This is a genomic window from uncultured Bacteroides sp. (genome assembly GCF_902472605.1).
In the GTDB taxonomy this organism is placed as follows: domain Bacteria; phylum Bacteroidota; class Bacteroidia; order Bacteroidales; family Bacteroidaceae; genus Phocaeicola.
Genome location: NZ_CABROP010000004.1, coordinates 57,672 through 105,604 on the forward strand (window position 1 = coordinate 57,672; position 47,933 = coordinate 105,604).

The 47,933-nt window shown below is 46.9% G+C and carries 34 protein-coding genes, 1 pseudogene and 1 riboswitch (1 of these 36 only partly in view); of the genes and pseudogenes, 18 read left to right on the forward strand and 17 right to left on the reverse strand.

Translation table 11 applies throughout. From position 1 onward, the window contains the following. The 8 genes from rsxC to RDP42_RS01840 all read left to right on the forward strand — a co-directional run. Nucleotides 1-829, forward strand: partial view of an electron transport complex subunit RsxC gene (gene rsxC / locus RDP42_RS01805; RefSeq protein ID WP_308762282.1) — the 3' portion only. Its footprint begins 509 nt before the window's first position; 829 of the gene's 1,338 nt are visible here — the last part of the coding sequence; its start codon lies off the left edge, out of view; it ends in the stop codon at nucleotides 827-829. 12 nt (nucleotides 830-841) lie between these two features. Next, entirely contained in the window at nucleotides 842-1,831 is a 990-nt protein-coding gene (locus RDP42_RS01810) for an RnfABCDGE type electron transport complex subunit D (protein ID WP_308762283.1), read from the forward strand. Continuing rightward, entirely contained in the window at nucleotides 1,828-2,487 is a 660-nt protein-coding gene (locus RDP42_RS01815; protein ID WP_308762284.1) for an RnfABCDGE type electron transport complex subunit G, read from the forward strand. The genes RDP42_RS01810 and RDP42_RS01815 overlap by 4 nt, the downstream gene beginning before the upstream one ends. 11 nt (nucleotides 2,488-2,498) lie before the next feature. Further along, nucleotides 2,499-3,083 (forward strand): electron transport complex subunit RsxE, encoded by a 585-nt coding sequence (gene rsxE / locus RDP42_RS01820; protein ID WP_204474238.1) that lies wholly within the window; start codon nucleotides 2,499-2,501, stop codon nucleotides 3,081-3,083. A 19-nt stretch (nucleotides 3,084-3,102) separates the two neighbouring features. Continuing rightward, nucleotides 3,103-3,705 (forward strand): electron transport complex subunit RsxA, encoded by a 603-nt coding sequence (rsxA, locus tag RDP42_RS01825; RefSeq protein WP_308762285.1) that lies wholly within the window; start codon nucleotides 3,103-3,105, stop codon nucleotides 3,703-3,705. A 176-nt stretch (nucleotides 3,706-3,881) separates the two neighbouring features. Beyond that, entirely contained in the window at nucleotides 3,882-4,916 is a 1,035-nt protein-coding gene (galE, locus tag RDP42_RS01830) for a UDP-glucose 4-epimerase GalE (protein WP_308762286.1), read from the forward strand. Nucleotides 4,917-5,178: 262 nt separating this feature from the next. Continuing rightward, nucleotides 5,179-5,246: riboswitch (Fluoride riboswitch) on the forward strand. Between the two features lie 115 nt (nucleotides 5,247-5,361). Further along, nucleotides 5,362-6,645, forward strand: a complete 1,284-nt coding sequence (locus RDP42_RS01835; protein WP_308762287.1) for a voltage-gated chloride channel family protein — start codon at nucleotides 5,362-5,364, stop codon at nucleotides 6,643-6,645. A 239-nt stretch (nucleotides 6,646-6,884) separates the two neighbouring features. Beyond that, a complete protein-coding gene (locus RDP42_RS01840) occupies nucleotides 6,885-7,187 on the forward strand; it encodes a GNAT family N-acetyltransferase (protein WP_303912247.1) in 303 nt (100 codons plus the stop codon). 26 nt (nucleotides 7,188-7,213) lie between these two features. Here the strand turns inward: RDP42_RS01840 and RDP42_RS01845 are convergent, their stop codons facing one another. The 7 genes from RDP42_RS01845 to RDP42_RS01875 form a co-directional block, all read right to left on the reverse strand. Then, nucleotides 7,214-9,355, reverse strand: coding sequence for a sodium:proton antiporter (locus RDP42_RS01845; protein ID WP_308762288.1), 2,142 nt, complete (start codon nucleotides 9,353-9,355; stop codon nucleotides 7,214-7,216). 84 nt (nucleotides 9,356-9,439) lie between these two features. After that, a complete protein-coding gene (locus RDP42_RS01850; RefSeq protein WP_308762289.1) occupies nucleotides 9,440-10,591 on the reverse strand; it encodes an AMP-binding protein in 1,152 nt (383 codons plus the stop codon). A 1-nt stretch (nucleotide 10,592) separates the two neighbouring features. After that, nucleotides 10,593-11,651 (reverse strand): o-succinylbenzoate synthase, encoded by a 1,059-nt coding sequence (locus tag RDP42_RS01855; RefSeq protein ID WP_308762290.1) that lies wholly within the window; start codon nucleotides 11,649-11,651, stop codon nucleotides 10,593-10,595. A 91-nt stretch (nucleotides 11,652-11,742) separates the two neighbouring features. Next, nucleotides 11,743-12,567 (reverse strand): 1,4-dihydroxy-2-naphthoyl-CoA synthase, encoded by an 825-nt coding sequence (menB, locus tag RDP42_RS01860; protein ID WP_022354397.1) that lies wholly within the window; start codon nucleotides 12,565-12,567, stop codon nucleotides 11,743-11,745. A gap of 7 nt (nucleotides 12,568-12,574) precedes the next feature. Then, nucleotides 12,575-14,236, reverse strand: a complete 1,662-nt coding sequence (gene menD / locus RDP42_RS01865) for a 2-succinyl-5-enolpyruvyl-6-hydroxy-3-cyclohexene-1-carboxylic-acid synthase (protein ID WP_308762291.1) — start codon at nucleotides 14,234-14,236, stop codon at nucleotides 12,575-12,577. Nucleotides 14,237-14,251: 15 nt separating this feature from the next. Next, nucleotides 14,252-15,394, reverse strand: a complete 1,143-nt coding sequence (locus RDP42_RS01870; protein WP_308762292.1) for an isochorismate synthase — start codon at nucleotides 15,392-15,394, stop codon at nucleotides 14,252-14,254. Beyond that, entirely contained in the window at nucleotides 15,391-15,804 is a 414-nt protein-coding gene (locus RDP42_RS01875) for a PaaI family thioesterase (protein WP_308762293.1), read from the reverse strand. Before RDP42_RS01875 ends, RDP42_RS01870 begins: the two co-directional genes overlap by 4 nt. Nucleotides 15,805-16,056: 252 nt before the next feature. Here RDP42_RS01875 and RDP42_RS01880 point away from each other — a divergent pair, with 252 nt between their 5' ends. From RDP42_RS01880 to RDP42_RS01890, 3 genes are all read left to right on the forward strand, one after another. Continuing rightward, a complete protein-coding gene (locus RDP42_RS01880) occupies nucleotides 16,057-18,099 on the forward strand; it encodes a histidine kinase (RefSeq protein WP_308762294.1) in 2,043 nt (680 codons plus the stop codon). Continuing rightward, on the forward strand, nucleotides 18,092-18,850 hold the full coding sequence (locus tag RDP42_RS01885) for a LytTR family DNA-binding domain-containing protein (protein WP_308762295.1): 759 nt from the start codon (nucleotides 18,092-18,094) through the stop codon (nucleotides 18,848-18,850). Before RDP42_RS01880 ends, RDP42_RS01885 begins: the two co-directional genes overlap by 8 nt. Before the next feature lie 141 nt (nucleotides 18,851-18,991). After that, a complete protein-coding gene (locus RDP42_RS01890) occupies nucleotides 18,992-20,410 on the forward strand; it encodes a DUF5723 family protein (RefSeq protein WP_308762296.1) in 1,419 nt (472 codons plus the stop codon). A 98-nt stretch (nucleotides 20,411-20,508) separates the two neighbouring features. Here the strand turns inward: RDP42_RS01890 and yfcE are convergent, their stop codons facing one another. From yfcE to RDP42_RS01910, 4 genes are all read right to left on the reverse strand, one after another. Then, nucleotides 20,509-21,048, reverse strand: a complete 540-nt coding sequence (yfcE, locus tag RDP42_RS01895) for a phosphodiesterase (protein ID WP_308762297.1) — start codon at nucleotides 21,046-21,048, stop codon at nucleotides 20,509-20,511. Between the two features lie 116 nt (nucleotides 21,049-21,164). Then, nucleotides 21,165-24,722, reverse strand: coding sequence for a pyruvate:ferredoxin (flavodoxin) oxidoreductase (nifJ, locus tag RDP42_RS01900; RefSeq protein WP_308762298.1), 3,558 nt, complete (start codon nucleotides 24,720-24,722; stop codon nucleotides 21,165-21,167). A gap of 42 nt (nucleotides 24,723-24,764) precedes the next feature. Next, nucleotides 24,765-25,943, reverse strand: a complete 1,179-nt coding sequence (locus RDP42_RS01905; RefSeq protein WP_308762299.1) for an AAA family ATPase — start codon at nucleotides 25,941-25,943, stop codon at nucleotides 24,765-24,767. 214 nt (nucleotides 25,944-26,157) lie between these two features. Further along, a complete protein-coding gene (locus RDP42_RS01910; protein ID WP_308762300.1) occupies nucleotides 26,158-28,041 on the reverse strand; it encodes an amidophosphoribosyltransferase in 1,884 nt (627 codons plus the stop codon). A 336-nt stretch (nucleotides 28,042-28,377) separates the two neighbouring features. Here RDP42_RS01910 and gltB point away from each other — a divergent pair, with 336 nt between their 5' ends. The 5 genes from gltB to RDP42_RS01935 are packed head-to-tail and all read left to right on the forward strand — an operon-like array spanning nucleotide 28,378 to nucleotide 38,027. Further along, complete coding sequence (gene gltB, locus RDP42_RS01915; protein ID WP_374046896.1) at nucleotides 28,378-32,883, forward strand: glutamate synthase large subunit; 4,506 nt, start codon at nucleotides 28,378-28,380, stop codon at nucleotides 32,881-32,883. A gap of 30 nt (nucleotides 32,884-32,913) precedes the next feature. Beyond that, nucleotides 32,914-34,257 carry a glutamate synthase subunit beta gene (locus RDP42_RS01920; protein WP_308762302.1) on the forward strand — a complete coding sequence of 448 codons (1,344 nt, stop codon included), beginning with the start codon at nucleotides 32,914-32,916 and terminating at the stop codon, nucleotides 34,255-34,257. A gap of 33 nt (nucleotides 34,258-34,290) precedes the next feature. After that, entirely contained in the window at nucleotides 34,291-35,961 is a 1,671-nt protein-coding gene (gene asnB / locus RDP42_RS01925) for an asparagine synthase B (protein WP_308762303.1), read from the forward strand. Between the two features lie 10 nt (nucleotides 35,962-35,971). Further along, nucleotides 35,972-36,778 carry a diaminopimelate epimerase gene (gene dapF / locus RDP42_RS01930; RefSeq protein WP_303912294.1) on the forward strand — a complete coding sequence of 269 codons (807 nt, stop codon included), beginning with the start codon at nucleotides 35,972-35,974 and terminating at the stop codon, nucleotides 36,776-36,778. A 13-nt stretch (nucleotides 36,779-36,791) separates the two neighbouring features. Further along, nucleotides 36,792-38,027: an LL-diaminopimelate aminotransferase gene (locus tag RDP42_RS01935; protein ID WP_308762304.1), complete on the forward strand. Its 1,236-nt coding sequence runs from the start codon at nucleotides 36,792-36,794 to the stop codon at nucleotides 38,025-38,027. Between the two features lie 283 nt (nucleotides 38,028-38,310). On the opposite strand, the gene RDP42_RS01940 is transcribed toward RDP42_RS01935, so the two are convergent. Together RDP42_RS01940 and RDP42_RS01945 are read right to left on the reverse strand one after the other, a co-directional pair. Next, complete coding sequence (locus RDP42_RS01940) at nucleotides 38,311-39,030, reverse strand: hypothetical protein (protein WP_303912298.1); 720 nt, start codon at nucleotides 39,028-39,030, stop codon at nucleotides 38,311-38,313. Nucleotides 39,031-39,172: 142 nt separating this feature from the next. Continuing rightward, the gene (locus RDP42_RS01945) at nucleotides 39,173-40,555 is read right to left on the reverse strand and encodes a hypothetical protein (RefSeq protein ID WP_308762305.1); all 1,383 of its coding nucleotides are present in this window, start codon (nucleotides 40,553-40,555) and stop codon (nucleotides 39,173-39,175) included. Between the two features lie 343 nt (nucleotides 40,556-40,898). Here RDP42_RS01945 and RDP42_RS01950 point away from each other — a divergent pair, with 343 nt between their 5' ends. Further along, nucleotides 40,899-41,372 (forward strand): hypothetical protein, encoded by a 474-nt coding sequence (locus tag RDP42_RS01950; protein WP_308762306.1) that lies wholly within the window; start codon nucleotides 40,899-40,901, stop codon nucleotides 41,370-41,372. 93 nt (nucleotides 41,373-41,465) lie between these two features. Here the strand turns inward: RDP42_RS01950 and RDP42_RS01955 are convergent, their stop codons facing one another. The 4 genes and pseudogenes from RDP42_RS01955 to RDP42_RS01970 all read right to left on the reverse strand — a co-directional run bounded on the left by RDP42_RS01955 (nucleotide 41,466) and on the right by RDP42_RS01970 (nucleotide 46,292). After that, nucleotides 41,466-43,655 carry a glutamine synthetase III gene (locus RDP42_RS01955; protein ID WP_303912314.1) on the reverse strand — a complete coding sequence of 730 codons (2,190 nt, stop codon included), beginning with the start codon at nucleotides 43,653-43,655 and terminating at the stop codon, nucleotides 41,466-41,468. Nucleotides 43,656-43,706: 51 nt separating this feature from the next. Beyond that, complete coding sequence (locus RDP42_RS01960; RefSeq protein WP_308762307.1) at nucleotides 43,707-45,095, reverse strand: ammonium transporter; 1,389 nt, start codon at nucleotides 45,093-45,095, stop codon at nucleotides 43,707-43,709. A 48-nt stretch (nucleotides 45,096-45,143) separates the two neighbouring features. Continuing rightward, complete coding sequence (locus RDP42_RS01965) at nucleotides 45,144-45,500, reverse strand: P-II family nitrogen regulator (protein ID WP_022354420.1); 357 nt, start codon at nucleotides 45,498-45,500, stop codon at nucleotides 45,144-45,146. Nucleotides 45,501-45,603: 103 nt separating this feature from the next. Beyond that, a pseudogene (locus tag RDP42_RS01970) lies at nucleotides 45,604-46,292 on the reverse strand (hypothetical protein). Between the two features lie 365 nt (nucleotides 46,293-46,657). On the opposite strand from RDP42_RS01970, the gene RDP42_RS01975 reads away from it, so the two are divergent. Next, nucleotides 46,658-47,869 carry a hypothetical protein gene (locus RDP42_RS01975; RefSeq protein WP_308762308.1) on the forward strand — a complete coding sequence of 404 codons (1,212 nt, stop codon included), beginning with the start codon at nucleotides 46,658-46,660 and terminating at the stop codon, nucleotides 47,867-47,869. The last annotated feature ends 64 nt before the right edge of the window (nucleotides 47,870-47,933 follow it).

Here is a 47,933-nt window from a genome sequence, read left to right on the forward strand (position 1 = left end):
GACCGCCGACCATCGTTTGCTGTTGGAAAAGTCGGATGAGATTCTGGTCGGTGTACAGATTCTGATGAAGGCAGCCAAAGTGAATAAAGCTTATATCGGTATTGAAAACAACAAACCCGATGCCATTCAGCTGATGACGCAGAAAGCAGCAGCTTATCCAGGCATCGAAGTGGTTCCGTTGAAAGTGAAATACCCGCAAGGAGGTGAAAAGCAGTTGATTGACGCCATTATTGGCCGTCAGGTGCCGGCTCCTCCAGCCATCCCTATCAATGTGGGAGCGGTGGTACAGAACGTAGGTACTGCCTATGCCGTATATGAAGCCGTACAGAAGAATAAACCTTTGTTTGAACGTGTGGTCACCGTGACCGGTAAGTCATTGAAGAACCCGTCTAACTTCCTGACCCGTATGGGTACTCCGATGAGCCAGCTGATTGAAGCAGCCGGTGGCCTGCCGGATGATACCGGAAAGGTAATCGGCGGTGGCCCGATGATGGGTAAGGCATTGGTCAACATTGAAGTGCCTATCTGCAAAGGTAGTTCCGGCGTATTGATCATGAACGAGAAAGAAGCACGCCGTGCAGAACCTCAGCCGTGTATCCGTTGTGCAAAATGTGTGAGTGCTTGTCCGATGGGCCTGGAACCCTTCCTGCTGGCTACTTGTTCAGCTCACGGCGACTGGGAACGCGTGGAACACGAAAAGATTATGTCGTGCATCGAATGCGGTTCATGCCAGTTTACGTGTCCTTCTCATCGTCCGATGTTGGACTACATCCGTTTAGGTAAAGGTAAGGTGGGCGGTATCATCCGTGCACGTAATGCAAAAAAATAATTTGAGAATCTTATGGCAAACAAATTAATAGTATCCTTATCGCCGCATGTACATAGTGGCGACAGTGTACAGAAAAACATGTATGGCGTGCTGATTGCGCTGATACCGGCCTTGCTCGTCTCTTTCTACATGTTCGGCTTGGGAGCAGTGGTGGTGACACTGACTTCTGTTGTGGCCTGTCTGTTCTTTGAATGGGCTATCACCAAATATATCTTGAAGCGTGAGCGCACCACCATTACCGATGGATCGGCTGCGTTGACCGGTGTGTTGCTGGCATTCAACTTGCCTTCCAATCTGCCGTTGTGGATCATCATCATCGGGGCATTGGTGGCTATCGGTATAGGAAAGATGACATTTGGGGGATTGGGATGCAACCCGTTCAACCCTGCGCTGGTAGGACGTATCTTCCTGCTGATTTCTTTCCCGGTGCAGATGACTTCCTGGCCGGTAGTCGGACAGCTTACCAGCTATACCGATGCGGAAACCGCAGCTACTCCGCTGGCCTTGATGAAAATGGCCGTTCATGGCGATGCTACAGCCCTGAGCAAGTTACCCGATACATTCTCTTTGTTCCTGGGAAATAATCCGGGATGTATCGGTGAAGTAAGTGCGCTGGCTTTGTTGCTTGGACTGGTTTACATGTTGTGGAAGAAGATCATCTCCTGGCATATTCCGGTTTCCATTCTGGTGACCGTGTTTGTGTTCTCCGGCCTGATGCACCTGGCTAATCCTACGGTGTATGCTTCTCCGTTTGCTCATCTGTTTACCGGAGGTCTGATGTTAGGAGCTATTTTCATGGCTACTGATTATGTCACTTCACCGATGACTCACAAAGGCATGTTGATTTATGGCGTGGCCATCGGTTTCCTGACCGTGGTTATCCGTACTTTCGGTGCTTATCCGGAAGGTATGTCGTTCGCTATTTTCATCATGAACGCATTTACTCCGTTGATCAATACTTATTGTAAACCAAAACGTTTTGGGGAGGTAGTGAAGAAATGAAAAAATTAGAATCATCTTTAAAGAATATGGCTCTGGCATTGACCGGATTTTCCGTAGTGGCCGGAGCGCTGCTGGGCTGGGTGAACAGTGTGACTGCTGAACCAATTGCGCAGGCTAATGCTAAGACATTGAGCGATGCCATTGCCGTGGTGGTTCCGGGTTTTGACAACAATCCGGCAGAAGCTGCTGACACAGTGGAAGTCAATGGAGCTCAATATATCATTTACAAGGCCACCAAAGGCGGACAACCTGTGGGGGCTGCCGTACAGTCTGCTTCCAATGGATTTGGCGGGCCGTTGACTGTGCTGGTCGGATTCGACAATGACGGAAACATCATCGACTATTCGCTGCTGAGCCATTCCGAGACTCCGGGACTGGGTTCCAAGGCATCCGAATGGTTCAAGAAAGGTGCCAAAGGCGATATTACCGGAAAGAATCCGGGACAGGAACCGCTGACCGTCAGCAAGGATGGAGGTAAAATTGATGCCATTACGGCCTCTACCATTACTTCACGTGCCTTCCTGCTGGCTGTCAATAATGCGTATGCAGCCTACAAGAATCAACATGTGGACAGTGCCAGTGGAGCCTCTCAGCAGGCAAAACCAGCTGAAAAATGTGACACAGATACCACGAATGTAGAACCCGTAAAAGAATAGGAGGACAGGCTATGAATAATTTTAAAGTGTTAATGAATGGGATTGTAAAAGAGAATCCTACGTTTGTACTCCTTTTGGGTATGTGTCCGACTTTGGGTACCACTTCTTCTGCCATCAACGGTATGAGTATGGGACTGGCTACCATGTTTGTGCTGATTTGCTCTAACGTGGTGATTTCCCTGATCAAGAATCTGGTGCCGGACATGGTACGTATTCCTATCTTTGTGGTGGTCATTGCTTCATTTGTGACAGTGTTGCAGATGGTGATGCAGGCCTACGTGCCGGCACTGTACGCTACCTTGGGCCTGTTCATTCCGTTGATTGTGGTGAACTGTATCTTGCTGGGACGTGCCGAGGCCTTTGCTGCCAAGAACAATCCGGTAGCTTCTTTCTTTGACGGTCTAGGTATAGGTCTTGGATTTACCATTGCCTTGACTTTGCTGGGTGGTGTACGTGAATTCCTGGGAACTGGTAAGTTGTTCAATGTGGCGATTATGCCGGAAAATTATGGCATGTTGATCTTTGTACTGGCTCCTGGAGCTTTCATTGTATTGGGATACCTCATTGCGATTGTAAACCGCTTGAAAAAAGCATAACCCTTAAAAATAGAAAGATATGGAATATATATTGATATTTATCACCGCAATCTTTGTGAACAACATCGTGTTGTCACAATTCTTGGGTATCTGTCCGTTCTTAGGCGTTTCCAAGAAAGTTGAAACGGCCATGGGTATGGGAGCTGCGGTAGCCTTCGTGCTGACATTGTCCACTATCGTGACCTACGCCATTCAGAAGTTTGTGCTGGATCTCTTCGGACTGGGATATATGCAGACCATTGCCTTTATCCTTGTCATCGCCGCCCTGGTGCAGATGGTGGAAATCATTTTGAAGAAAGTTTCTCCTTCTTTGTATCAGGCATTGGGTGTATTCCTCCCGCTGATTACCACTAACTGCTGTATTTTGGGTGTGACCATCCTGGTCATTCAGAAAGACTTTGATTTGCTGACAGGTGTGATTTATGCCTTCTCTACTGCATTGGGTTTTGCACTGGCATTGATTGTTTTTGCCGGTATTCGGGAACAGTTGAGCTTGGTCAACATTCCGAAAGGCATGCGCGGTATGTCTATCGCCCTGGTGACAGCCGGATTGCTGGCCATGGCCTTTATGGGCTTCTCAGGGGTAGATAAAGGACTTGCCGTATTGTTCGGTTTGAACTGATTTTGTCATTTTAATAGAACACCTTTTAAAAAAGTGTTATCCGGTGGGTTTCCGGGTAACACTTTTTTAATTTTTTAATAACGGGTTGGTGTACATTTCAATCTTTTTTTCTACTTTTGTGGAGATATAGTAAATGACTTTAATAAAGGAGTTAAATAAAAGTAAACCTTAGTGTTATGAAAAAAAGAATTCTCGTGACAGGTGGAACCGGATACATTGGTTCTCATACTGTGGTTGAATTGCAGAATAGCGGTTACGATGTCGTAATTGTAGACAACCTTTCTAATTCTCGTGCAGATGTAGTAGATAGTATTGAACAGATTACAGGCATACGTCCTGCATTTGAAAAGGTTGATTGCTTGGATCAGGCTGGTTTGGATGCGGTATTTACTAAATATCCGGGTATTGAAGGTATCATTCATTTTGCGGCAAGCAAGGCGGTAGGTGAATCCGTACAGAAACCGTTGCTGTATTATCGTAACAACTTGGTTTCATTGATTAACTTGCTGGAGCTGATGCCTAAACATGGTGTGAAAGGTATTATCTTCTCTTCTTCTTGTACTGTATACGGACAGCCGGACAAACTGCCTGTCACTGAAGAAGCTCCTATCAAGAAAGCTGAATCTCCGTACGGCAATACCAAGCAGATTAATGAGGAAATCATCCGTGATACAATAACTTCCGGTTCTCCGATTCATGCCATCATGTTGCGTTACTTCAACCCGATTGGTGCACATCCTACCGCATTGATTGGTGAACTTCCGAACGGAGTGCCGCAGAATCTGATTCCGTATTTGACGCAGACTGCCATGGGTATCCGTGAAAAATTGAGTGTATTCGGTGACGACTACGATACTCCTGATGGTTCTTGTATCCGTGATTATATTTATGTGGTTGACTTGGCAAAAGCTCACGTAATTGCGATGGACCGTATATTGAGTGACAAGCAGAAAGATAAAGTAGAGGTCTTCAACATTGGTACCGGACGTGGTCTTTCTGTACTGGAACTAATTCACAAGTTTGAAGAAGCTACGGGCGTGAAACTGAATTATCAGATTTCAGGACGTCGTGCAGGCGATATTGTAAAAGTTTGGGCTGACCCGACTTATGCCAATACAGAGTTGGGCTGGAAGGCTGAAACTTCTATCGAAGATACCTTGCGTTCTGCATGGAAGTGGCAGGTTCACTTGCGTGAAAAAGGTATTATGTAATTTGAAGTGTTAATAGAATTGAAAATATTGAACTAAATACGTTTTTATAACGTTATATGTGATGTACAGCTCTTGTGACTATGGTCTATGTGAATAGATGATGGGAGCAGCTGACTTCCACTTGGAACAAGCAGGGAGTTGTATTTTTGCATAGTAGTTTTGTCGTGTTTTATTTTGTGTTTGTGTTGTGGCTGTTCTCCGACGAGAGTCGGGGAACAGTTTTTTTATGTTTCCAGATTTTTTATACCTTTGCATCCGATTTTCGAATCAAGGGAATGGGACTTCCCTGTGATAAACCGCTAATGAGTAGCTGATAGTTCCTGCCAAGGTGGGTCTTTCCCAGAGGACCGGCAGGACGAATTGTATCTACATCCGGACTTTGTGGAATGCTTGCCACTTTGGTTTTAGTGAAAACCGCATTGGATGTAAGAAAATAACAAATTGTATGAAGACATTAAAAAATCGGAAGTATTGGTGGAAACTGGAGCAGTTTCCTTTGTTCTTGTATTTGCTCAAGTGGCTCTTTTTGTCCGCATTGTCGGGTGCCTGCATTGGTTCCGCCTCTGCGTTGTTGCTGGTATCGTTGGAATGGGCCACACAGTATCGTGAGCAGCATCTTTGGATCATAGCTTTGTTGCCCGTGGCCGGACTGGTTATTGGACTGATGTATCATTACCTGGCTGGGTCGGCTTCCAAAGGAAACAATTACCTGATAGAAGAAATCCGTTCACCCCATGACATCATTCCCTTTCGAATGGCTCCCTTGGTATATATCGGTACGGTATTGACGCACTTGTTCGGTGGGTCTGCCGGAAGGGAAGGGACTGGTGTGCAGATGGGTGGAGCGATTGCCGACCAGTTTTCCCGCTTGTTTCGCATGCGGCGCAGAGACCATCGGTTGATGGTGGCCATCGGTATCAGTGCAGGTTTTGCTTCTGTGTTCGGGACTCCGCTGGCGGGAGCTGTTTTCGGTCTGGAAGTTATTGTGGTGGGACGGATGCGCTACGAAGCCATCTTGCCCAGTTTCCTTTCAGCGGCTGTAGCCAGCATGGTGTGTCATGCCTGGGGAGTGGCACATACGCATTATATAGTAGCGGAAGTACCCACGCTTGATGGGAGCAAACTGCTATGGACGGTAGCAGTGGGCATTCTTTTCGGCTTGGCTGCCATGTTGTTTTCGCGTTCCATCGGCTTTTGGTCGGGCGTGGCCAAACGTATCAGTTATCCGCCGTTGCGTCCGTTGGTAGGAGGTGTGGTGATAGCCGCAGCAGTATGGTTGATGGGAACCACGAAATACATAGGTTTGGGTGTGCCTACTATTGTAGCTTCGTTTTCCGAGCAGCAGATGTGGTATGACTTCCTGTTGAAAATTCTCTTTACGACCTTTACCATCGGAGTGGGCTTTAAGGGAGGAGAAGTAACTCCTTTGTTCTTTGTGGGTGCTACGTTGGGAAGTGCCTTGTCGGCCATCGTGCCTCTTCCCATGGGATTGCTGGCGGGTATTGGTTTCGTGGCTGTGTTTGCCGGAGCCACCAACACTCCGATAGCCTGTACGTTGATGGGTATCGAATTGTTTGGGGCAGAACCGGGAATTTACTTGGGCATTGCCTGTGTAGTGGCCTACTTGTTTTCCGGCCATACGGGTATTTATACCGCGCAGCTGATTGGAAGTCCGAAGCATTTGGCTTATCTTCGGGAGAAAGGAAAGACCTTGGCCGAAAGAAAATGACTTCCGGAGCTTCTTTTAAGTACACACAGTTATAGTCAAATCGCAGGGATAAATTTGGCTCGACGCGTTCGTGCGGAGACCTCATCACGTACGTGACGAGAGGTCGACACGAACGTGCAGAGGTCTCATCACGTACGTGACGAGGCATTTATGACTTTGCATTTCATAAAAATTGCAGGAATCGTTTGGTCGTGAAGTAGAAAAATCCTATCTTGTATGAAGAACCAATTAGAAATCATATGGAAATCAAGCATGACGAATCCCGGCAAGAGTTTTATGTGGAACTGGAAGGGCACCGGGCCCATGTAGCCTATCAGATTCACGACGGAGGACTGGACATACGGCATACTATTGTTCCGGAAGCGATTGGAGGCAGAGGTATTGCTTCTGCGCTGGTAAAGGCTGCTTACGATTATGCCCGTTGCAAGGGACTGAAGGCTATTGCCACTTGTTCATACGCGGTCATCTGGTTACAGCGTCATCCGGAGTATCAGGGGGAAGTGGGCGATGATTATGCCGGACAAGGAACCTGTGCCCTGTAAGTAAGGGGGCACAGGAATCTCTTGCATCAGTTACGGTAAATTTTCTTTTTCTTGATGAAGAACAGCCACCTCAGGAAAGAGGCGGCAAAGGTATGGCTGAATGAATTGACTTCATCGGTACGGTCGTCAATGTCATTCAGGAGTTTCTCTGCGTCTTTTTCAGACAGCATGCCGCTGTTGACCATCTGCTTGACGGTACGCCGTTCGTTGCTTAGCAACATACGGATGGATTTGATGGTCAGGGCATGACCGTATGCCTTCGGGAAGTTCTGTGCCAGGTTGCTGATAAAGGCTCCCATTCGGGTCATGTTGTCATTGATTTCTGCCCGTAACACTTCGAGCACCGGCTGTTGTTCGTTGGTAATCCACTCGGAAGAGGCCAGATCGTTCAACAGTTTCAGGCTTTCCTTTTGCAGGATAATGAATCCTCGGCCCAAGTCGTACACTACCGTGATGCGTTCGCGGAAATAGAAGGTCATCCAGTTCTGGAGATAAGGAAGTCCCCGAAGACTGTTCAGCAAGTCAGTACGCTGGCAGAAGTTGAAAATGGAATGGCGCATGTTCAGCGGGTAGTTCCCGTCGTGGTCATAGAGCTCGTCGAGCGAGTTCATGAGGCGCAGAAAGGCCACTTTTGAAATGACTCCTTCTTCATAAATCTGGCGGCAGACCGCTTTTTCTTTGTCCAATACCCGCAGACGGATTTCCGGAAGCATGGCCTTGTTTTGTGGATTCTTGGCCGGTTCTTGAGGTTGGGCGGTCATGTAATTTTCCACTTTCTGCCAGTTGGCTCCATCCAATGCATCTCGCTTTTTCAAGCTTTCCAGGTATTTTTCAGAGTTCTCCCGAACCGATTTTTCCACGCGGTATGCCAGCAAGGTACGTGCGGAAGGAATGTGTGTCAGTCCCAAGCGGTTGAGCAATGCGCGCATGGTGGTGGCGTTGATGCACAAGGTCAGGGTCACGATACCGGCCGTGAAGAACAGTATCTGACTTCGGATATCTTCGGGAATAGCCGGAGTGTAGGACACCATCAGGGCCAGCGTCATGGCCAGTGCCCCGCGCAGTCCGCCCCAGGTCAGGATGACCGATTCACGTTTGGTCAGTCCATATCCCAACCGTTTCATGACCGGATACAGTAGCATGATCATGGCAAAGCGAATCAGGTTGAGGGCTACATAGAGAAGTGCCAGCAGACCGAATGCACTCCAGGAGAAATCCACTTTTTCGGCAATGACGATACCCACCAAGATAAAAATCAGGGTGTTGGCGATGTAGGTGAGCAATTCCCAGAAATGTTCCATGAAAGTATTCACCTGCGGTTTCAGTCGCGGTTTACCTACGTAAGTCACGGTTAGTCCGAAAGCCACGAGGGCAATTACGCCCGATACCCCGAGATAATATTGCGAGAGGATGAAGGTGAGGTAAGCTGCCAGGATGATGACGCTGTTCTGCACCATCTCTTCCGAATTGATGCGGGTGATGAACCAGATGACAATACGTGCCAGGAAGAATCCTAACAGGGTACTGATGCCCACTTCCTGAATAAAAGTGACCAGCGGAGAGGTGTGCTCAGTTTCACCCGAAACGTAGGCACCGAAGAAAAGCATGAAGCACACGATACCCGTTCCGTCGTTCAGCAGAGATTCCGCGTCGACGAGGGTGGAGAAGCGTTTGCTGGTTTTCAGTTCGTGCAGCAGGGCCACGACGGCTACCGGGTCGGTGGCACTGATCAAGGCACCGAACATGAGGGCAAATGCCCATGTCCACGATTCCAGTCCTGGAACAAACGTCGCGATACCCATGAGGAAGGCTGCCGTCAGCAACATACAGATGACGAGCCCCGGAGCGGCCAGCAAGGTCGCATTGGCCAGGGTCTTCTTGAAAATATGCAGGTTGAGTTCATAGGCCGCATCAAAAATCAGGATGGGCAGGAACAGGTAAAGAATCAGGTCAGGATTGATGTTGGCTACGGAGTTGACCGCATTGTGCAGTTCCGGCAGAGACTGGAACACTCCGGTGCGGTTCAGCACGCCTACAAGAATTCCGATGGCAAACAGGCCGACGGTGTAGGGCAGACGGCTGTGCTTGAGCAATGCTTTCAGGATAGCTCCGATAATGAGTCCTCCGATGGTCAGCAACAGAGGGGCAAGAAAGGTGTATTCTTCCATAGGTTTGAGGTTCAATAAAAAATGAGCATTTGAATATTTAACAAAGTTAAAGAATCAAATGCTCATACACAAGCGGACAACCGCTTATTTCGTTTCTTTCTCTGCAATTTCTTGGGCCAGCTTGCGGGCTGTTGCCCGGTCGGGTTTGCCGGTACCGGTTTGCGGTAACTGCCGGATACGGAAAACCTGTTTGGGTCGCCAATAGGGGGAAAGGGAATGGAAGGCCTCTGTCAGCACAGATTCAGGACAAGCTGCTTCCGGGTCCTCCAGTAGCAACACGATGCGTTCACCGAACTTGGGGTCGGGCACGGCAGTCACCTGAAAAGGACAGGTGAGGGTAGCCCGCAGCGCGTTTTCCACTTGCTCAATTTGTACCTTGACGCCCCCCGTGTTGATGGTGTTGTCTTTCCGTCCCAAAATGTGGAACTGTCCCTGCGCATTGAACTCGCAGATGTCGTTTGTCGTCAGAATCTCCGGACAAACGGCCGGTGCCTCGATGGTCAGGGCGTTTTCCGGGGAAAGAGACAGCTTGACGTGCTGGAAAGGCGTGTACCAGTCGGACGCTTCCGGTCCGTTGAGTCGTCGTAGGGCGATGTGTGACAGGGTTTCAGTCATGCCGTACGTGCTCCACACCGCGTGGGGGAATGACAACAGTTGGTTTCCCAAAGACGTATCGATGGCTCCTCCGCCGATGATGAGATGACGGATTTGCTGAAGGCGTTCTTTCTCTTCAGGTACTTGCAAGGAATTGTATACCTGCATGGGAATCATGGCCGCAAAAACGGGGGTGGTGCTTGTCTGGGCTAACGGATGTCCGCTGGGAGTGACAGGCAGCAGGTCCAGTCCAGCCACCAGCGCCCGTACGACGACCATCTTTCCGGCGATGTATTTCAATGGCATGCAGAGCAGGGCGGTGTCGCCTGTATGCAATCCCAGGAAACTGACCGTCAGCATGGCACTTTGCATCATGCGTTGTTTCTCTACATGCAGCGGTTTGGGTGTCCCCGTCGAGCCGGACGTGTGTACCAGTACGGTGTCGTGGTCATCGAACCATTCACGCAGGAAATCGGCCAAAGAGGCTTGGAAACTGTCTGCTCCGTATCGTGCATAGAAGGTTTCCTGTAGAAGGCTGGGGCGTCCTTTCTGGCGGGAACGGGCCTCTGCGGCCGAATAGTCTACTCCTTCTATTCGGATGTGCTGACGGGCAATGTCGGTGATAAAGGTAGGATGGCTCATGTCAGATACGGTTCAAGAAAGTCAGAAAATCGGGCGCCTTTTCTTCCGGATGGAACCACAGGCAGTCCCCCTCGATGTGCAGCGGATAGTCGAGGTTGTCGGTAAAGAGCAGGCCAGTGCCCAGTCCTTGCGGCATGGTGGGATGAAGCGTGGCACACCATTGTGCGATGGCATTCAGGCCGATGTTCGATTCCAGGGCTGAAGTTACCCAGTAGCCGATGCCTCTTTCCTGGGCCAGGGAAATCCATTCTTCGGCTCCTCGGATGCCCCCGTGGAGCGACGGTTTCAGGATGATGTATTGCGGGCGGATGGTATCTAACAGTTCTTTTTTCCGGTCAATTTCGTTTACACCAATCAGTTCCTCGTCCAGTGCAATGGGGAAAGGAGAGGCGACACACAGGGCCTTCATCGCTTCCCATTGTCCGGCCCGTATTGGCTGTTCGATGGAATGAAGCTGGAATTCGTTCAGTTGTGTCAGTTTTCGAAGGGCATCTTCCGGTTGGAAAGCTCCGTTGGCATCTACACGCAGTTCGATGTCGGAAGCGGAGAAATGTTGACGGATGTGAGCCAGCAATTCCAGTTCCCGTTCAAATTCGATGGCACCGATTTTTACTTTGATGCACCGGAATCCGGCTTTCATCTTTTCTTCGATGCGGCGGTACATCTCATCAAAATTGCCCATCCAAATCAGTCCGTTGATAGGAATACCTTGTGTACCCCGGCTGAAGGGGGTGTCCCAGAATCTCAGGCTTCGGGCCTGCAGGTGAGCAAAGGCTGTTTCCAGTCCGAAGAGGATGGAAGGATAAGGACGAAGCGCCTCGTAGTCGATGCGACCGTCGGCTGCGGTCTTTTCACTGATTTCGGTCAGCAGGCGAGGGTAGTCGGGCAGGTCGTCACAGCTCAAGGCAGGTAGGGGGGCACATTCGCCCACACCATACTGTCCGGTTTCTGTATCAGTAAGCAGAAGGTACCATACTTGCCGCACATGATACACCCCGCGGGAAGTACCGGCCGGTTGTTTGAAATGAAGGGTACGTGGAAATATTTTCAGTGAATACATGATAAATTCTGTAAGGGATGAAACAATAAGCGGACAGAGAGCAAAAGAGGGTTCTGCTTTCTGTCCGGCATATACTTATTCAGATGGTTAATCAGGGGAATTTAGGATACTTGCTCCAGTCGGGTTTCCGTTTTTCGAGGAATGCCTTTCCACCTTCCTGCGCTTCATCGGTCATGTAATACAGCATGGTCGCATCTCCGGCAAGTTCCTGAATACCGGCCTGTCCGTCCAGTTCCGCGTTCAGTCCGGCCTTGATCATACGCAGGGCCAGCGGGCTGTGCTGCATCATGGTTTCGGCCCATTCCACTACTTCGTCTTCCAACTGGTCGAAAGGTACGACCTTGTTCACCAGTCCCATTTCCAGGGCTTCCTGGGCAGAGTACTGACGGCAGAGGAACCAGATTTCGCGAGCCTTTTTCTGCCCCACAATGCGGGCCAGGTAAGAAGAGCCGAATCCGGCATCGAAGCTACCCACCCGAGGACCTGTCTGTCCGAAGATGGCATTTTCAGAAGCGATGGTCAGGTCGCAGACCACGTGGAGCACGTGTCCGCCCCCGATGGCATATCCGTTGACCATGGCAATGACCGGTTTCGGGATGGAGCGAATCTGTTTCTGTACGTCGAGCACGTTCAGGCGGGGTACACCGTCGGTACCTACATAACCTCCGTGACCTTTCACGTGCATGTCGCCGCCGGAGCAGAAGGCCTTGTCGCCGGCTCCAGTCAGTACCACCACGTTGATGTCCTGGCACTCACGGCAGATGAGCAGGGCATCGCTGATTTCAGAAGTAGTGGTCGGGGTAAATGCGTTTCTATATCGCGGACGGTTGATGGTAATTTTGGCAATACCATGATAGAAATCAAACAGAATATCCTGGTATTCTTTGATGGTTTTCCATTCTCTGGGTTGTGACATAATATGGTTATTTTAAGTTGTGATAATACGTTTTCAGGTGCTCAATGTCCTTGTCTTTCTCTGTAAATACTTCGAGCAGCATCGGTTGTGAAGTGATGGAAGGCTGGGTGAAGGTTTCTACCGCCCGGTCCAGTTCCTCGTCGTTATGGGCAGAAAGATACTGGAAGCCACGGTCCTCGGCCCAAGCCTTGGCCGAGGTGCGGTGTGTAGCCGTAATGAAGCGGCGGCTGTTCTCCTGCATCTCCAGTCCAGGAAGGGCATGGAAGATTTCTCCTCCTTCGTTGTTGAGCAAGAGGATGCGCACGTTGCTTCCGTAGTTGGCATTCCAGAGCGCATTCATGTCGTAGAAGAAGCTCAGGTCACCGATGAAGATGAAGTTGAGCTTGTTGGAGGCCGTGGCGTAACCGAGGGCCGTAGACAAGGAACCCTCAATTCCGTTGGTACCGCGGTTGGACAGCACCTCCACTTCCTGAGGGAGCGGGAACAATTGGGCATAGCGCACGGTGGAACTGTTGGCCAGGTGGAGCGAACAAGGGGCCGGCAGGTGGCCGATGACTTTCCCGATGGCACTCATCTCGGAGTAGGGGAATTCGGCCTGTGGAATCTGTTTGGACAAAGCCTCCCAGGCACGCGGATATTCCGGCGTGCGGCTGTCCATCATTGGCGCAATCTTTTCAAGGAATTCAAACGGGTCCATCTCGATGATGGTAGTCAGGCAACCGAAAAGGTCGGCCACTTGCCCGTCGGGAGCCACGTGCCAGTGCTCTACCGGCGGATGACGGCGAAGGAATTTCTTGAGCCGTTTGGAAATGATGTGTCCGCCGTAGGTGATGAGCAGTTCCGGACGCATCTTCTGTTGAGCTTCAAAATCCATGGAGCAGAGCAAGGGCTCGATGTTGCGGATGGGCTGTCCCGGAATGGTCTGGTTGCTGATGTTCTCGGTGAACCAGGCAAAATGCTTGTAGAGCATCTTGGTATATTTCTTGTCGAACAGGTAAATCAGGTTCATCTGCCCCACTACCACCATGCGCCGCTGGTAGCGGTTCAGGCGGTCGATGAGTGGCTGGTAGTCCTTTTCATACACGTTCAGCCCCTGGTAGCGGGTAATTACCCTGGCCTCCGGAAGTTCTGTCACCGGAAGTTTGAAGAAGGGCTCACTGATGGGCACGTTAATGTGTACGGGTCCTTTCCCATGGTGGTTGAGTTCCATGAGAGCTTCGTTGATGAGGCGGTTGCAGTACCATTCGTCTTCTTCCGTCTGTACTTCCGGCAAGTTGACTGATTTCTTGACCAGACCACCGAATACGCCAGGCTGGGGAAGGGTTTGCCCGTCCATCTGTCCAATCCATGCCGCAGGACGGTCGGCCGAAATGACCACGAGCGGTACTTGCTGGTAGAAGGCTTCGGCCACGGCCGGATGCAGGTTCAGCAAAGCCGTACCCGAGGTACAGCAGACTGCTGCCGGACTGCCACCGTTCAGGGCCAGTCCCAAGGCAAAGAATCCGGCACTCCGTTCGTCGGTCACCGGATAGCAAGTGAATTCCGGCATGTTGGTCAGGGTTTGTACAATCGGAATGTTGCGGCTTCCAGGGCACAACACGATTTTCTGTATCCGGTGTGCCTTCAGCAAGGCCACCAGCTGCAGGATATTTTTTTTATCTGTGTACATGATTCTTTATACGTTTTAGATTGACAGAATATTGCGCATGGTATTCATTTTCTGCTGCGTTTCTTCCCATTCGGAATCGGCCGTGGAGTCGGGCAAGATGCCGCCTCCGGCATAGAGGGTGGCCGTATTTCCTTCCAAATGCATGCAGCGAAGGTTGACGTAAAGGGTGGTATCGCCCTCTGGGTCTATCCATCCGATGATGCCGGAGTAGAAGAGTCGGTCGTGCGGTTCGGTCTGTAGAATGAACCGATAGGCTTCTTCCTTAGGCAAACCGCAGACAGCGGGTGTGGGATGTAGTTCCTGAAGTATGTGCCCCAGATGGTCGGTATCTTTCAGGCAGAAATGAAAATCAGTTTTCAGGTGTACCAACTGGCCGGCGCGGGCTGTATAAGGTCCTTTCTCGGTCAGTTTGGTGCCGAACTTCTTGACGGTTTTGCGGATGTATTCTCCCACGAATGCTTGCTCTTCTTGGTTTTTCTTGCTCCATTCCGTAGGCATGGTTTCTCCCTGCATAGGCATGGTGCCGGCCAAGGCTACGGTGTGCCATTCCTTTTCGTGCCCACTGAGGATGATTTCGGGGGTACTGCCTATCCATGTACCGGTAGAAGGAGTGTGGCACAAGGAAATCATCATGCGCGGATAGCTGTTGCAGGCCTGTATGAATGTAGCCAATGGAGAAAACTGTGGGGGAAGCGCATGGGTGGTGCTTCTGGAAAGCACCAGTTTACGGAATTGTTTTTCCTTCAGCGGCAAGATGAAGCGGCTGAAGGTTTCAGTATAGCGTTCCTTTTCTTCTTTCTCGGAAGGCTGTGTGACAGGAGCCGTCTTCTCTGGCTGGAGAGCGGGCGACCCCACAGTATATTCCTTGTGGCGATGACTCCATTCTTGCAAGGCTTGTTTGATATTTTCCCAGTCGTGCGCCATGATATCCGGCTGAATCAGTACTGCCGGACGTGCTTCAGTCAGTTGGAAAGGAGCCAGAAGAAAGCCTTTCTTTTGGTTGAGGGCTTCTAAATTAGACAAGAAGGTAGGTTCTCCTTCTTCCTGCATGACCAGAATCGGCTCGTCTGTCCACGGGAGTCGGTACAAGGCAAAGCAGACTCCCTGTCGGGTAAATGAGTCGATGAGGTGGTGATAAGTGGTTTCCGGCGTTTTCATGGACGTTTCTTGACTATTTGGTTGACAATACGTGCAGTGGAAATCAATTTTCCGTTGGAGTTGGTGATGTCGACGTTCCACAGATGGGAGGTACGGCCGCGGTGAATCAGTCTTCCGGTCGCAATCACATAGTCGCCTTTGGGTACCATATGGAGATGGTTGGCGCTGACCTGAATGCCGCAGGGCATCTCTCCCGGGGCGCACAATGGAATGGAACCGTGTCCGGCTACTATTTCTGCAAGGGCCAATGAAGCTCCTCCATTCAGTATGCCAAATGGTTGGCAGGTCTTTTCATCGACCGGCATTTGGGCTTTGACATATCCCTCTTCCATTTCGAGAAACTGAATGCCTAAATGAGCTCCCATGGAGTGATTCAAATCAGGCAATTCGTAAGAGGTTTTATCATTCATGGGTGTGTCAGTTTGAAGTTATAGTTGCAAATGTACACATTTCCTCGCAAAACATGGGAGGTTCGTTTGAGAATTCACTTTTTATGGGTAAGAGTTTTGTACGAAAAAAAAGTATCTGTTTTGTCTAATTTCTTTGCAAATTTGTCTATCCGTAAAACAAGTTTGGCTCTTGCAAGAAAGAATGGAATCTTTTTTGTTTATTGAAATATTTTTTTATATTTTTGTTATATAGATAAAGGAAACGAGTTTTTTATGAAGAATTGTTATAAAGGAGGAATAGGAATTGGTCTTTTTTTCTTGTTGTTGATGATGGGGTGTGGGGGAAAGGACCATAAGAATAAGGTAGATTATTTCGAGAGGTTCTATCAGCAGATGGAAAGAATCTCTGCTGATTCTCCTGAACATGTCAGTCGGATGGTCGACCAGATTATGCCGTCTGTCAAGGATAGTCTGATGTATTATCGGTTGATGTTTTTGAAAGTAAGAAGTTGTTTCCTGTCGTTCAGATTGGATTCGGCCTCTTTTTTTATAAATAGAATTAGTGCCTTTTGTGACGCGCATTCCGGAAGTCCGGAAATAGCTCAGTTGTATGCGATGGCTTATAATGCAAGAGGGAATATTTATGTACGTAAATCGCTGGCAGATTCTGCTTGTCAATGCTATTTGAAATCTTTTGAATATGCTACGCGAGGAGGCAGTAAGGAATCTTTGCCTGACATTTGTCTGAATTTGGCCGATGTGTATGTAAAACAGGGCCGTTATGATTTAGGGGCTTTGTGGTATAACCGTTCATTGTCTATTGCAGATTCGCTGGACATGCCTGATGAAAAGCGATTTCCGGCTTATTATGGATTGGCTCAGGTGAATATGGAGTTACGTGATTTTGCAGCATGTGATTATTATTATAATTTAGCTTCACGATATTATGACAAGATGCATCCTTTTGAGAAGCATATTTACCTGAATAACCGAGGAAACTCGTATTATTACCGGCAGGATTATAAGACTGCTTTAACCTATTTTCGTCGGTCGTTAAAGGTAGTCAATCAATATCCAGATATGAACTTTGAACGGAACCTGACCATGATTAACTTAGGAGAGGTCTTTCTGTTGCTGGACCAGTTGGATTCAGCGTCTTATTACTTGCAGAAATGCCGTGGGTTCTTTGATTCTATCCAGCATTCTACGGCTTTGTATTGCATTGACACGCAGTTGATGGAGTTGGCTCTGAAACAGGGAAATGTGTCGTTGGCCAGGGAAAGATTGAACCATGCCCGGAAATACGATCAGGTGGAGCCCAATATGATTCATGTGCGTAATCGTTACCTGCAACGCTATTACGAGAAGGTGGGAGACTACAAACAGGCCTATCATTATTTGCAAGAGAACCATCGTATGGATGACTCCATACGGAATGAGAGAGTGAAAATGAGGGCAGCAGAAATCGAACTGAAGTATGCGCAAGACAGTACACTGATGAAAAAGGAGATTTTTATCCGTGAGAAAGAAAATCAGGTGCTTCAGCTGCACCAGTGGATGTATGTCATTGTGGGTGGTTGTTTTTTGCTGATAGCTGTAGTCTTTCTCATTATCTTATATCGGAAGCGTCTGCGCGAGAAGGAGCAATGGCGTATGCAGAATGCCATTACTTCGTTGCGTTTGGAGAATGTGCGTAACCGGATTTCTCCACATTTTGTATTCAATGTCTTGAATCGGGAAATGAATCTGCATAAGGGAGAAGAAGAAAGTAAAAATCTGATTGGATTGACAAAGCTGATTCGTCGTAACCTGGAACTGACGGATTGTTTGGCGGTGTCACTGGCAGATGAGCTGGAGTTCGTGGAGACGTATGTGAATCTGGAGAAAGACTCATTGGGAGCGGACTTTCATTATCAGCTGGAGGTAGATGAACAGATAGACTTGCAAGCAGTGAAAGTACCTTCCATGCTGTTGCAGATACCTGTAGAGAATGCCATCAAGCATGGCTTGAGGTTAAAGGAAGGAAAACGACTGTTGCAGATAAAGGTACGTCGGACAGAGGATAATCAGGCTGAGATTACTGTTTGTGACAATGGAGGAGGCTACCGGCAAGGGAGTGTGAACCATGGTACAGGCACCGGTATGAAGGTGATTACTCAAACGATCCAATTGCTGAATATGTATAATTCACGTCCTATTGTGGTAAGGATTAATAACGTGGAAATGGGAGAGAACAAGGAACTGGGATGTGAAGTTCGGTTTGTGGTTCCTTTGAATTATTCTTATCAATTAAAGAAAACGAAGAAACATGAATGATAGAATGAAAGCGGTTATTGTAGATGACGAAGAAGCGGCTATTGATAATCTTTGTTTTGAATTAAAAAAATATCCGTGGATATCCGTGGAGGGGGTAGCTCATAACGGTAAATCGGGCATTCGCTTGATTGAAAAAGAACATCCGGAACTCTTGTTCTTGGATGTGGAACTTCCCGACATGTTGGGAATGGATGTAGCTATCAAGATACGTGAAATTCAAAACTGGGACATGCATATTATTTTTTATACAGCCTATAATAAATACCTGATAGATGCATTGAGAAGTTATGCCTTTGATTTTCTATTGAAGCCTGTCGACTCAGAGGAATTGTCGAAGGCTTTAGGACGTCTGCGGGAAGCGGATGGCATGAAGAACCCTACGAATTTCTTGGTGACTAATGGGCACGAGAGAGAAAAATCTTTTATGGTGGTTACACCGATGGGAGATTTACGGATATTGCGTGTATCGGAGATTGGTTATTTCCGGTATGTGTCCGACCGGAAAATTTGGGAAGTGGCTTTGACCAACGGTTCGTTTATTCCCCTGAAACGGAATACAAGAGCTGAAAATTTGTGTGCTTATGACACCGCTTTTGTACAGATTCATCAGTCCTATATTATTAACATGAATTATTTGCTGATGGTGCAAGGTGGGCAATGTGTGATGTATCCTCCTTTTAATGAAGTGGATGAATTGCAGGTCTCTAAAAAATACCGGAAAGAGATGATGGAACGCTTCTGCCAACTTTAGTAAATTGTTTTTGGCTATTTGGTTGCAAAAAACAAGCGCTTGGTGGTACATATCTGTCGTTTGGTTGCAAGAGTGCACTTTCCGCTTTCTTCTCTATGATGAATATTTTTATTTTTGTATTATATTTTAATCATAGAGGGTATGAAAAACTTAGGATGTAAAGGCTTGCTTCTGTTGGGAGGCATGCTGGTATGGGGAGGAACGTTACAGGCTCAGTATCTGCGTTCCTCCTATTTTATGGAAGGGACAAGTGCACGTTTACAGTTGAATCCGGGATTGCAACCGACAAAAGGTTATTTTAATATCCCTGTGCTGGGTTCGTTCAATATGTCGGCCTCTTCTAATGTGTTGGGTATGAGCGATATTATTGATCTGGTAGGCTCCGGGAGTGAACTTTATTCAAATGGGCAGTTGTTTGATCGTCTGAAGGATGACAACCGCTTTAATATCAATCTGAATACAGATATTTTATCTTTTGGCTGGTATAGTGGAAAGGGTTTCTGGAGTGTCAATGCCGGTTTGCGTGCAGATTTTGGTGTAGCATTGGCAAAGGATATGTTTTCCATGATGCGTACCATGAATGGTTTTTCACTGGAAGATATTGCAGGTACCAGTCAGAGTTACAACATGTCTAATCAGACGTTGAATATGAAGATGTATGCCGAAGTAGGTTTAGGATATTCCCGGCGGATTACAGAAAAACTGACTGTAGGTGCACGTGTAAAGATTTTGCTGGGATTGGCTCGCGCCGAAATGAATGTGAACAAGTTCAACGTGAACCTGGAGGTTCCTGAATTGAATCGTTACGGATCCGCATCGCGTGGAGAGTTGGAGCCTGAGAATTGGTATGGGACTCATTATGATTATGCGGCAGATGGCAATGTGATTACGACCTTGAAAGGGGGAGGCATGACATTTGATCGTGACGGAAGGATTGATGATTTTGATTTTGACGGGGGTGATTTAGGTATTGCAGGTTCTGGATTCGGTCTCGATTTGGGGGCGAGTTATAAGGTCTGGGATAACCTGACTGTATCGGCTTCTATCCTCGATTTGGGATTCTTGAAATGGAAGGAAAGTGAAACCACCGTTGCTACGGTGACAGGAGGAGAGGATGTGACGATTGATGCCACCAACTATGACCGCTATATTGGAGGAGATTTCTTGTCATTCGAGCGTTTTGACTTTAAAGAAGGTTCTCCTGAAAAAGTAAAGACAAAAACTCGCTTGTATTCCACTTTGCTGTTGGCCGGAGAATATGGGTTGTTGAATAATAAAGTGAGTGTGGGGGCAATGTATACCGCCCGTTTTGCTCAGCCGAAAACATTGAATGAATTGACATTCCTGGCTACGGTTCGTCCTAAGAACTGGTTGAATGCAGCCATCAGTTATTCTCCAATTCAGGCGGGAGGTAAATCATTTGGTTTGGCTGTGAAACTGGGTTCGTTGTTTGTGGGAACTGATTATATGTTCTTTGGTAGCAATTCTCGTGCTGTGAATGCTTTCCTGGGCATTTCTTTCCCGTTAGGAGGAGGTCAGAAGCCCTTCTCTGAATTGTAAAGATCATTATCTGTTGCTATTAAATAGAGACTGCCTTACCAGCGTAATCGTGTATTGTTTGTGACGGGTTACGTGGGGGCAGTCTTTTTCATGTCTTTTCAGAGGGAGAGTTCTTTTAATTTTTCTCCGTTCAGCTGGTAGAGAGTAATTTTTCCTTGCTCATAGCTGGCAAAGGTAGGAGGGTTTCCGCCTTTGGGGAAAGTGATGGAGCCGGTGTTGCAAATGATGCCCTTCTCTGTTTTCTCCAGTTTCCACAGATGGGTATGTCCGTAGAAAAAAGCGTCATATCCATTGCAGGGTTGTTTTTCTTCATGATAGACATGGCCATGGGTAAGAAACAGTTTCTTTCCTTCGTCTACTACTAGTGTGTAGTCTGACAGGATAGGGAAGTTCAACAACATCTGGTCGACTTCAGAATCGCAGTTGCCACGTATAGCTACGACTTGTTCGGCCATTTCGTTGAGTCTTTCAGCAATGCCTTTGGGATTCAGTCCTTCCGGGAGTCCGTTGCGGGGCCCATAGTTCAATATATCTCCCAAGATGAGCAGCATATCGTAGTGATGTTGGTGATAGAATTGCAGTACCTGTTCCAAAGCAGGCAGGCATCCATGGATATCTGAGACAATTAAATACTTCATATCAAAAAGATCATTTATATTAGAATTGTTGCAAACTTAGTGAAAAGCGTGCATTTGTCATAAAAAAACGGCCACCTTATGCAGGCAGCCGTTTCTATGATGAGGGCTAAATAGGATTATTCAGCTTTTTCGTCGCTCCAGTCCATTGCAGCCATACGTTTGTATGAATCGTAACGTTTCTTAGCCATCTTTTCGCAAGCGTTGAACAAGTCAGCAGCTTCGGTCGGATACTGTTTCATTACAGATGCAAAACGAACTTCGCCTTTCAGGTAATCTTGGAACTTATCCCAAGCCGGTTCTTTAGAGTCGAGTGAGAACGGATTCTTACCTTCGTCTTCCAAAGCCGGGTTGAAACGCCACAAGTGCCAGTAACCACATTCTACAGCCTTAGCCTCTTCAGCCTGAGATTTACCCATACCAGCTTTCAAACCGTGGTTGATACATGGAGCGTATGCGATAACCAATGACGGTCCAGGATATGCTTCAGCTTCGCGGATAGCTTTCAAAGTCTGAGCCTGGTCGGCACCCATTGCAATCTGAGCTACGTATACGTAACCGTAAGTAGTTGCAATCAGACCCAGGTCTTTCTTACGTACACGCTTACCAGAAGCAGCAAATTTAGCGATAGCACCCAGCGGAGTAGCCTTAGAAGACTGACCACCTGTGTTAGAGTAAACTTCTGTATCCAATACCAAGATGTTTACATCTTCGCCAGAAGCGATAACGTGATCCAAACCTCCGTAACCGATATCGTAAGAAGCACCATCACCACCGATAATCCACTGTGAACGTTTAACCAGATAATCTTTGAATTCAGCGATAGTAGCACAGTAAGCACATTTATCTTTTGCAGCTTCTACCATCGGGATAATCTTTTCGGCAGCAGCTTTGCTCTTGTCAGCATCGTTACGTCCGTCAATCCATTCCTGGAATGCTTCCTTGTATTCAGCCGGAGTACCTTCAGCAGCGATAGCAGCCTTCATAGCGTCTTCCAGACGGTTACGCAGCTTCTTGTTAGCCAATTCCATACCCAAACCGAATTCACAGAAGTCTTCGAACAATGAGTTTGCCCAAGCAGGACCCTGACCTTTTTCGTTAGTTGTATACGGAGTTGAAGGAACAGAACCAGAGTAGATAGAAGAACATCCAGTAGCGTTAGCAACCATTTCACGGTCACCAAACAACTGAGAAATCAGTTTCACGTACGGAGTTTCACCACAACCAGAACAAGCTCCAGAGAACTCAAACAACGGAGTAGCGAACTGTGAGTTCTTCACATTAGCCTTGATATCTACCAAGTGCTGTTTAGACTTCACGTTTTCAGCACAGTAAGTCCAGTTAGCAGCTTCAGGCAACTGACTTTCCAGATGTTTCATTGTCAAAGCCTTGCCACCCTTCTTCGGATTACCCGGACATACATCAGCACAGTTACCGCAACCCAGACAGTCGAGAACGTCTACCTGTACACGGAATGTCATACCGTCGAACTGCTTGCCGACAGCCTTCAGCATCGTGAAGTTAGCACCCTTCTGTTCTTCTGCATCGAGAACGAATGGACGGATTGCAGCGTGAGGACAAACGTATGCACACTTGTTACACTGGATACAGTTTTCAGGATTCCATTCCGGAACGAATGCAGCTACACCACGTTTTTCGTATTTAGCTGTTCCCTGATGCCATGTACCGTCTTCGATACCCTTGAATGCAGATACCGGCAGCAAGTCACCATCCTGAGCATTGATCGGACGAACAACTTCGTTGATGAATGCAGGATCATTGTTGGCAGCGGCAGCTTCAACTTCCAAGTTAGCCCAAGCCGGATCTACAGTCAACTGCTTGTATTCACCACCACGATCAACGGCAGCGTAGTTCTTGTTGACTACATCTTCACCCTTCTTACCATAAGACTTCACGATGAACTTCTTCATCTGTTCAACAGCCAAGTCTACAGGAATAACGCCTGTGATACGGAAGAATGCAGACTGAAGGATAGTATTGGTACGGTTACCCAGACCAATTTCCTGTGCAATCTGTGTAGCGTTGATATAGTAAACAGTAATATTGTTTTCTGCGAAATATTTCTTAACCTTGTTCGGCAAGTTCTTAGCCAGTTCTTCACCTTCCCAGATAGTATTCAACAGGAAAGTACCGTTCTTGCGCAGACCACGAGTTACATCGTACATGTGCAGGTAAGCCTGAACGTGGCAAGCAACGAAGTTCGGAGTAGTTACCAGATAAGTTGAGTGAATCGGGTGATTACCGAAACGCAAGTGAGAACAAGTGAAACCACCAGATTTCTTAGAGTCGTAAGAGAAGTAAGCCTGGCAGTATTTATCAGTGTTGTCACCGATGATTTTTACAGAGTTCTTGTTAGCACCTACAGTACCATCAGCACCCAAGCCATAGAATTTAGCTTCGAATACACCTTCTGCGCCAAGAGCGATTTCTTCTTTCTGAGGCAGAGAAGTGAAAGTAACATCATCCACAATACCGATAGTAAAGTGATCCTTCGGCATCGGGAGTTCCAGATTTTCGTATACAGACAAAATCTGAGCCGGAGTTGTATCTTTTGAACCCAGACCATAACGTCCACCTACGATCAACGGAGCATTTTTCTGTCCGTAGAATACGTCTTTTACATCCAGATACAAAGGTTCGCCGTTAGCACCCGGTTCTTTTGTACGATCCAGAACAGCAATACGTTTTACTGTCTTAGGCACTTTAGCCAGGAAGTGCTTAGCAGAGAACGGACGATACAAGTGAACAGCAACCAAACCTACTTTCTTGCCCTGAGCAGTCAGGTAGTCGATAGCTTCACGAGTAGCTTCTGTTACAGAACCCATAGCGATGATGATGTTTTCTGCATCTTCCGCACCATAGTAGTCGAACAGACCGTAGTTACGTCCTGTAATCTTGTTGATTTCGTTCATATATTCTTCTACGATAGCAGGAACTGCATCATAGAACGGATTACCTGATTCTCTGTGCTGGAAGAAGTGATCCGGGTTTTCAGCCATACCGCGAGCAACCGGTTTGTTAGGGCTAAGTGCGCGTTCACGGAATTCAGCTAAAGCTTTCTGATCGATAAGCGGAGCCAAATCTTCGTTATCCAGCTTTTCAATCTTCTGGATTTCGTGAGAAGTACGGAAACCATCGAAGAAGTTCACAAACGGAACACGAGATTTAATTGTAGACAAGTGAGCTACACCAGCCAAATCCATAACTTCCTGTACTGAACCTTCGCACAACATAGCAAAGCCAGTCTGACGGCAAGACATTACATCCTGATGATCACCGAAGATACACAGTGCATGAGAAGCCAATGTACGTGCAGATACATGGAATACACATGGCAAGAACTCACCTGCTATTTTGTACATGTTAGGGATCATCAACAGAAGACCCTGAGATGCAGTATAAGTAGTTGTCAATGCACCAGCCTGAAGAGAACCGTGTACTGCACCGGCAGCACCACCTTCAGATTGCATTTCCTGAACCAATACAGTTTCGCCGAAGATGTTTTTACGACCTGCGGCAGCCCATTCATCTACATGCTCAGCCATGGTAGATGACGGAGTGATAGGGTAGATAGCAGCTACTTCCGTAAACATGTACGAAATGTGAGCAGCAGCTTCATTACCATCACAAGTGATGAATTTTTTTTGTTTAGTCATACAATTACTAATTAAATATTGAGTAATACAGTTATGTTGTTATCAGTATAAAAAGCCAAACAGCCATAAAGGTATTTGGTCGCCGTGTCCTATTTCCATTTTGTGCATGGCATAGTAAATATTCGGATTGCTTCTGTATTTACTGCCTTCTCCACATATCCGGAAATGAAGGGTATCGTCTACGATGAAAGAGGTGCCTTTTTCTCCTTTGTTTACCTTATGGTCTTTCCATAATGTATTGACAAAAAAGGTTTCAAGTACGTCTTGCTCTTCCACCTTTACCGGATAGATGCTATACATTAGATTCGTGTTGTGCATCATGATTTTGGCGGGCTTTTTCGGAAAGCTTTCCCCCTTGGGATAAACCATGTTGATGAGTCGCGAATCTGCCAGGTATTTAATGTAGTTCATGACCGTAGCACGCGAGGTTTGTATCTCACTGGCCAGCTGGCTGACATTCGGTGCAACCGGTCCGTCTACGGCGAGCAAATATAGTAATTTTTTGATTTTAGACAGATATTTCAGTTCAATTTGTTTGATGAGAAGAATGTCCACTTCAATCATCATATTCATGGTTTTCAGCAGGTTCTCCGAAAAGTTTCTTTTTTCCAGGAAGAAAGGGTAGAAACCATGATGAATGTAGTCCTGAAAATAATTCAGCGGGTTGATGTGAGGCAGAATCGTTTTTACGATGTGCTCATGGTTTTGCAGGATTTCATTGAGTGTGTAAGGTGAAAAATGATTTCCTGTTTGTAGATTCAGAAATTCACGGAAAGAGAATCCTCGCAAGTTATACGATTTGACGATGCCGTTCAGTTCTGGGTTTTCGTCTTTCAGTCGCATGACTGATGAACCGGTAAATACGATTTTAAGTTGCGGATACTTTTCGTAACATGTGCGGAGGTCATGGCTCCAGTTGGGAAGTTTGAACACTTGGTCGATGAGCAGTACTTTTCCGCCTCGTTTGACGAATTCTCCTGCAAAATCCACCAGACTGTATTCTGAAAAGTAGAAATTATTCATGTTGACGAACAGGCATGAACGGTCTGTTCCGAATTTTTCTTTTGCATATTGTAAAAGAAAGGTGGTTTTTCCTACTCCTCTTGTACCTTTGATGCCAATCAATCGGTCGTTCCAGTCAATCTCGTCCATCAGGTCACGACGTACAGGGGCGTTGGTATGTTCTACCAAATAGCTATGTGTTCTGTAAAATGCTTCCATGAATTCTTTTTCTACGCTGCAAAGATACGAATACTTCATAATATTGCAAACTGGAGTTGTCAAAAATTCATTTTTTAAAAAAGATTTTTTGAGTCTTTTTTTGTCCGCCATTGGTAGAGAAAAAAGGAACATAAATGTAAAAGCATCCTTGCTTTTCGGATTGAAAAACAAAGATGCTTTTAAGGTGTATTAATAGAGCTCTATTGTCTGTTTGTCAAAATTGGTAGTTCTCTTCTACCCAGTTGATGAAGGCTTTGTTCACCTGCTTGGTCCCTCCTGGAGTAGGATAGTCTCCGCTGAAGTACCAGTCTCCCGGGTGAGCCGGACAAGCTTCGTGCAAGCCATCCAAAGTCTGGTATACAATTTGAACTTTTGCCCGTGTACCTGCAGGAGTCAGCAGGTCGGCAATCTTTTCGGCAATTTCTTCATCGGTGAAAGGTGCATAAATTTCTTTTACGTAATTGCGCATCTTTTCCTTCGGCAAAGCCAACTGTTCTTTTGATTTTCTGTAGGCATACTCAATGACGTGTTGCATATCACGTTCTTCCAACAAGGCAATGGCTGCCTTGAAGGCGATGAATTGTTCCATGCTGGCCATGTCGATACCATAGTAGTCCGGATAGCGAACCTGAGGTGACGAAGAAACAATGACAATTTTCTTTGGTTCCAGACGGTCAAGAATGCTGATGATACTTTGTTTCAAGGTTGTACCACGTACGATACTGTCGTCAATGATGACCAAGTTGTCTTCCTTGGGAACTAAGCTGCCATAAGTAATGTCGTACACATGTGCGGCCAAATCATTTCTCGTGTTACCTTCTGCAATGAAGGTTCTCAATTTGATATCTTTGATGGCTACTTTTTCACTGCGGATACGCTGTGACAGGATTTTTTCCAGTTCCTGATGGTCAGGCTTGTGCCCGAGTGCTTCTATCTCTTTGATTTTTTGTTTGTTCAGGTAATTGTCGAGTCCTTGCAGCATTCCGTAGAAAGCTACTTCTGCCGTATTGGGGATGAAAGAAACGACGGTATGTGCGATGTCGTGTCCTACTGCTGAAAGAATAGGCTCTGTCAGCATTTCTCCTAATTTCTTTCGTTCACGGTAAATGTCAATGTCACTTCCGCGGCTGAAATAAATTCTTTCGAATGAGCAGGGTTTTACAACAGCCGGTTTGTTGATTTGTGCCAGGCGGAGTTGTCCTTTCTTGTTTACTAAGAGGGCTTGTCCCGGCATCAGTTCATGGATGCTTTCTGCTGAAATATTCAAAACAGTTTGAATTACCGGACGTTCCGATGCCAATACCATGATTTCATCGTCCTGATACCAGAATGCCGGACGGATGCCCCACGGGTCGCGTACGGCGAAGGCTTCACCGCTTCCCGTCATTCCACAGATTACATATCCACCATCCCATTTTGGGGAAGATGTTTTCAGCACGTTGGTCAGGTCAATCCGGTCTTCGATGGCATGAGTGATGTCCATGCCTTTCAGTCCTTCTTCCTTGCATTGGTTGTAGAGGCGTTCTACCTCTCTGTCCAGACGGTGGCCCACCTGTTCCAACATAATATAGGTATCGGCGTATTTCCGCGGATGTTGTCCGGCTTCAGTAATTTCAGCAAAGATTTCATCGACATTGGTCAGATTGAAGTTTCCGCATAATGCCAAGTTTTTGGCCCGCCAGTTGTTGCGGCGCAGGAAGGGGTGTACGTAAGAGATTCCGCTTTTGCCTGTGGTAGAGTAGCGGAGGTGCCCCATGTAAAGTTCACCTGCAAAAGGCAGACATTTTTTGGCAAATTCCGCATCGTGCAGTTGCTCTTCTGTCAGATCCTTGTATTGCTGATGTACATTATTGAAAATTTCAGTAATAGCTCCGGCCCCTAATCCTCGTTCACGGAACATGTATTCTTCGCCGGGGTTGGCTTGTAGTTTTACGCAGGCTAATCCCGCTGCTTCTTGTCCTCTGTTATGTTGTTTTTCCATCAATAAGTACAGCTTGTTCAAGCCATACATCCACGTGCCATATTTTTCCTGATAATATTCCAGTGGTTTCAAAAGCCGTATAAGGGCTACGCCACATTCATGTTTTAATGTTTCCATTTATTATTGGGTTCCTATTATTGAAAAATTTTCCTTTTACAAAATAACAGACAATTCTTAAAACCCTAAATGCATGTAGATGAAAAAATAGATTTATTCTTTCCTGATTTTATAATTGTAATAAAAACAATTATATTCGGTTTTATATTGATATTTTTTCTATGCTTATTTATATAAATTGAAAGGCTCTCTATGTGATGAGGAAAATATTGCTATGAAAATTTGCCTGAAAGTGTCATATCGGAAGTAATATTCTTATTTTTGTGGACAAATAGAATGAAAATAGTGAATTAGGTGCTAAATAAGAAAGACAAAATGAGGATAGCAGGAGATTTTATGAAGAAAGAAGAAAAAGCAGAAGTCGCGGAAAGTCGTCCGGCTTCTTCCGGCCTTTATCATCCGGAGTACGAGCATGATGCTTGTGGTGTAGGAATGATTGTAGACATTCACGGTAATAAATCGCATGATTTAGTGGATGCCGCTCTGAAGGTGTTGGAAAATATGAAACACCGTGGTGCGGAAGGAGCAGATAATAAGACGGGCGATGGTGCGGGTATTCTGTTGCAGATTCCGCACGAGTTCATTCTGCTGCAAGGAATTCCAGTTCCGGAAAAAGGTAAATATGGTACGGGTTTGGTGTTCCTTCCAAAAGATTTGAAAGAACAAGAATCCATTTTAAGTATCATGATAGAAGAGGTGGAACGTGAAGGCTTGTCATTGATGCATTTGCGTTCTGTGCCGGTGAATTCATCCATTTTGGGAAAGAGTGCGCAGGAAACAGAACCGGACATCAAACAAGTGTTTATCACCGGAGCCACCGATTTGGAGAACTTCGAACGTACCTTATATATAGTACGCAAGAAGATTGAACGTCGTGTACATCATAAAGATTTTTATATTGTTTCTTTGTCCAGCAAGAGCATTATATATAAAGGTATGTTGTCTTCTGTGCAGGTGCGTGAATATTTCCAGGACCTCACTCAACCATACTTTACCAGTGGACTGGCCATTGTGCATTCTCGTTTTAGTACGAATACATTTCCTACTTGGAGTTTGGCACAGCCGTTCCGTTTGCTGGCACACAACGGAGAAATCAATACCATTCGTGGAAACCGCGGATGGATGGAAGCCCGTGAAAGTGTGCTCTCCACTCCTTTGCTGGGCGATGTGAAAAAAATTGGCCCGATTATCCAGCCGGGAATGAGTGACAGTGCTTCACTTGACAATGTGTTGGAATTCTTCGTCATGTCTGGTTTAAGCTTGCCCCACGCCATGGCAATGCTGGTACCGGAATCCTTCAATGACAAGAATCCGATCAGCGAAGATTTGAAGGCTTTCTATGAATACCACTCTATTTTGATGGAACCTTGGGATGGACCGGCAGCTTTGCTGTTCAGCGACGGACGTTATGCCGGAGGTATGCTGGACCGTAACGGATTGCGTCCGGCACGTTACCTGATTACCAAGAATGACATGATGGTGGTAGCCAGTGAGGCTGGTGTCATCAATTTTGAACCGGAGGCAATCAAGGAGAAAGGCCGTCTTCAGCCGGGTAAGATTTTGCTGGTCGATACCCAGGAAGGACGTATTTATTACGATGGCGAATTGAAAGACCAGTTGGCAGCAGCCAAACCTTATCGTCAGTGGCTTTCTACTAACCGTATCGAATTGGATACGCTGCGTAGTGGACGTAAGATTTCTAATTCTGTGCCAGATTATGAGCGTCATCTGCGGGCTTTTGGCTTTACGCGTGAAGATATAGAGCGCACACTGACTCCGATGTGTATGAACGGAGCAGAACCGACTGCTTCCATGGGTAATGATACCCCGTTGGCTGTATTGTCGGACAAGCCTCAGGTGTTGTTCAACTATTTCCGCCAGCAGTTTGCGCAGGTAACCAATCCGCCTATCGACCCGATTCGCGAGGAACTGGTAATGTCGTTGACTGAATACATTGGTGCGGTAGGTACGAACATTCTGTTGCCGAGCGAATCACATTGTAAGATGGTGCGTTTGCCGCATCCTATCTTGAACAATACACAGTTGGATATCTTGTGTAACATCCGCTACAAAGGTTTCAAGACTGTAAAACTTCCGATGCTGTTTGAGGCTGCGAAGGGGGCCGAAGGCTTGCGTGAAGCGTTGAACGACTTATGTAAGAAGGCAGAAGCAGCCGTAGATGAAGGTGTAAATTATGTCATTCTTTCGGATCGTGGAATTGATAAGACTTATGCCGCTATTCCTTCTTTGCTGGCAGTAAGTGCCGTACACCATCACTTGATTTCCGTACAGAAACGTGTACAGACCGCGTTGATTGTAGAAAGCGGTGAAATCCGTGAGGTGATGCATGCCGCTCTACTGTTAGGATACGGAGCCAGCGCCATCAATCCGTACATGGTATTTGCCATCTTGGACGACATGGTAAAGAAGGGCGATGTACAGCTGAACTATGAAACGGCAGAAAAGAATTATATCAAGGCTGTTTGCAAGGGACTTTACAAGGTGATGAGTAAGATGGGTATCAGTACGATACGTTCTTACCGTGGAGCCAAGATTTTCGAGGCTGTGGGTCTGGGCAGTGAAATCCTTTCTACTTATTTCGGTACACCTTCTTCTTCTATCGGAGGTGTGGGACTGGAAAGTATTGCCAAAGATTACAAGGCATTCCATGATGCAGGTTTTGAAGAAGAAGAGGTGAGCGATTTGCTGCCTTATATCGGACAGTTCTCTTACCGTAAGGATGGAGAAAAACATGCATGGAATCCGGAAACCATCAGTGCCCTGCAACTGGCTACTCGCTTAGGTAGCTATGCCAAATTTAAAGAATATACTCGTCGGGTAGACGAGAAGGAAAGTCCGATTTTCTTGCGTGACTTCTTCACTTTCCGTCGTAACCCGATTCCATTGGACGATGTAGAGCCGGTAGAAGAAATCGTGAAACACTTTGTGACAGGAGCCATGTCATTCGGTTCTATCAGCAAGGAAGCTCATGAAGCGATGGCTTTGGCCATGAACAAGCTGAACACACGCAGTAATACGGGTGAAGGAGGTGAGGATTCTGAGCGTTTCCATGAAACTTACGACGGCATCTCTTTGTGCAGCAAGACCAAACAGGTGGCTTCCGGACGTTTTGGTGTCACGACTGAATACTTGGTAAATGCCCAAGAAATTCAGATTAAGGTGGCTCAGGGTGCCAAGCCGGGTGAAGGTGGACAGCTGCCGGGCTTCAAGGTCAACGAAGTGATTGCCAAGACCCGTCATTCAATTCCGGGTATTTCCTTGATTTCACCTCCACCTCATCACGATATCTATTCAATTGAAGACTTGGCACAGCTGATCTTCGATTTGAAGAATGTCAATCCGAAAGCTAAAATCAGTGTGAAGCTGGTGGCTGAAAGTGGTATCGGTACCATTGCTGCCGGTGTGGCAAAAGCCAAGGCCGATTTGATTGTCATTTCTGGAGCAGAAGGTGGTACAGGAGCTTCTCCTGCCTCTTCCATGCGTTATGCTGGTATCTCTCCGGAAATCGGATTGAGCGAGACACAGCAGACGTTGGTACTTAATGGTCTTCGCGGTCAGGTACGTTTGCAGACCGACGGTCAGTTGAAGACCGGACGAGACATTATCAGCATGGCTTTGCTGGGTGCAGAAGAGTTCGGATTCGGAACTTCCGTACTGATTGTATTGGGTTGTGTGATGATGCGTAAGTGTCATGCCAATACTTGTCCGGTGGGAGTGGCTACACAGGATCCGCAGCTGCGGGCACACTTCCGTGGCCATTACCGTTATGTAGTTAATTTCTTCCGCTTCCTGGCTCAGGAGGTGCGTGAGTATTTGGCAGAAATGGGATTCTCTCGTCTGGAAGATATCGTAGGTCGTACAGACTTGATTGAAATACGTCCGACTACCAACGAAAAAGCTTCGTTGCTTGATTTCAGCAAACTGTTGCATAAGGTAGACAACGGAGCTGCTCTGCATAATGTGACCGAACAGCGTCACGAGATTGAAAATGTGAAGGATGTCAGCATGCTGGCTGCCGCACGTGAAGCATTGGAAAACCGTAAGGAAGTATCGTTGGAATATGCCATTTCCAATACGGACCGTTCGGTAGGTGCGATGTTGTCAGGAGCGGTAGCTGCCAAATATGGTCAGGCTGGCTTGCCGGCACAGACCATTCAGGTGAAGTTCAAAGGTTCGGCCGGACAAAGTTTCGGTGCCTTCCTGCCACACGGTGTCAGCTTCAAGCTGGAAGGTGAAGCCAACGACTACCTGGGCAAGGGCTTGAGCGGCGGACACATTTCCGTACAGCCACCTGTAAGAAGTAACTTCTTGGCAGAAAACAATGTGATTGCAGGTAATACCTTGTTGTATGGTGCTACCAGCGGTGAAGTATACATCAACGGATGCGTGGGTGAACGTTTTGCTGTACGTAATTCCGGAGCCATTGCTGTAGTAGAGGGAGTGGGCGACCACTGCTGTGAATACATGACCGGTGGACGTGTGGTAGTCTTGGGTAAGACCGGACGTAACTTTGCCGCAGGTATGAGTGGCGGTGTGGCTTACGTATGGGATAAAGACCGCAACTTCGATTATTTCTGCAACATGGAGATGGTAGAACTTTCTTTGCTGGAAGATGCTACTGCCCGCAAGGAACTGCATGAACTGGTTCGTCAGCACTACCTGTATACAGGTTCCCAGCTGGCTCGTACGATGCTCGATAACTGGGGACATTATGTGGAAGAATTCATACAGGTAACTCCGATTGAGTACAAGAAAGTTCTGGCAGAGGAACAGATGCGGAAATTGCAGCAGAAAATTGCAGAAGTACAGCGTGACTATTGATTAATTGTTGAACAGTAAAAAACTATATATATGGGAAATCCAAAAGCATTTCTGACCGTTCCCAGACAAGAAGCCGGATATCGTCCGATACACGACCGTATCAGAGACTTCAGTGAAGTGGAACAGACGTTGAACACAAGTGAGCGTAAGTTGCAGGCATCGCGGTGTATGGATTGCGGGGTGCCTTTCTGCCACTGGGCTTGTCCGCTGGGCAATCGCCCTCCTGAGTTCCAGGATGCCATTTACAAGGGAAAATGGAAAGAAGCTTATGAAATACTCTCCGAAACCAATGACTTTCCGGAGTTCACCGGACGTATTTGTCCGGCATTGTGCGAAAAAAGTTGTGTATTGAAACTGAGTATGGATGCGCCGGTCACAATCCGTGAGGATGAAGCAGCTGTTATTGAAGCAGCCTTCCGTGAAGGCTACGTACAGCCTCGTCAGTATAAGCGGAATGGGAAATCGGTAGCCGTCATCGGTTCCGGTCCTGCCGGACTGGCTGCAGCCAACCAGTTGAACCAAAAAGGATATACGGTCACAGTCTTTGAAAAGCTGGAATATGTAGGCGGACTGTTGCGTTTCGGTATTCCGAACTTTAAGCTCAGTAAGTCGGTCATTGACCGTCGTATTGCGGTAATGGAAGCAGAAGGAATTACTTTCCAGGTAAATACCGATATTGATGTCACTCATCTGCCTGAAGGTTTCGATGCATATTGCGTTTGTACGGGTACGCCGCAGGCACGTGATTTGAACATCCCGGGCCGTGAACTGAAAGGTATCCATTTTGCCATGGAGATGCTGGCACAGCAGAACCGTGTGCTGGCCGGTCAGCAGATTCCGAAAGATGAACGCATCAGTGCCAAAGGAAAGAATGTGCTGGTTATTGGCGGTGGAGATACCGGTAGTGACTGTATCGGTACCAGCAACCGTCAGGGAGCACTTAGCGTGACACAGATTGAAATCATGCCGAAACCGCCGGTAGGTTATAATCCGAAAACTCCGTGGCCGCAGTGGCCCATTGTGCTGAAGACCAGCAGCAGCCATGAAGAAGGTTGTGTACGCCGCTGGAGCTTGACTTCCAATCGTTTCCTGGAAAAGGATGGAAAAGTTTGCGGAGTGGAAGTAGAAGAGGTTGAATGGATTCCGGGTGCAGAAGGCGAACGTCCGGTCATGAAGCCGACTGGCAAGAAAGAAGTGTTGAAAGCTGAGTTGGTATTGTTGGCCATGGGCTTCCTTCGTCCGGTACAGCCGGAGTTCCCGGAGAATGTGTTTGTGGCAGGTGATGCTGCTACGGGAGCCAGCCTGGTAGTAAAATGTATCGCAGGCGGACGTAAAGCAGCTGCCGACATTGATGCTTATCTGAGCCGGAAATAATAGATTTTCATACAAAATATAAATAGAACGATTATGTGTGGCATTGCAGCTATTTTAAATATTAAACAACAAACTCCAGAATTACGTGGAAAAGCCTTGGCGATGGCTCGTAAGATTCGTCACCGCGGACCCGACTGGAGTGGAATTTATTGCGGAGGGTCAGCTATTCTGGCTCATGAACGTTTGTCAATTGTCGACCCGGAGAGCGGGGGACAGCCGTTGTATTCACCCGACAAGAAGGTTGTACTGGCTGTCAATGGCGAGATTTACAATCATCGCGACATCCGTAAACAATATGCGGGTAAGTATGAGTTCCAGACCGGTAGCGATTGTGAAGTGATTCTGGCGCTTTACCGGGATCATGGCATTAACTTCTTGGAAGAACTGAATGGTATTTTTGCATTTGTTCTTTATGATTCAGAGAAGGATGAGTTCCTGATTGCCCGCGACCCGATTGGAGTAATTCCTCTTTACATCGGTTATGACAGCGATGGAAAAGTATATTGTGCCAGCGAACTGAAAGCGCTGGAGGGATTTTGTGAACGCTATGAACCTTTCCTGCCGGGACATTATTATTCCAGCAAGGAAGGCAAGATGGTACGTTGGTACAAGCGTGACTGGACTAGCTATGAGGCAGTGGCCGATGCGCCGGCTTCAGTGAGTGCCCTGCGTGAAGGACTGGAAAAGGCAGTTCGCGGACAGCTGATGAGTGATGTGCCTTATGGCGTATTGCTTTCAGGTGGTCTGGACAGCTCTGTTATTTCTGCCATTGCCAAGCGTTATGCAGCCCGCCGTGTAGAAACTGACGGACAGATGGCTGCTTGGTGGCCCCAGCTTCATTCATTCGCCATCGGACTGGAAGGAGCACCCGACCTGGCCAAGGCGCGTGAAGTGGCCGACTATATCGGTACGGTACACCACGAAATTCATTATACCATTCAGGAAGGACTCGATGCCCTTCGCGATGTGATTTATTACATTGAAACCTACGATGTGACTACCGTCCGTGCGTCTACTCCGATGTATTTGCTGGCTCGTGTCATCAAGAGTATGGGTATCAAGATGGTGCTTAGTGGAGAAGGAGCTGATGAAATTTTCGGCGGTTATCTTTACTTCCACAAGGCTCCCGATGCACGAGCTTTCCATGAAGAGACTGTGCGTAAGTTGTCAAAACTTTATCTGTACGACTGTTTGCGGGCCAATAAGGCATTGGCCGCCTGGGGAGTGGAAGGACGTGTGCCTTTCTTGGATAAAGAGTTCTTGGATATCGCGATGCGTTTGAACCCGAAAGCCAAGATGTGTCCGGGAAAGACCATCGAGAAGAAGATTGTGCGCGAGGCCTTTTCCGACATGCTGCCTGAGAGCGTGGCATGGCGTCAGAAAGAACAGTTCAGTGACGGAGTGGGATACAGTTGGATTGATACGCTGAAGGAATTTACTTCCAAAGAGGTGTCCGACGAACAGATGGCTCATGCAGCTGAACGTTTCCCCATCAATCCTCCACGTAACAAAGAAGAATATTACTACCGTTCCATCTTCGAGGAACATTTTCCGAGCGACAGTGCGGCCAAGAGTGTACCGAGTGTGCCGAGTGTAGCCTGCTCTACGGCAGAAGCACTGGCATGGGACAAGGCTTTCGCAAATGTCAATGAGCCGAGCGGACGTGCAGTGGCCGATGTGCACGAAGAAGGATATAAAAACTAAGCAAATTTTTATGAAGATTGAATTTACAAAGATGCACGGTTTGGGTAATGATTACATCTATGTGAATACGATGAAATACCCATTGACGAACCCTGAAGAAAAATCAATTGAGTGGAGCCGTCCTCATACGGGGATAGGTAGTGACGGACTGGTGCTGATAGGTGCCTCAGACAAGGCTGATTTCAGCATGCGCATTTTCAATGCCGACGGTTCGGAAGCCAAGATGTGTGGAAACGCCAGCCGCTGCATCGGAAAGTATTTATACGAATACGGACTGACTACAAAAACAGACATCCTTTTGGATACGCTTTCCGGAATCAAGGAACTTCATTTGCAAGTAAATGACGGGAAAGTGGAGAGCGTACGGGTCGATATGGGTATTCCAGCCGATATTCATCCGGTGGATTTAGGTGAGTCTTATCCTTATCAGAAGGGAATTGCTGTATCCATGGGAAATCCGCATCTGGTCATCTTCGTGGAGAAGATGGAAGAGGTGGATCTGGCCACAGTAGGACCGGTGCTTGAGCATCATCCGCTGTTCCCCGACCGGGTAAATGTGGAGTTTGCCCAGGTGCTGGACAAGGAAACCATCCGCATGCGGGTGTGGGAGAGAGGCTCCGGCATTACGCAGGCCTGCGGCACAGGTGCTTGTGCCACTGCGGTTGCAGCAGCTTTCACCGGCAGATGCGGCGATCATGCTACTATTTGTATGGACGGGGGTAAGCTGACGGTCGACTGGAAAGGAGAGGGAGCCCATTTGTATATGACCGGTCCTGCGGTCAAAGTATTTGACGGAACAATAGAATTAAAAGAGTAAGACAAAACATCACATGATACAAGTTAACGAAAACTTCATTAAATTGCCCGGAAATTATTTGTTTTCGAGCGTAGCCCAAAAAGTAAATGCGTTTAAAACAGCCCATCCGGAGGCCGCACTCATCCGCCTGGGAATTGGCGACGTGACTCGTCCGCTGCCCCCAGCTTCCATCAAGGCCATGCACCATGCCGTAGACGAAATGGCCAGTTCGGCTACTTTCCATGGATACGGTCCCGAACAAGGATATGATTTCTTGATTCAGGCTATTCTGGCTCATGATTATCAGCCGAGAGGAATTGAATTGCGTCCTACGGAAGTCTTTGTGAGCGATGGAGCGAAAAGCGATACGGGTAACTTTGGCGATATTCTTGGTACAGGCAACAAGGTAGCCGTGACCGACCCGGTATATCCGGTATATATCGACAGCAATGTCATGGCCGGACGCGCTGGTGACCTGAAAGCAAACGGCCAGTGGAGCAACTTGACTTATTTGCCCTGTACGGCAGAAAATCATTTTGTGCCGTCTCTTCCCACAGAACCGGTAGACATGATTTACCTGTGCTATCCGAACAATCCGACCGGAACCACATTGACGAAGGCTGAATTGCAGAAGTGGGTAGAATACGCATTGGAGCACAAGGCACTGATTTTATATGATGCAGCATATGAAGCTTACATCCACGAAGCCGATGTGCCTCATTCCATTTATGAGATTGAAGGAGCCCGTTCTTGTGCGGTAGAATTCCGCAGCTTCTCTAAGACTGCCGGATTTACCGGTGTACGTTGCGGTTATACCGTGGTACCGGAAGAAGTGAAGGCCATGACGACTTCTGGTGAACTGGTCGCCCTGAACCATTTGTGGAACCGCCGTCAGTGTACGAAGTTCAATGGAACCAGCTACATTACCCAGCGGGGTGCCGAGGCCATCTATACTCCCGAAGGTCAGGCGGAAATCAAGGAAACCATTGAATACTATATGGAGAATGCCCGCCTGATGCGTGAAGGTCTGCAGGGTGCCGGATTTACCCTCTATGGTGGTGTCAATGCACCTTATATCTGGGTGAAAGCACCGGAAGGTCTGGATTCATGGAGCTTCTTCGATATGTTGCTTCACGAAGTGAATGTAGTGGGTACTCCTGGAGTAGGTTTCGGACCCAGCGGAGAAGGCTTTTTGCGCTTGACCGCTTTCGGTAATCGCGAAGACTGCCAGGAAGCAATGAGTAGAATAAAAAACTGGGCCGGACGTTAATCCGACCCAGTTCCTAAAACCGCCAGCCTATCCCAATCGAGAGAGTGAATGAAAAAATGGGCGTTTCCCGGGATGGGGCTTGTTTTCCATCGAAAACAATTTCCCGGACGCCAGAGAGTAAGGGTCAAGGTTAGAGAAGGTGTATCCCAGAGAGATTATCAAAGGATAAAGACTCCAAAGGGGGAAGTTGTGATTTTCTTCATAGGAGTCCATACACCTGTGGAATTAGGGATATAGCCAGGGTTATAAGGGTAGCAGAATTTTTATTCTGCTGCCTTTTCTTTTATTCAGTTTGTTCTTCAACGATCACTTCTTTCTTGTCATAGAAGACCAATACGATTTCTCCTTTGGCGGGAGTATCGTTGTCTTTGGTTTCCAGTTTTATGCTTCTTTTTAACGTCAGCATATATTTTCCTTTGGGCACCTTATCGAAAGAAACTCCGTCGCGGCTTTTGTTCAGGGTTCCATAATATACGGTATATTCTTCCTGGTGGTTGGGGTTATCCAGCGTGGCCTCCAGTTCTTCATTGGCCGCTATTTTTTCTCCCGTCCATCCTATCATTTCCTGATTGGTCACCGTGGTGCGTGTGGAAGGTATATGTATGGGGTTGATCCATTCTTTATAGGCATAGTTGACCCACATGCGCGTTTCCTTTTGTTGGGTACGCTGGAACGCGAACGACACTGTTTCGTCTTTTCCGAGTGAGACGAAATAAGAATAACCGAAAATGGCGTTTCTGTCCAAAGTGTTGAATTCCATATCCTTGCCGTTTGCCTTGACAGATGAGCCTCCTGTCAGTCTGATATCTTTCAGGGGAGTGTCTTTTTCCCGTGAAAAATGGGCATAGGCCAGCGTAGGTTGTGAGTCGGAAAAAGCGACCAGATATTTCTGATAGACTGATACGTTGTCTGGCAAATCTTCAGAGTTTTCTCCACTGCATCCCGCAGTGAAGAAAACCAATAAGCCATACATCATCCAACAAAAGAGTTGTTTTACATTCATAAATTTGCACATGTTTGGGTTAGATTTACGGTGGCAAAGATAGAGCGTCTATCCGTAACTATTAGCAAATAATGATGTACACAGTCTATATGTAAATTATTGATTACTAAGTGCTTGATAGTTTTTCTGATGTACATCGTACTTAAAAGGCCTCGATGAACTCATCAAAACTGATGTTTTCAATGTGCATTTTCTCTTTCAGTCTCATTTTCCGGCGGGAGATACTACCCTTGGCTATGTGGTAGATTTCGGACAGCATGGCCAGCGGCAGATTCATTTTTATCAGGCAGCAGAAGCGTAGCTCTTCTTCCGTGAGTTGGGGATAGCGTTCTTTCAGGCGTGTGGTGAAGCGGTCAAAGCACGTGTCTGTATTCTGCTGGATGATTTCCCATTCGTCTTCTGTCAGGTGAAGGGCTCCTTGCGAGTTTCTTTTCCGCAGGAGTGAGGGAAGGGTAATGGCATTCAGTTGCTGGTAATATTCCACACTTTTGTGTAGCCGGTCAATTTCCTGCTGTTTCAGTCGTTCCTGTTCGTGAGCCAGTGCTACTTCAGCCTCTTTCCGTTTCAAACTTTCTTCCATCCGCATCCATTGGGTTTCCTTGAGTTCTGCGGTCAGCTTCTGTTTGTGCGTGCGGATACGGTGGAGTAATAGTAGCAGAATCAGAATTACCAGTCCCAGTGCCACCACAATCCGGTAGAAGATCAGCTTGTGGTGAGCCGTTTCCATTTCTGCCTTGTTGGCCCGTTCACGTTGCAGTTTGTATTCCTGCATATCCTGTATTTTTCCGATGACCATTTCCTTCCGCTCCGTGCTCAGCGAGTCGTGTGAACGGATGTATTTGCGCATATAGTGGCTTTCCTGTTTCACGTCTTTCTTTTTTCTGTACATTTCAAACAGACGGCGATAAGCTTCTGTACGTTGCTTCAGGGACACATTGGGCAGAATAGGCAGGATATAATGTACGGCTGAATCAGCTTGCAGAAGGGAGGCAAAGATGTATCCTTTTTGAAGGTGCAGGATGGGCGTCTCTTTGTGGGAGAGGTTATTGTGGATGGCATTGTCAACATAATGGAATGCACTGTCCGCTTGTCCTTGTTCCAGGTAGATGCGTGAAAGATAAAGTTCATTGTGTACGGTGGCTGTCAAGGTTCCGGAGGCCATGTAGGTCAGTGCCTTTTGGAAATACTCCTTGGCTTTTTCAGGATTCTGCGGTAGAAAATACAATGCTTTTTCCTGCCATAAGTCAGCATATGAGGCTGAATCGTTCAAGAACCGGGCCATTTTTTCAGCTTCTTCTAAAGCGCGTTTTTCTTCCAGGGTATCTGCTTTGAAACGGCTGATACGGGCTTGTTCCAGATAAATCTTGAACTGCAGCAGGCTGTCGGTTTGAGGGTTCGTTTCCTCAGTCTGTGAGGAAGGCACTTTATGAGACGATGGAGTGCATGAGAAAAGCATGCATAAAAGTAGAGACAGCACTCCTCCGGAGTACTTCAACAAGGTGATGTGATGTTGGAAGGAAGACATGGGTTAGCTAGGTTAGTTAGTTTGTGGGCGAAGATAGTAAAATCCTTTTAAACTGTATATTTTTTGAATAAAAAAAGATTTTTCAGGAATTCTGAGGGCTTGAAAAAACGCACTTGTGTTTTATTTGAAACGCACTTGTGTTTTATTTGAAACGTACTTGCGTTTTATTTGAAACGTACTTGCGTTCGAAACAAAACGTACTTGCGTTTTTTAGGGAGGGTGGAGTGAGTCTGAAATGGGTTGTTTTTACGTCTGTTTTGCGAGAAGAAGACTGCTTTCCGTTTGTTATTCTGGAGCTTATTTTTTAGATTTGTCGCAATAGTATAAAAAAAGCGAACAAGTAATGGAACATTTGCATGACAGGCTGTCCAAGTGGCAAGTAATGGCTTTGTCCCGTGAGTTGCATCATGATGAGGCTGGTATCAGCAAAATTTGTGACCTTATGCTTTGTGCGGAAGATGCCCGGGTGGCTTCCAATGTGGCATGGATACTCTATCATTTACCGACAGAGGATAAGAGACTTTATGTTTCTCCCTTTTACCATCAGATTGCAGACCAAGTAATGGAGGCTGATTTGAAGATACGCCGAGGACTTGTGCTTTCTATTTTGATTGACTTGTCCACGGTTAAGAATTTCAGGACGGACTTGTTTGATTTTTGCCTTACCCATGCAGTAGATAAAAAGGAAACGGACAGTAGTCGTTCGATGATGATAAAATTGGCTGCAAAGATGTGTCGGTTGGTTCCGGAACTGGCGAATGAACTGGCTGCTTGTCTTGATATGCTGGAATGCGAAATGACACCAAGTATTGGGTAGTGGTGAAAAATAACAGAGGCCACAACCTCCACGGTCGCGGCCTCTTTCTCAAACAACCAATAAGAAATAAGAGATAATCCTTTAGGGTGTGGATTATCTGATGAACAGCAGTTCTCTATATTTAGGAAGTGTCCACATCTGGTCGTCGACAATCAGTTCAAGCTTGTCGATGTGGTAACGGATCTGTTCCAGCATCGGAGTAATCTTGTCGTGATATTCAACAGCTTTCGCACGTTCGTCAGTAATCTTGTTAGCTACTTTACGTGCTTCTACCATTGTGTCTACGTGTTCCTTGATGTAAGAAGTGTGTTCAGCAATCTTACGGATGATAGCCAAGTTCTCGGCAGACAGTTTTTCAGCTTCTTCTGCAGGGAAGATTTGTTTCATCTTGTAGACATTGTCAATCAGCTTGCTCTGATATTCAATGGCTACCGGAACGATGTGGTTCATTACCAAGTCGCCCAATACACGGGCTTCAATCTGGATTTTCTTCGTATAAGTTTCCCATTTCACTTCGTTACGGGCTTCCAGTTCCTTACGTGTCATGACGCCTGCTGATTCAAACATGCGTACACTGTCTTCTGTCAGGTACTGGTCGAAGATAACCGGGCAGCTGGTTTCGCAGTCCAGACCACGGCGGGCAGCTTCTGCTTTCCATTCGTCGCTGTAACCGTTGCCGTCGAAGCGGATAGGCTTGCTCAGTTTGATGTATTTGCGGACTACCTGAATGATGGCAGAAATCTTTGGTTCACCCTTTTCAATCAGTTCGTCTACTTCTTTCTTGAATTCAGTGAGCTGTTCAGCTACGGCTGTGTTCAAGGCAATCATGGCGCTGGCGCAGTTAGCTTCTGAACCTACCGCACGGAATTCAAAACGGTTACCTGTGAAGGCGAATGGAGAAGTACGGTTACGGTCGGTGTTATCAATCAACAGTTCCGGAATCTGCGGAATGTCAAGCTTCATACCATGTTTGCCGCCCAGAGAAATTAATTCGTCGGTTGCACTGTCTTCCATGTGGTCAAGCACTTTGCTCAACTGGCTTCCCAGGAATGAAGAGATGATGGCGGGAGGTGCTTCGTTGGCTCCCAGACGGTGTGCGTTGGTAGCGCTCATGATAGAGGCTTTCAGCAGTCCGTTGTGTTTGTATACTGCCATCAAGGTGTTGACGATGAAGGTGATGAAGCGCAGGTTCTCTTCCGGAGTCTTTCCCGGAGCCATCAGCAGTGTACCGGTATCTGTACCGAGTGACCAGTTGTTGTGCTTACCGGAACCGTTGACACCTTTGAACGGTTTTTCGTGCAACAGCACACGGAATCCGTGAGTACGTGCCACTTTACGCATCAGTGACATGATCAACATGTTGTGGTCTACGGCCAAGTTACATTCTTCGAAGATAGGAGCCAACTCGAACTGGTTCGGTGCTACTTCATTGTGGCGTGTCTTTACCGGAATACCCAGTTCAAGAGCTTGGATTTCAAGGTCTTTCATGAAAGCAGCTACACGAGTCGGGATGGCACCGAAATAGTGGTCTTCCAACTGCTGGTTCTTAGATGCTTCGTGACCCATCAAAGTACGTCCTGTCAGCAACAGGTCCGGACGTGCAGCATACAAGCCTTCGTCTACCAGGAAGTATTCCTGTTCCCATCCCAAGTAAGCCATTACTTTCTTCACATTCGGATCGAAATAGTGGCATACGTCTACTGCAGCTTTGTTGACTGCGCGGAGAGCTTTCAGCAACGGTGCTTTGTAGTCAAGTGATTCACCGGTATAAGCGATGAAGATAGTCGGGATACACAAAGTGTCGTCTACTACGAACACAGGTGATGAAGGATCCCATGCACTGTAACCACGAGCTTCAAAGGTGTTACGGATACCACCGTTCGGGAAAGAAGAAGCATCCGGTTCCTGCTGCACGAGCAGTTTTCCGGAGAATTCTTCCATCATGCCACCCTTTCCGTCGTGTTCTACAAATGCGTCGTGCTTCTCAGCAGTACCTTCCGTCAGCGGCTGGAACCAGTGAGTATAGTGGGTGGCTCCCAGTTCGCTGGCCCAACGTTTCATACCTTCGGCTACCGCATCGGCAATCTGGCGGTCAAGAGCCGCACCGTTGTCCATGGCATCGATGAGCCGTGCAAATACCGTAGAAGGAAGGTATTTGAACATTTTTTCTCTGTTGAATACGTATTTGCCAAAGTATTCTCCCGGTCTTTCTTTAGGAGCAGGTACTTCCAGCGGTTTTGCCTGGAAGGCCTTTTCTACTACTCTGAATCTTAATGTTGACATTTTACTGTAAATTTTTATTGGTTATTTATTAGTTAGTAGTGAATGTTTATTTTAATGGTTATAAGCGGATTCTCCATGTTCGTAGATATCCAATCCTTCTTCTTCCACTCTGGCCGGAACACGCAAGCCGTGAACTTTGTCGAGTACTTTGAAGATGATGTATCCCATGATGGCAGCCCAACCGCCCACGATGATAACACCGAAAATCTGTGCACCGAGGAATCCAAAACCGCCTCCGTAGAATGTTCCTCCATCTACAGCGAACAAACCTGTAAGGATGGTTCCAAGGCTACCACATACACCGTGTACGGAAGAAGCACCTACTGGGTCATCAATTTTCAGACGGTGTTCGATGAATTCTACTGAGAAGATCATAACTGTTCCGCAGATAGCTCCGATGAGAGCGGCACCTGCAGGAGAGACAATGTCACATCCGGCTGTGACACCGACCAATCCGGCAAGGATACCGTTGAGAGTCAATGACAGTGAGGGTTTACCGTATTTAATCCAGCTGACTGCCAATGCTAAGATACCTCCAGTGCAGGCTGCCAAGTTTGTTGTCAGGAAAACATGTGAGATTGCTGTCTGATCACCAGAAGTAGCAGCGGCAAGCTGTGAACCTGGGTTGAAACCGAACCAGCCGAACCACAGGATGAATACACCCAGGCAGGCGAGTGTCAAGTTGTGTCCTGGGATAGCTTTTGACTTTCCGTCTTTGCCATATTTTCCCAGGCGGGGACCAAGGATGGCCGCGCCGACCAGTGCAATCCATCCACCTACAGAGTGTACTACTGTAGAACCGGCAAAGTCATGGAAGGTGTAGCCGAAGAAAGACATCATGAATGAACTTGGGTCAGCGTTGGTGAGCCATCCTCCTCCCCATGTCCAGTGACCGGATACAGGGTAAATCAAGACACTGATGGCTATGGTATAGACCAGATACATGGAGAACTTGGTACGTTCGGCCATGGCACCTGATACGATAGTGGCAGAAGTAGCACAGAACACGGTCTGGAAAATCAGAAATCCTTCGATAGGCAGGCCGTTCTGAATAATGTTGTCCATAGCTGCCAGATCGAAGAGGTGAGGAGTGCCGAATACGTCACCTACACCGAACATCAGTCCGAATCCGATGAACCAGAACAAGATGGAACCTACCATAAAGTCGACCAGGTTTTTCATCAGGATGTTGGCTGTATTCTTGCTGCGGGTGAATCCGGCTTCTACCAAGGCGAATCCCGGCTGCATGAAGAATACCAGCATGGCTGCCAGCAGCATCCAAACGGTATTGATACCGGTAGACAATTCTGAGATTTTGTCGACTGTGCCTGCTTCTTCAGGAGAAGTCTGTGCAGCCGCAATTAATGGAAAAAGAAGTAAGAAAAGGGGTATGATAGTTTTACGGTATGCGCCGTGCATACTTTTTTTAAACAGTTTCATGATTTTTACCTTTTAAATTAATACCTGTGTTCATAATCTCCAATCGGGTTATTTTTCCTGTTCGGCATTGTAGAGCGAGATGTCTCCACGTTCACCTGTACGGATACGGATGGAATCTTCTACAGGGATAATGAAAATACGGCCGTCACCGATTTCACCGGTATAGGCTGATTTCAAGATGGCCTGTACGGTTTTTTCCACATTCTTTTCCCGCACTACGATGGAAATCAGGATACGTTCAATGGAACTGGTGTCGTATACCACCCCACGATAGATACGTCCTTCACGGGTTTTCCCAATACCTCTTACTTCATAGTAGGAGAACCATTCGATGTCGGCGGCCAAAAGTGCCTCCTTTACTTCCTCGAATTTTGTCCTACGGATGATTGCTTCAATTTTCTTCATAATAACGTTGTATTTGTATTTTGTATTGTTGTTTCTTGTTATCCTGTAATAATCTCTTTTACCTTACTATTGCTAATCCCTATCTCTATTTATGTTTCTATAATTAAAAACTGAGTCCGAATACAAAATAGGCACCTTCTGTGGCCGGATTCCAGATGGCCTGGGCAAATACCGGAAGTGAGAAGGAGTCGGTAAATTTGATTTCTTTTGTGGCCTGCAGACTGATGTGGGATACCTCAAATCCTGTAGCTCCGTTGTTGTAGAAGCTGGTTTCCCATGGAGTGGCTCCGATTTCGGCCGACCAGTCCAGACCTCCCAGTCTGAAGGGAGCTGCCACACTGAAGTAGGATGAATATGCACGGTCGCCATTGGCTTTCACTCCGTCTGCTCCTGCAAAGTTGGTGTACCAGTTGACCGCTACTACTCCAAAATCATAACCTACCTGTGCTTCAAAAACATGTGCTGTGTTGTGTGCGCCATAATGGAAGTACTGCGGACCATTGTTGAACCAGTAATCGGTGACCGATACGCTGAATCCTCCGGTGCTGTACCCCAAAGTCAAATGTCGTCTTTGTCAATACCTACAGAGCCCCATCCTGAAAGAGAAAACCCTTTATAGGACACGGAGGCAGAAGGTTGAATGCTGACATTCCCCAAGTCTTGTCCACGCCAGATATATCCGCTGACAAGGTCAGCTCCGACGCTGGCTTCTACTTTGTCTTGTGCCATCGAGATGGCTGGAGTGCTTGCCAATGCGAGCAATGCAACTCCGGTGAGATACATTCTTTTCATTTGCTTTCGTGTTTTTAGTTAATGTTGTTGTTTGTTATCTCTTTTTGGTATTGTCTTTTTGTTTTGTCTTTTGATGTTTTACTTTCTTTTTGTCTTTCGATATGCAAATGTACTTCCTTTTAGATATATATTTGAATAAATCGCTCTCTTTTTTGTATTATATTTTAACTGCTATCGGTTTGTTCGTTTTTTACTAGAATATTATTTCAAATTGAAATGTTTTTCGTGTGTTTTTGTTACACTTGTTTAGTTCCTCTGAAAAATTTTCAGTTAAAGGGCTTGTTTGGGAGGTACTTTGAGCATGAGAAACGATATTGACGTTTATATTTTCAGTACATTTGCGTCATATTTTAATTCCGATTTGTATGCATTCAGCTATATATTTGTTCAATCCTGACTACGATATGGCAATGGCCAACTTTACTCCGTATTATAAGGCACCGGCAGAGATTATCCGTATGGCTGCCGATTTGTCAGTACTTCCGGTATGGTTTGCGGACGAAGGGTGTGGAGTGAAAGTGGATTGTCTGAAACAAGTGGAATTGTTTCGTCAGCAGTTGACTGAAGTGTGCCGAGAAGAAGAGGGACGGAGGATGTTGACTCGTGTGTTGTCTGCGGTGAACTGGACTGATGAATGGCTGTCTGCGCGTTATCGTCCTTGGGGATGGACACCCTGTCTGATTCACCGATTACGTCAGGAAGGGGTGGAGGAGTCGTTGCTGCCATCGAAGGAGAAGATGCAGCAGCTCAGGTATCTTTCTTCCAGGCAGCGTTGTCTGGAAATTCTTCCGGCATTTTCCGGATGGGATGGAATCTGTGGGGAGATGAAAGCTTGCAGCCATCTTTCAGAGGTGGAGCTTTTTATACAGGAAAGGCGACAGGTGATTCTGAAAGCTCCCTGGTCGGGAAGTGGAAGAGGGCTCTGGAAAGTTTCAGCGGAGAGTTGGAATACGCAGCTGGCTGGGTGGGCATCCCGAATAATAAAGGTTCAGGGGGTGTTGATGGCAGAACCTATTTATGATAAGGTGGCAGACTTTGCCATGGAATTCTTTTCGGATGAGAGAGGGGATGTCCGCTTCGTGGGCTATTCTTATTTTGATACGGATGTACATGGTAATTATAAGGCCAATCGCTTGTGGAGTAATGAGGCCATAGAAACTGTCCTGGCCCGTTCTGTATCTTCTGATTTATTACACCGGCTGAGGAAGCGTCTGGAAGAGGTGTTGAAAAAAGTCTTGGACGGGAATTATCAAGGTTATCTGGGAGTGGACATGATGGTCTGCCGTATGGAGGACGGTTTCCGGATTCATCCGTGTGTAGAGGTGAATCTGCGTATGAACATGGGGGTACTTTCTCGGATATTGTATGACAGGTATGTACATTCTTTGTCTGAAGGGGAGTATGTGGTAGAACATTATACGCGTGACGGGGAGGCACTTGCATTTCATCAGCGAATGAGGAAACTCTATCCATTGGAATGGAAGGAGGGAAAAATCGTAAATGGATATTTACCCTTGACTCCTGTACAGGAAGGTACCCGTTTCCAAGCTTATTTACAAGTCCATTGGAAGAATTAGTGCATAAAAAGGGACATTCAGTAAATAGTATAAAATTAGCCAACTAATTCATACACAAAGTGTT

What these genes read in the sequence shown, in the direction of transcription:
- RDP42_RS01845 (WP_308762288.1), bottom strand. Translation starts at nt 9,355, where the DNA reads ATGGAAGAATACACCTTTCTTGCCCCTCTGTTGCTGACCATCGGAGGA.
- RDP42_RS01965 (WP_022354420.1), bottom strand. Translation starts at nt 45,500, where the DNA reads ATGAAGAAAATTGAAGCAATCATCCGTAGGACAAAATTCGAGGAAGTA.
- RDP42_RS01975 (WP_308762308.1), top strand. Translation starts at nt 46,658, where the DNA reads ATGCATTCAGCTATATATTTGTTCAATCCTGACTACGATATGGCAATG.
- RDP42_RS01870 (WP_308762292.1), bottom strand. Translation starts at nt 15,394, where the DNA reads ATGAAAACGCCGGAAACCACTTATCACCACCTCATCGACTCATTTACC.
- nifJ (WP_308762298.1), bottom strand. Translation starts at nt 24,722, where the DNA reads ATGACTAAACAAAAAAAATTCATCACTTGTGATGGTAATGAAGCTGCT.
- RDP42_RS01945 (WP_308762305.1), bottom strand. Translation starts at nt 40,555, where the DNA reads ATGTCTTCCTTCCAACATCACATCACCTTGTTGAAGTACTCCGGAGGA.
- RDP42_RS01835 (WP_308762287.1), top strand. Translation starts at nt 5,362, where the DNA reads ATGAAGACATTAAAAAATCGGAAGTATTGGTGGAAACTGGAGCAGTTT.
- RDP42_RS01940 (WP_303912298.1), bottom strand. Translation starts at nt 39,030, where the DNA reads ATGAATGTAAAACAACTCTTTTGTTGGATGATGTATGGCTTATTGGTT.
- RDP42_RS01875 (WP_308762293.1), bottom strand. Translation starts at nt 15,804, where the DNA reads ATGAATGATAAAACCTCTTACGAATTGCCTGATTTGAATCACTCCATG.
- RDP42_RS01885 (WP_308762295.1), top strand. Translation starts at nt 18,092, where the DNA reads ATGAATGATAGAATGAAAGCGGTTATTGTAGATGACGAAGAAGCGGCT.
- yfcE (WP_308762297.1), bottom strand. Translation starts at nt 21,048, where the DNA reads ATGAAGTATTTAATTGTCTCAGATATCCATGGATGCCTGCCTGCTTTG.
- RDP42_RS01935 (WP_308762304.1), top strand. Translation starts at nt 36,792, where the DNA reads ATGATACAAGTTAACGAAAACTTCATTAAATTGCCCGGAAATTATTTG.
- RDP42_RS01950 (WP_308762306.1), top strand. Translation starts at nt 40,899, where the DNA reads ATGGAACATTTGCATGACAGGCTGTCCAAGTGGCAAGTAATGGCTTTG.
- RDP42_RS01960 (WP_308762307.1), bottom strand. Translation starts at nt 45,095, where the DNA reads ATGAAACTGTTTAAAAAAAGTATGCACGGCGCATACCGTAAAACTATC.
- RDP42_RS01855 (WP_308762290.1), bottom strand. Translation starts at nt 11,651, where the DNA reads ATGTATTCACTGAAAATATTTCCACGTACCCTTCATTTCAAACAACCG.
- RDP42_RS01920 (WP_308762302.1), top strand. Translation starts at nt 32,914, where the DNA reads ATGGGAAATCCAAAAGCATTTCTGACCGTTCCCAGACAAGAAGCCGGA.
- RDP42_RS01880 (WP_308762294.1), top strand. Translation starts at nt 16,057, where the DNA reads ATGAAGAATTGTTATAAAGGAGGAATAGGAATTGGTCTTTTTTTCTTG.
- dapF (WP_303912294.1), top strand. Translation starts at nt 35,972, where the DNA reads ATGAAGATTGAATTTACAAAGATGCACGGTTTGGGTAATGATTACATC.
- RDP42_RS01840 (WP_303912247.1), top strand. Translation starts at nt 6,885, where the DNA reads ATGGAAATCAAGCATGACGAATCCCGGCAAGAGTTTTATGTGGAACTG.
- menD (WP_308762291.1), bottom strand. Translation starts at nt 14,236, where the DNA reads ATGTACACAGATAAAAAAAATATCCTGCAGCTGGTGGCCTTGCTGAAG.
- galE (WP_308762286.1), top strand. Translation starts at nt 3,882, where the DNA reads ATGAAAAAAAGAATTCTCGTGACAGGTGGAACCGGATACATTGGTTCT.
- RDP42_RS01910 (WP_308762300.1), bottom strand. Translation starts at nt 28,041, where the DNA reads ATGGAAACATTAAAACATGAATGTGGCGTAGCCCTTATACGGCTTTTG.
- RDP42_RS01815 (WP_308762284.1), top strand. Translation starts at nt 1,828, where the DNA reads ATGAAAAAATTAGAATCATCTTTAAAGAATATGGCTCTGGCATTGACC.
- rsxE (WP_204474238.1), top strand. Translation starts at nt 2,499, where the DNA reads ATGAATAATTTTAAAGTGTTAATGAATGGGATTGTAAAAGAGAATCCT.
- RDP42_RS01955 (WP_303912314.1), bottom strand. Translation starts at nt 43,655, where the DNA reads ATGTCAACATTAAGATTCAGAGTAGTAGAAAAGGCCTTCCAGGCAAAA.
- RDP42_RS01890 (WP_308762296.1), top strand. Translation starts at nt 18,992, where the DNA reads ATGAAAAACTTAGGATGTAAAGGCTTGCTTCTGTTGGGAGGCATGCTG.
- rsxA (WP_308762285.1), top strand. Translation starts at nt 3,103, where the DNA reads ATGGAATATATATTGATATTTATCACCGCAATCTTTGTGAACAACATC.
- menB (WP_022354397.1), bottom strand. Translation starts at nt 12,567, where the DNA reads ATGTCACAACCCAGAGAATGGAAAACCATCAAAGAATACCAGGATATT.
- RDP42_RS01905 (WP_308762299.1), bottom strand. Translation starts at nt 25,943, where the DNA reads ATGGAAGCATTTTACAGAACACATAGCTATTTGGTAGAACATACCAAC.
- RDP42_RS01850 (WP_308762289.1), bottom strand. Translation starts at nt 10,591, where the DNA reads ATGAGCCATCCTACCTTTATCACCGACATTGCCCGTCAGCACATCCGA.
- gltB (WP_374046896.1), top strand. Translation starts at nt 28,378, where the DNA reads ATGAAGAAAGAAGAAAAAGCAGAAGTCGCGGAAAGTCGTCCGGCTTCT.
- asnB (WP_308762303.1), top strand. Translation starts at nt 34,291, where the DNA reads ATGTGTGGCATTGCAGCTATTTTAAATATTAAACAACAAACTCCAGAA.
- RDP42_RS01810 (WP_308762283.1), top strand. Translation starts at nt 842, where the DNA reads ATGGCAAACAAATTAATAGTATCCTTATCGCCGCATGTACATAGTGGC.